We start from the raw sequence: 54960 nt of genomic DNA on the forward strand, positions 1-54960 counted from the left end.
GGAAACAACCCCCGTCCCCCCCCCCCCCCGCCTGAATCCCCCCCCCCCCCTTCTTCTCCCCCCCCCCCCCCCCCCCCCCCCCACCCCCCCCTCCCCCCCCCCCCCTCCCCCCCCCCCCCCGGCACGCTGTCGTGAGGAGGCCGGCTCTTCAGTCGGTCACCGGGGATCAGGGGCCGTGGCCAGGGCCACTCGTGTCCGCTCGGGTGGCCGCGTTCTCGGCAGGGAGGCCACGGCCACCGCTCCGAACACGGCCGGCACGGTGAACGCGTAGAACCCGGCCTTGGGAGAGGCGACCCAGGTGGTGACGGCTGCGAGATAGCTCGGGCCCACGATGGCGCCCAACCGTCCTACCGCGAGACCGAAGCCCATGCCGGTGCCGATCAGCTGGGGCGGATAGCTCGCCGCCATGCAGCCCACCACCAGGCTCTGGGTGCCCAGGGAACCGACTCCCGCCAGTGCCGAGAGCAGCAGCAGGACAGGACGTGGCTGGGGGGTGCTGAGCGCGAGGAGCGCACACGCGGCCAGGAGGAATCCCCCCAGTGTCACCACACGCAGGTGGCCGCGGTCGGCGAGCAGCGACAGGGCCGTGGTCCCCACGCTCGCGCCCACTGTGAAGGCGGTGGAGAACTCCAGTGCCGAGTTCAGGTCGTACCCCGCCTCAGCATGACGGAGGGCAGCCAGTTGCTGGTGGAGTAGATCAGGGCGATGGACATGAAGGACGCCGCCCACAGCAGCAGCGTGACGCGGCGGCGGTCCTTGTCCAGCAGAGCCCGGGAACGGTAAGCCGGGTCCGCGCTCCGCGGCGCGTTCGCCGCCAGGGGCGGCTGCTGCGGCAGGAACCGCAGCAGGAACGGGACGAGAAGCAAGGGCAGGACGCCGGGAGCGAACATCCACCGGAAGTCCGTCTCGGGCAGCAGCGCGCGGCCGAGATAGGCGGAGACGGCCCCGCCGAGGCCGAGGGCCGCCATGGCGACGGCGATGTACAGCGTCCGGCGGCGGCGCGGAGCGTGGGCGGTGACGAGAGCCCCCACGAGGGGGGCCAGGGCGCCGACTCCCAGGCCGGTGAGGACGCGGGCGGCGATGAACACCGGCAGTCCCGGGGCGAGGGCCGACATCAGCATCGACACCGAGATCACCGCCAGGGCGGTGACCAGCGGCAGCCGGAGGCCGAACCGGTCGCCGGCACGGCCGGCCGCCGCTGATCCCAGGATCATGCCGATGCCGGTGACGCTGCCGAGCATGCCGAGTGTGCCCGCGCTGATCTCACCACCCCAGGCACCGTGCCGCAGGAGTGCGGGTCCGACCGTGCCCAGCGTGAAGAGGTCGTAGCCGTCGATGAAGAGGATGAGGAAGGCCAGCGCCAGCACGCCGAGCGGCTTGGCCGGGACGGTGGAGCCACCTGGGGAGGAGTGGCCGGGATGGTCGGAGAGCGAGGACACGTGCGGCTCCTAATGGAGAGGGGCGCCAGCGAGAAGGCGTGCACCGGGCCGGGAGTACTCCGGCACAGCGTGATAACGGCGCCCAGTTGACCTGATTTTCAGGTCACATGTCCTGTTAGACAATGCTCGCGCAACGTCCAATGCGCTTGCGGGGCTCAACGCTGCCGGCTCCGCGCGCTGGGGCGGGCCGCAGGCTCACGTCTCGCGGACGCACACGTTGCGGGTCTCGCCCAGGCCCTCGATGACGGTCCTGAGGATCTGGCCTTCCTGGAGGTAGACCTTGGGGTCACGCCCGTCGCCGACACCTCCCGGTGTGCCGGACAGGATCACGTCGCCCGGCAGCAGCGTGATGATGTCGCTGATGTACGCGACGATGTCGGCGATCCCGAACAGCAGGTCCGACGTGCGGGAGACCTGCATCACCTCGCCGTCCACCTCGCAGCGGATCTCCAGGTCGGGCTCCTTGCCGCCGAACTCGTCCGCGGTGACCATCTCGGGCCCCAGGGGCGTGGTCGCCTCGAAGGTCTTGCCCGCCAGGAACTCCCGGGTGCGACGCTGGTACTCGCGCACGGTCACGTCGTTGGCGACCGTGTAGCCGGCCACGTAATCGAGGGCCTCGACCTTGGGGACATGGCGGGCGGCCCGGCCGATGACGAAGGCCAGTTCCGCCTCCCAGTCCACGGTGTCGCTCACCGTGGGCAGGGTGACCTGGTCGCCGGCGCCGATGAGAGAGCCGTCGTACTTCGCGAACAGCGTGGGGTGGCGCGGGGTGTCGCGTCCCATCTCCTTGATGTGCGTGGCGTAGTTCAGGCCGAGGCAGATGATCTTGTTCGGGTGCGGCACCACCGGGGCGAAGGCGGCCTCGGCGGCGTCCACGCGCTCGCTTCCGGCTGTGGCGCCCGTCAGGGCCCAGTCATCACCCGAGTTCAGCAGCTCCCCCACGTTCGCGTGGGGGAGCAGGACGTAGGAGTCCCCGGCGCGCCGAGCGGCCCGGGTTCCGTCGCTCGTCCGCAAAGTCGCCAGTCGCATGCCTGGTGCACCTCTTCCTTCATTGACTGATTCCGGGGTCGATCGTACTCTAGTTTCGAAATGCAGGATATGTGTCCTGCAAAATGAGACACAAGGAGGGGCGTCATGGCTATCACCGGACTCGGTCACACGGGGCTGTGGGTCTACGACCTGCCGAAGATGCGGGACTTCTACGAGCGCGTCATGGGATTGAGCGTGACGGACGAGGACGAGGGCCTGCAGATCGTCTTCTTCAGTGCGCGGCCCGACGAGGAGCACCACGAGTTCGTGCTCCAGTCCGGACGAACCTCTCCCATCGGTGACAAGCAGCAGCACCAGATCTCCTGGCGCGTGGAGTCGATCGAGGACATCCGGACCTTCCACCGGCGCTTCGAGGAGGAAGAGGTCAAGGTTCAGCAGGAAGTGACGCACGGCAACGCCTTCGGGATCTACTTCTTCGACCCCGAGGGGAACCGCAACGAGGTCTATCTGCGCATCGAACGAGACGTGCGGCAGCCCTTCCGCAAGACCATCGACTTCAGTCTCCCTCCAGAGGAGATCTACGCGGAAGCTGAGAGGCTGCTCAGTGAGGGCGGCGCTGCCTACCAGCCGGTCCAGTAGCCCGGAGCCCGCGCCCCCACGTCCCTGCTACGTCGACTGCGTGCCAGGATCTGTTTCTCGTAATGCGGGAATTGGGCAGGGGCGTCGAGGGCGGAATGCGACCGCCGACCGGGCGCTGGACATCCTCCTCATGCTTGACGACGGCCGGCTCGTCCTCTCCGCCGCCGACGTGGCGACCCGTCTCGGAGTGGCCCGCTCGACCGCCTACCGGTACCTGCAGAGCCTGACCGGCAACGGCTTCCTGGAGGAGGAGGACGGCTCGGGATTCCGGCTCGGGCCCCGGGTCGTCGATCTCGCGCGTCTGGCGCGCAGTGGCGTGGGGCTGTCGGACCTGGCGCGGCCCGTCATGCGCAGACTGGTGAAGCGCACCGGTATGCCCGTCCTGGTCACCCGTAGAACCGGTGGCACGGTCGTATGCCTGGAACGCGAGGACGCGGGCACCTCGCTGCGCCTTTCCTACGAGCGCGGGGAGGTCCTGGGCATCAACGCGGGAGCTTCCGCGCTGGCCCTGCTGGCCTGGGCGCCCGCGGAGGAACTCGACGAACTCCTGGCCGGCCCACTGCCCCGCTACACCGAAGCCACCCTGGCCGATCCCGGGGCGCTGCGTGCCTACCTCGCCGAGGTCCGGAAGCGGGGATACGCGGTGGGCCATGGCGAACTCGACCCCGACGGGCTCGGGATCGGGGCTCCGGGCAGAGGGGGAGAGGCAACATCGTCGGGGCGCTCAGTGTTGCGGCCTTCTCCCACCGGGTGCCGAAAGGAGAGGTGCCGCACCACATCGAGAGCGTGTGCCAGGCGGCCGAAGATCTCTCGGGTCAAGCGGCGCGCATGGGGATCGGCTGAACGCGGAAAGTCGTACGCGGTACCCGTACGATGTCCTGCATGACAGGACGTAAGTCAGAAAAGTCCACTCCGGTGGGTCAGTACCGGGAACGCAACTCGACCGCGGACCGTGCGCTCGACATCCTTGGACTGTTCTCGCAGGACAAGCTGTCCCTCTCCGGCCAGGAAGTGGCGACCGCTCTGGGGACGGCACGCTCGACCGCATACCGCTACCTCCAGAGCCTGGTCGGCAGCGGGTTCCTGGAAGAGGACCCTCAGGGCGGGTTCCGGCTCGGTCTGCGTGTTCTGGAACTGGCTCGGCTGGCCCGTCGGGGGTACGGGCTGTCGGAGATCGCCTTGCCGCTGATGCGGGAGCTGTGTGCCGAGGTCGGCGAGACGGTACTGCTCACGCGCCGTGCGGGAGGCGCCGCCATCTGCGTGGAGCGATGCGAGGCGGAGCATCCTGTGCGCATCTCCTACGAACGCGGCAGTGTGCTCCCTGCCAACGCCGGCGCCTCCGCCCTGGCGCTGCTCGCCTGGCTGCCCGAGCCGGAGTGCCGTGAACTGCTGGAGGCTCAGAGACTGCAGCGGTTCACCGCGCGCACGATGACCGACGTCGACGACCTCATGGAACGGCTCGCTCAGATCCGGCAGGACGGGTTCACCGTCAGCCGGGGTGAACTCGACGCCGACATCCTCGGCATCGCCGCCCCAGTACGCGGATCGTCCGAGGGCGTCGTAGCCGCACTGAGTATCGCGGCCCTGGAGCACCGGGTCCCGGACCGCCGGCTCGACGAGGTGGTCGCAGCAGTCCGCCGTGCCGCTGACCTCATCAGCGGCCAGCTGGCGGTCATCGGAGATTGACGAATACATACTCGGGGCACCTGGCCCTTCAGGCAGTGGCGGCGCTGGGGTCTGGCCGATGCCTGTGCCGCGTGCGCACGTGCCCTACCGAACGCTTCCGTGGCTCCGAACGCGGACCTCTCGGCGGTCGGGCCCGAGCATCGTGCTGATACGGGCGCGGGATCGCAGCCGGTGATGTCCCGCGCAACGGCGTCGTCGGCTGCCTGTGTGCACGAGATACTCGTCCACCTGGCTGCTGCTGCCCGTCAGCGCCAGCGCGACGGCCCGACTGGCCTCGGTGCAGTGTGCACTGCGAGCCGACATGAACGAGCACGTCGTGGTCTCGCGTGTGCCACTCTCTCGGCCGTGGCGCAAGCTGGAGCGCTCAGCCTGGTGTGATCGGCCCTCGGTGCTCTGCCCGAAGCGCTCGAATTCGACCTGCTGCGTCCGGCGCTCCTGGTGCAGGTTCCTGGCGCCCGGTCGGCGGCCGGGCCGCCGACTGGGCGCCGCGCAGCGCGGCCGGTCCCGCCGTCCCGCAAGAGCGTTGCCGTTACTCGCCCTACCCAGCTCGCCGCCCACTCCGCCGACCGCAGCCGATGGCGCCGTGAGCTGAGCCATCTGACTTGTGCCGCCGGGCTGTCGTCCGCCGCGCTGGCCAACCTGCTGGATCAGCTCGCAGCCGGCGGAGTGCTGCCCCGCTGAAGACACGACACCGCGACCGACGAGGTCCCACTGGGCGTTGATCGGGGCCTGGCGGAGCACCGGCACCGCGGGTGTCAATGTCCGGGCCACAGCTGACCGGGCGACGGGTCCGGCCCGTCGAACTCGTTGCTCACCCGCCGCAGCGCGGCCCGGAATTCCTCCGCCTGCTGAGCTCCGCCCAGTGCACCACGCACCCGGCCCATGACGGCCTCGGTGCGCGTCCGGCCCTCGGTGGCCCCCGAGCGCCCGCGCGCCGTGAGGTCGAGGAGCACGACACGCTTGTGTACGGGATGCGGACGGCGCTCCAGCCAGCCGAGCCGGTCCAGGTGGGCGAGGGCCGTGTTCGCCGTCTGCGGGGTAACGCCCTGGCTGCGGGCCACATCGGCGGACGACAGGGGGCCGTGCTGGGACAGCGTCACCGCCATGGCCAGCTGGTTGATGGTCAGACCGAGTTCTGCCAGCTCTTCGTTGAGGGCGCGGTGAACGGCCTGGCTCGCCTTCCACATCCGGTGGTTGAGTGTCTGCTGCCAGTCCTCTTCGCGCGGCGGCATGGCTGGCTCCTTGGTTCGCGGGTGGCCGGAGCAGGAGCGTAACGAGTGGACGCCCAGACGGCCGCCATTGATATCAGTAAGGCTGATATTATATTAGTGTTACTGATTACTGAGAAGGGTGCTTCATGGCCATCAACGTCGCTCACAGCCCACCGATTCGCGGCGCACCTGCGCCAGCCCATGCCAAACCGGGTTCCGTCGGTAAGACTGTGGCCCTTGCCTGTCTCGGCGTCTTCGCCTCCTACCTCCCGATCGGCGGCGTCTCTGTCTCGCTGCCGAGGATCCAGCAAGGTCTCGGGGCGTCCACCGCCGACCTGCAGTGGATCACCGACGCTTTCATCCTGCCGATGGCGGGTTTCATCCTGACCTTCGGCCTTATCGGGGACCTGTTCGGCCGCAAGAAGGTGTTCCTTGCGGGCCTGGCCTTCTTCGCCGCAGGCTCCGCCGTCAGCCTCACCGCGATCGAGGTCGTCCAGGTATGGATCGGCCAGGCGCTCTCTGGTGTGGGTGCCGCGGCTCTTCTTACCTCCACGCTCGCCCTGATCAGCCATGTCTGTCCTGATTTCCGGGCTCGCGCCAAGGCCGTGTCCATGTGGGCCGCCGCGCTTGGCCTCGGCATGTCCCTCGGCCCTCTGATCAGTGGAGCCATCCTCGAAGGCGCCGCATGGCGCTGGATCTTCCTGCCGCCGCTCATCGCCTGTGTGATCGGCCTGGTCGTGGGCGCCGTCCTGCTGGTGGATTCCAAGGCCCCGCGCGGCCGTGCCCTCGACATCCCCGGCCAGATCGCCGCTGTTGTCGCCGTCGCCTCCTTGGTCTACGGCGTCATCGAAGGCGGGGTATCCGGTTGGGGCGCGGGCAAGGTCATCGCTGCCTTCGCGGTGGGCGCCGTCGCGTTCGTCGCGTTTGTCGTCGTTGAGCTGCGCTCACCGTCGCCGATGCTGTCGATGCAGCTCTTCAAGTCCCGGGCTTTCTCCGGCGCCGGCATCGTGATCGCCGTGGTCATGTTCGCGCAGGTCGGGCTCGTCTTCGCCCTGAGTCTCTTCTTCGGCACCGTGCAGCATCTGTCCGCCCTGGACATCGGGTGGCGATTCCTTGCGCTCAACGGCCTAGCGGTGCTGCTCGGGCCTGTCGTGGGCCGCCTGATGGGTCGTGTAGCCCCCGGACTTCTGCTGACTCTGGGCCTGGTGGTCACCGGCATCGGTACCCTCTGGCTCACCACGCTGGAGGCGGAGAGCGGTACTGGCACCATCCTCCTGGTGCTGGGTGTGATCGGAGCCGGGTTCGCCTTCGTCATGTCACCCATCACCGCCATCGCCGTCAGCAGCGTCCCGCACCACCTGGCCGGAATGGCCGGAGCGGGTAGCAACACCCTGCGGCAGGTCGGCGGAGCCCTTGGTCCCGCCGTGTTCGGTGTCATCCTCACCCGGCACACGGTGGACGCACTGCCCGCCCAGCTTGCGGCTGCGGGTCTGTCCCCGGCAGACCAGGATTCTGTCCTGGAGGCGGTCGCCGCCAACGGCCTCGCCGCGGCCGGACACCTAGACCTCGGGGCATCCGCCACCGGCAAGGCGCTGGGCGCCTTCGGCGACAGCTTCAGCGGTGCCCTGCACATGTGCGCCACTATCGGCGGCATTGGCATGCTGGTCGCTGCGGCGGTCACCGTCGCGTGCATCGGCGTACGGAAGTCGACTCCCGTGTCCAGTACGGAAGAGCCGTCATCGTGACGTCGCGGACCGGATAGGTCATGTGGCGGATCATCAAGCAACCGACGAACTTGAAGTCCCCGCTGGTGATCCGCCCCGCGCCGACCGGGCATCTCAGCCGCACCAAAGCTCCCGCGCGGTTGTTGAGCACAGCGGTACAGCTGCTGCGCTTCCCACCCGCGCACGGGGGTGTACGCAGCCAGTACCCGGCCCCGGACCTTGACCGCACCACGCGTAGCGGTTCCTCGAGTTTGTCGCGGTCGACATGATCACAGGTTTCGGCTTGGGCCCGGCCGGTACTGCGGGTGATCGACGATGCCGCATCCGGCGCGGCTGCGGGGTCGGAGAGGCGCGGTCCCCGTGGAGTCGGAGGGCTACCCGCTCCAGGTCCGCAGGGCCTGGTTTCTTCAGTCCGAGTGTGCCGCTGACCTGTCCCCACGTACCGGCCAGTTGCACTAACGTGCTGGCGGTCGGATCGTTTCGACGGTTGGGCGTGATCGGGAAGTGGTGTGGCTGTGCGGCACCGACACCACACAGCCGTCGCCCTATCTCCGGGTCACGCCACGCAAATGCCTTCCACCGCCTCCTTCGCGAGGAGTTGGCGTGTGCACAGCGTTCCCGGAGGATAGTCCGTCGCGATGGCCGCGAACTCGGGCGCGGTCACGGCTGCGAGGAGCGCGGCGGGAGACTCCCAGATGGCGAGGTTGACGATCGTGTTCCCGTCGCCTGTCGACTTGTGCAGCTGGGCCCGGATGAAGCCGGGCCGGGTCATCATGTAGTCGGAGTGCCGTCGCCACTGCTCGATGACCGCGTGCTGCGCTCCCGGCGCGGAGATGACTATGTCGAGGAGCGTGCAGGGACCGGTATCGAGGCGCAATTGGGTCTTGAAGGACTGTCCCGGGTCGAGCTCGGTGAAGACGATGTTCTCCGAGCCGTCGGTGTTGTCTGTCATGCGACACACACTCCTGGGACTGCTACCGCGCGTACGACGACCGGGTGGGCGACGGAGCCGTCCGGGTACAGGGTGAGCGTCTTTTGGAACTCCTCGCACATGAAAGCATTCCTGAGCGAGGTCAGGTTCTCCCATACGGCGACGTTCGTGAGGATGCGACTGTCGCCGATACCGCGGTACAGCTGCGCGGAGATGTGGCCGGGCCACCGCTGCATGAGGGCGGCGTCCTGTCGCCAGACGTCGATGACTTCCTCAACCTTTCCCTCCGGTGAGAGGAAGGTGTTGATGAGCGTGACGGGACGTCCGTCGTCGGGGCCCTGGAGCTGTGCCGGGAGCGTGCTGGAGGCATCGAGAGACTTGAGCTCGATCACGTGAAATCCTTTGATAGGTGGGGCTGGTGCCGTTAGTCGTGCTATCAATGCCGATCGCGATGGGGATGTGTTAGGTGGTGACGACCGAGAAGCTCGACGCCGCGTCCACTTATCCGGTTATGCCTCGATTGCGTCTTCGTATGGAGCCGGGCTAGGTCTCCAGGGAGCTGGCCCATGTTTCGGTGATGGCGTCGTATCCGCGACCGGTGTGGGCGCCGGTGCCGCCGTCGTGGGCGTAGACCGCCTCGTCCTGGCCTACGAGCACGATCAGAGGGATGTCGGGGCGACTGGGATAGAGGAGGGCGGTCGCCGCGCCGGCGATGTGCCGGGCCGGCCGATGGGCGATGTACCGCTTGAAGACGCCCTGGAAGGCGGAGTGGCTTATGACAGCCGGCGCGTGCCGATGAATCACGTAATCCGGGCACTCGACATGTCGGTCGTGGTCCCTGGGGTTGAGGACGAGAAACTTTTTGAACACGGCGTGCTTCTCCTTCGTTGCGGCCGACGTGGCGGCGGTACCGCAAGCACGGCGTCTTCCTCAGTGCGCGCACGGTGGCTCAGTCAGCTGCTGTGCGAACCGGTCATCAGGGCGGCCAGGTCGTCGGGCTTGATGAACGAGGGAGGTGGAGGCGGCCCCCAGTTGTACAGGCCCTTGGCGCCCTCGAAGACCTCCGGCTTCCACAGTTGGTCGTCGACGATGCAGTCCAGGTCCGAGTAGTACTCGGAGAAATTGCCTGCGGGGTCCTTGAAGTACCAGAAGAAGTTGGAGCCGGCGTGGTGGCGGCCCAGGCCCCACACGTGGCGTTCGGGGTGGCCCTCCAGCATGGCCGTGGCGCCGCGGCCCACCTCGTCCACGTCGTCGACCTGCCAGGAGGTGTGGTGCAGGAACGCCACCGGAGCGGCGAGCACGAGGACATTGTGGTGGTCGGTGGAACAGCGCAGGAAGGCGCCGACGTCGCCCATCAGGTCGGACACCTTGAAGCCCAGGCCATCGCGGAAGAAGCCAGTGGTGGCCTCGAAGTCGGTGGTGCCCAGGACCGCGTGGCCCAGCTTGCGGGGCCGGACCCGGTCACCGCGCAGCAGAGCGGGAGCCCGAGTGCCGGTGCGCTCGATGCGCCCTGGGCCGTTGTACGGAGTGGGAGGGGTCTTCGGTTGTACGACGCGGGGTTCCACCCTGAGGACGGCGCGCACGCCGGTGATCTTCTCGTGGGCGGTGAGGGCGCCGTTCTCCTGCCGGACGGAAACACCCAGCAGGTCCAGCCGGGCGGCGGCGGCGGAGAGGTCGTCGAGGGAGTCGACGCCCACGGTGATCTCGACGAGCCGGCGCGTGGGCGCGTGGACGACCTGGAGCTGGCGTCCTCCGTCACGTGTCCCGAACCAGCCGTCCGTTTCGGGTGCGAGCCCGAAATCGGTGTAGTAGGCGGCGGTCTGGGCGGTGTTGGGGACACCCATGACGATCGAGGACAGACGGTGCAGGGCCATGGTGACCTCCTGAACGCGGGAATCGCGTGGTCGTGGGTGAGCCGGCTCAGGCGCGGAAGGTCTGGCGGAGTTCGCCAATGGCTTGGACGTGGCTCACGAGGACGTCACCGTCGGCGAGCCAGCGCTGTGGAGCACGGCCCATGCCGACACCCGCGGGGGTGCCGGTGAAGATGACGTCACCGGGCAGCAGGGGAAGAACGGCCGACAGCCGGGCCACCAGCGTGGGCACGGAGAAGACGAGGTCCCTGGTCCGGCCCTTTTGCACCTCCTCGCCGTTGACTGAGCAGCCCAGTTCGAGGTCATCGCGGTCGGCCAGCGCGTCCGGCGTGACCAGGTACGGCCCCATGGGGGTGAATCCGGGGAAGGACTTGCCCAGGCCGAACTGAGGTGCCGGACCGGTGAGCTGGGTGATGCGCTCGGAGATGTCCTGACCCACGGTGAGTCCCGCGATGTACGACCAGGCGTCATCCACACCGACCTGATGGGCCGGCTTGCCGATGACGGCGATGAGCTCGACCTCCCAGTCCGTGTGACCCCCTTGCGGGAGCCTGACTTCGGTGACGGGGCCCGTGATGCTGGAGACGTACTTGGTGAACACCGGCGGCAGAGTGTCGGGAACTGCGAAGCCCGACTCGTCGGCGTGCGCACGGTAGTTGAGTCCCACGGCGAGCACCTGACGCGGAGCGGGGGCGGGCGAGCCGAGGTTCGTGGCCGCGAAGGGCTGCCCCGCGGGCAGCTCGGCGCCCGCAGCCCACTCGCGGAACGCGGTCCAGTGTTTGTAGACCTCTTGGGGATGGGGACCGAACCGGCCGTCACTGGCCTGCTCGACGTCGACGGCCGTGTCGTCGTCGGTGATGATGACGAGGCGTCCGGACAGGTTGGCGGTACGCACGTGCTGCTCCTCTGAGGGCTGGGGGTCGTGCGGCTGGTCACACGAGAGGGGTGATCTTCTCGTCGATGCCGAGCAGGGCCTTGCCGTACACCTCGAACGCCACCGTCGGTGCGGCGACCGCATGCCGGCCCGCCGTGTTGGCGTCGCGCCAGATCCGCTGCAGGGGATTGACGTCGGCGAAGGAGCTGGCACCGTGCACGCTGACGAGAGTGTTGATCGCTTCCAGCACGTTCTGGATGGCCCAGCCGGTGTCCGCCCGCACTCGGGCGCGCTGGGTGAAGTCGAGGTACACCCCGTTCTGCGCGGCCTGGTCGATCTCGGCCGCAGCGCGTTGCGCATGGAGCGTGGCGGTGTCGATCCGCAGAGCTGCCTCGGCGATCTGCAACTGCACGGCGACCGACTCGGCCTGCGTCTCGTAGAAGGTGTACGAGATCGGCTTGCGGGCGGTCTTCTCCATGACGTACTCAAGTGCCGCGCGCCCCAAGCCCAGTTGGGGGCCTGCCAGGACCAGGGCCAGGACAGGCACGAAGGTGGAACGGGACAGGACCTCGTCCGTGTGCTCTGTCGGATACCGGCCCTCGATGGCGGCGGGCACGGACATGACCCGGTGCTCGGGCACGAAGATGTCCTCGGCGATCAGACAGTTGCTCGCGGTGCCCTTCATCCCTGCGACGAACCAGGTGTCCTCAAGGGCGAGGTCACCGCGGGGCACGAGGGCGAGTCCCTGGTCGACCACCGCGCCGTCCTCGTCCGTGAGAGGAACACCGAGTACGGCCCAGTCGGAGTGCGGGGAACCCGAGTTGTAGTACCAGCGCCCCGAGACCTGCCATCCGCCGGCGACCTTGGTCGTCGTGGAAGTGGGGCTGAGCACCCCGGTGACCCGGGCGTCGGGGTTGGCACCGAAGACGTCGTCCTGGGCCTTGGAGGGGAAGAGGCTGGTGAGCCAGTTGCAGACATTAACGAGGGTGACCACCCAGGAGGTGGAGCCGTCCCCCTCGGCCAGGACGGCCGACACGTCGAGCATGGTGCGCATGGACGTCTGGTGACCGCCGTACCGACGGGGAGTGGCGAGCTTGAACAGGCCGGCCTCGGCGATTGCGTCGATCACCGGGTCCGGCACCCGGCGGTCAGCCTCCGTGGCGGCCGCGTGCTCACGCAGCAGTGGCCGCAGGGCTGCGGCGCGGGCGACGAGGTCCTCATGAGTCGTCATCGTTGTGCGCTCTTTCTGTCATCGGCGGGACACCGGTTCCTGGTTCGGGCGGGAGGAGTGATCAGCGTGCGCAGGCTGCGACGTGTTCGCGGATCGTGTGGCGTGGGCGGTCGGCGAAGGCGGAGTGGGTGCCGAACGTGCGGTGCCCGTAGATGAGCGGCGCCGCCGGCGTCGTTTCCGCGTGGGTGACCACGCCCAGGACCAGAAGGTGGTCACCGCCGTCCACGGCTTGGGCCACCTCGCACACCAGCCATCCCGGGGCCGAGCCGAGCCGGGGAAGGCCGTGATCGAAGTCCCAGTCCACGCCGGTGAAGCGGTCGGCCCCGCGTCGGGCGAAACCCAGGGCGAGATCGTCCTGGGTCCGGGCCAGGACGTTCACACCGAAGCGTCCGGTGACGGTGATGTGGGACAGAAGTCTGGACCCGCGGTCGAGAGCCACGGTCACCATGGGCGGGCGCAGCGACAGGGAAGCGAAGGCGCTGACGGTCGTGCCATGGGGGAGACCCTCCGCCGCAGCGGTGACGATGGTGACTGGGGCGCAGACACCGGCCATGAGATCGCGGAATGCCTGCTCACCGAAGGAGGGGACCATGGAGATCTCCATTCGTCATAATGATTATGGCGATGCTGCATCCGGGTTACGTCAGGGGTCAAGAGGTGGGACTGTATTCGTCGTAATGATTTGGAAGTGACCGAAGGGTGGAGAGGCGTGGCAGCACGCAGGCAGAATCTCCGACGCGGAAGTGCGGACGTGGGCAAAGAGGTCGATCCGCCGGCCTTGCGACGCGCCGAGTGGGGGCAGGCAGGGAGAGCGTCTCGTGCCGAGGCTGCGGCGGACGTTGTGGCGGAACTGGCTGCGCGTGTTGCTCCTGGTACACGTCTGGGCACGAAGGACGAGCTTCGGTCCCGTTGCGGAGTGTCCGTCGGGACGTTCAACGAGACGCTGCGCCTGCTCCAGACCCGGGGAGTGGTGACCGTGCAGCGCGGTCCGGGCGGCGGCCTGTTCGCTGCCGAGCAGACCCCGATGACACGGCTCGCCCACTCCGTACTGGCCCTGGATGCTTCCGAGGGTGATGTCGCGCAGGCGCTGCGCATCCGCAACGCTCTTGAGCCGCTGCTGTGGCAGGACGCGTTGTGGCATGCCTCGCCCGCCGACGTCAAAGACCTCCGATTGCATTTGGAGGGCATGGCTGCGGCCGAGGCCACAGGTGACGCGGACGGGTTCGTGCTGGCCAACTGGCGGCTGCATGCCAGGGTCGCCGACATCACTCCGAACTCCCTCCTGTGTTCGCTGTACGTGGCCCTTCTGGAGCTGGTCGAACGTCACGCCCTGGCGGTACGGCCGCAGGACGGCGTTTCTCTCGCGCAGCACATCCGCGAGCGTCGGAGGCTGCATGCCGCGATGGTTGACGCCCTCGACAAGCGAGACGAGGGCACCCTCCTGCGGCTTGTCGCTGAGCACGACACGACCACGGTCGCCGACGAGGGGTGACGCAGGGGCGGAGCTGGTGTCCTGCTCGACTGGCACGCGTCTTGCATGAGAGGACCGTTGTCCTGTCTTATGGGTCATGTTGCCAGAGTCGGGCGCACCTTTTCATCCCCCTGGAGGTCTCATGCCGCGCACCGAGCCGAGCCTGGAGCAGGTCGAGGGAGCGGTAACTGAGCTCCTCCGCACCGAGGAGATCGCGACGTTGGCTGTGTTGGACAGTCGCGGGGCTCCAACCGCGTCCACGATGCACATCGCTGCTGACGGGCTACGTGTCTACATGCACACCTTCGCCCGGACCCGCAAACGCCTGGAGATGGTCGCGGACGAACGAGTCAGCTACGTCGTGAATCACCTTCCGTCGGGAGGCTACGACGAGCGCTTCGAGACCCGTTCCCTCCAGGTCAAGGGCAGGGCGGCCTTGGTAGTCGCGCCGGACGAAATCGCCCTGGCAGCCCGGCTCAGCCGTGAACAGTTCCCGTGGGCCGCCGGATCGGGAATGTTCGACCAGGTCAAGCCGCCGGAAGCGGGACAGCAGGCGTTCTTCCGCATCGATCCTGTTCAGGCCGTGTGGGCGGATCACCGCGTGGGGCTGATGTGGCGTACGCTCCTCGATTTTGCCGCCGACGGCAGTGGATTGTCCGCCATGCGGCCGTACGCGGACCTCTTCACTTCCCAAAGCTGACATCAGGCCCGTGTGCTGTCGCCGACCGTAAAGGCGCCGCCTGCGCGGGGCTGAGCAGGCCGTCGGCTGGCGCAGCGCGTCCTGGTTGTTAGCTGGTGTCGAACCGGGCCTTGGCCCGGAAATGCCCAGGAACAGCTGGTCAGAGGTGGGATAGCAGTGGGACATATCGGGAGTTACTCTGCACCTCACCCCGTGGCTTAGATGCACGCCGGGAAGGGCGCCTGTCAGGTGAAATGCCTGGTCAGACGCCCTTTTTTGGTGTCTAGAAGAAGCCCAGTTTCTTCGGCGAGTACGACACGAGGAGGTTCTTCGTCTGCTGGTAGTGCTCCAGCATCATCTTGTGGTTCTCCCTCCCGATCCCCGACTGCTTGTACCCGCCGAAGGCCGCATGCGCCGGGTAGGCGTGGTAGCAGTTCGTCCACACCCGGCCCGCCTTGATGGCCCGGCCCGCGCGGTAGGCCGTGTTGACGTCGCGGGTCCAGACGCCGGCGCCGAGGCCGTAGAGCGTGTCGTTGGCCGTGCTGATGGCGTCGTCGAAGTCCGAGAACGAGGTCACCGCCACCACCGGGCCGAAGATCTCCTCCTGGAAGACCCGCATCCGGTTGTCGCCCTCGAAGATCGTCGGCTGGACGTAGTAGCCGCCCTCCAGTTCGCCGCCGTGCTCGATCCGCTGACCGCCTGTCAGGATCTTCGCGCCCTCCTGCTGGCCGATGTCCAGGTACGAAAGGATCTTCTGCAACTGGTCGTTGGACGCCTGCGCCCCGATCATCGTGCCGGTGTCCAGCGGGTGGCCCGGCACGATCTGCTCGGTACGGGCGACGGCCGCCTCCAGGAACTCGCCGTAGTGGCCCCGCTGGATCAGCGCCCGCGAGGGGCAGGTGCACACCTCACCCTGGTTCAGGGCGAACATCGTGAAGCCTTCGAGGGCCTTGTCCCGGAAGTCGTCGTCCGAGGACCAGACGTCGTCGAAGAAGATGTTCGGGGACTTGCCGCCCAGTTCGAGTGTCACCGGCTTGATGTTCTCGGAGGCGTACTGCATGATCAGCCGGCCCGTCGTCGTCTCGCCCGTGAAGGCGATCTTCGCGACGCGAGGGCTCGACGCGAGTGGCTTCCCCGCCTCCACGCCGAAGCCGTTCACGATGTTGACCACGCCCGGCGGCAGCAGATCCGCCACCAGCTTCAGCCACAGGTGGATGGAGGCCGGGGTCTGTTCGGCGGGCTTGAGGACCACCGCGTTGCCCGCGGCGAGAGCAGGCGCGAGCTTCCACGTGGCCATCAGGATCGGGAAGTTCCAGGGGATGATCTGAGCGACCACACCCAGCGGCTCATGGAAGTGGTACGCGATGGTGTCGTCGTCGAGCTCGCTGAGCGACCCCTCCTGAGCGCGCAGCGCTCCCGCGAAGTACCGGAAGTGGTCGATGGCCAGCGGGATGTCGGCGGCGAGCGTCTCGCGTACCGGCTTGCCGTTCTCCCAGCTCTCGGCGACCGCCAGCTCCTCCAGATGCGCTTCCATCCGGTCGGCGATCCTGTTGAGCACCTGGGCGCGGTCGCCCGCCGCGGTCGCGCCCCAGGCCGGGGCCGCCGCGTGCGCGGCGTCCAGGGCGCGTTCCACGTCCTCGGCCGTGCCGCGGGCAATCTCGGTGAAGGGGCGGCCGTTGACGGGGCTCGGGTTCTCGAAGTACTGGCCGCGCGCCGGAGGGACGTACGCGCCGCCGATCCAGTGGTCGTAGCGCGACTCGTACGAGACGATGGCGCCCTCGGTACCCGGCGCAGCGTAACGGGTCATCTCTTTGGCCTCCCGGATTCCGGTGCCGCCCGCCGTTGGACGGCCCTCGGCGCGAGGCTAGGGAACGTGACGTTGCAACCCCGTTGCGTCACTCTTCCGCTATCCGCGCTGCTCAGCGTCGAGCCCCCGGACCCTCTCAAGAAGGGCCGCCCGACGATCCGGCGGCACCGCCCCGGCCAGCGCCCGCCACACCGGGAGATCATCCTCGCCCCACGGGCTGTAGACCCAGTCGGCGAGCAGACCCGGGTCGCCCCGGGCGATCAGTGCCGCGCGCAACTGGTCGGCGATCCGCTGCCGCAGCCGTACGACAGCGGGCGCCTGCGAGCCGGGCAGCAGCGGCCCCGGGTACGCTCCGAGCGCGCCTGCCACCGCCCCCGAGGCCAGCCTGCGTGCCACCGTCTCGAAGTCCGCGTCCACCGGAGCCGCCAGCCGGTACGGCCGTGAGCGCAGCAGCCCGGGGCCCAACAGCCGCCGGAGCCGGGAGAGTTCGGCGCGCAGCGTCACCGGGGTCACCGACTCGTCCTCGTACAGCTCGACGAGCAGTTCCTCGCCGCCGATTCCCTCCGGGCGGCGGGCCAGTGCCACGAGGATCTCGCTGTGCCGCCTGCTCAGGCGGATTTTGCGGCCCCCGGCGATCAGGAGCGCCTCGTCGCGGCCGAGCGCGCTCAGCTGCACGCAGTCCCCGGCCGGTGGCGGTGCGAGCAGGGCGAGTTGGGTCTCGGCGGCGCGCGCCACGGCCTGGACGAAGGCGAGGCTGTGCGGATGCGCGAGCCGGTCGCCGCCCGTGATGTCGACCGCACCCAGCACCCGGCCGGTGTGCGGGTCGTGCAACGGGGCCGCCGCGCACGTCCATTGCTGGACCGGCCGCAGGAAGTGCTCCGCGGCGAACACCTGCACCGGGCGGTCCACGGCGATGGCGGTGCCCGGCGCGTTGGTGCCCGCCACGGACTCCGCCCAGCGGGCGCCCTCCACGAAGTTCATCAGCCCCGCGCGCCGCCGGGCCGCCGCATGCCCCTCGACCCACAGCAGCCTGCCGTACACGTCGCACACGGCGAGCAGATGCTCCCCGTCCGTCGCGTACGCGCTCATCAGTTCGCGTATCACCGGCATCGCACGCGCCAGGGGATGACCGGAACGGTACGGTTCCAGGTCGTCGGCGCTCAGCTCGACCACAGCCGCACCGTCCGGGCTGACCCGCGCCCGCGCCGAGCGCCGCCACGATTCGCCGACCACGGTGCGTACCGGGTGCTCCAGCCTTCCCGCAGAGGTGAACACCTCGTGCGCGTGCCGCAGTTCGTGGAGCCGTTCACCGGGATCGGCATCGGCTGCCAGGGCCACCCAGGGGTCCGTCAACTCACCCTCCCGTCCAGGGGCGTCGTGCCTCCCCATGGTCGCCGCAGTAGGCCTCCGCGACAACCTCGGTGCGGAGAGTAATCGGCGGGGGCGGACGGGGGCTCAGGCGAGGTTGACGAGGCGCAGGTAACGTGCCCAGTCCCAGTGGCTCCCCGGGTCGGTATGGTCGCTGCCGGGGATCTGGTGGTGGCCGATGATGTGGGCGCGGTCCTTCGGGATGCCGTGGCGGTCGCACACGTTCGCTGTGAGCCGCGCCGAACGCTCGTACATGGTGTCGGTGAAATAGGCGGGCTGATCCACCCAGCCCTCGTGCTCGATGCCGATACTGCGGGTGTTGGAGTCCCAGTTCCCCGCGTGCCAGCCGATGTCCTTCTCCCGCAGGCACTGGGCGATGTACCCGTCCGCCGAGCGCACCACGTAGTGCGCGGAGACCTGCTTCGCCGGATTCCGGAAGATCCCGACCGTGTCGCTGAACGTGTCCTGGGCGACATGGATGACGACGAAGTCGACCGGCTGGGACGAAGGCCGGTCCGCCGCCGTGTAGTTGGCGGACGACGCCGGTGCCCACGCCGCGAGCGGATAGTCCGTCTCGCCCGTGGAGACGGCCACCGCGCGCGCCGACGCGGGCAGGAGAGCCGCAGCGGCGGTGACCGCGGCGCCCTGAAGGACTCTTCTTCGGTGCATCGGCACTCCTTCGGGGCAGGTCAGCCGCGCGGGAAGAGAGCGGCCGTCTCCCGCAGACGACGATGAAGCCCCCGGTTCGGTTCCCCGGGCGCCGCGCCGGCGGCGGAAGACGGCAGGAGTACGTAGTCGACCGGAGTCACGGGCGGGGGAGTGGTCGCAGAAAGGCCCACGCGACCGCGGTGGGCCGGGCTGATCAGCCGCGGAGCGGGCGAGGCAGTTTCAGCAGCGTCACCGAGGTCTCGATACCGCTGTCGACCAGCCGCCCGTTCGCGTCGAAGGCTTCCGCGCCGTCCGTCATCCCGAAGTCGTTGTCGTTGATCAACGCGAGGGTGTCACGGCCGGTGACCGCCACGCCCTCGATCTTGCCGGGGATTCCTCCGACCGTTCCCAGGTCGACGACGAGCCGCTTGCGCAGGACCGGAACGCCCGCCGCCGAGGGGTCGGTGAGCTCCTCGTACGAAGGCGAGGCGTCCGGGTCGTCCCAGTCCGATCCCAGGATTCCGGAGCCGTGAGGCAGTGCCACCCGGTGCAGCCTCGCGGACTTGTCGGTGCGCTCCTCCACCAGGAGCGTGTGAGGGCCGAGCGCGACGACCGAGGAGATCTTCAGTTCCGAGGTGTCGTCCTCCCCGGGGTCGACGACCTCGACCGGGTCGAAGCGGTAGGCGTATTCGGCGGTGACCGCCTGCTTCTTCGTGGAGAAGCGCAGAAGCCGGACATTGCGCGAGCCCTCGCCCGCGTCCTCGTCGGGGAGCGAGAGCGGGCTCTGCACGGCCAGCACCAGATCGCCGCCCGGGAGCAGGGCGAGACCCTCGAACCCCCGGTTGATCTTGCGATGCAGCAGGATGCCAGGCAGTGCCTCCACCACCGGATAACCGGCACCTTCCAGCCGGAGCCCCTCCGGGACGTAGCGGGCCAGTACCCGGCCGCGCGAGGAGACGTGGACGAGCGAGGGCCCGTACTCGTCGACCAGCCAGAAGGAACCGTCCGCCGTGCGGACGATGCCCTCCGTGTCGAGGCCGTTCGGGTCGTACGCGAGGGGCGTCCGGGCGTCGTGGCCGTACGGGGCCTCGTCGCGGCTCCGCTGGTTCGGCAGGCCGCTGACCGGCGCGCCGGACGCCGTCGTCAGCGGGAGGGCCTGGAGTACGTCGATCCGCTTGCCGGTGACGCGTATCTTCACGATCGCCGGGTCGAAGCCGGGCACGGGGAACGTACGCCGCTTCTTCCCGTCGATCTTGATCTGACCGTTGGGGCCCCGGTCCGTGACCGTCCAGAACTCGCCCTCGCGCCCCGCGGGGTAGATGTCACTGCCGATTCCACCGAGCATCACACCACGGTCGTCGGAGACCGAGCCGGGCAGCAGGCCGTTGCTGAAACCGGCCAGTGGCACATTGCCGAGTACGGCACTGCCGGTGACCCGGGCGGTCGGCCCTGCTCCCTCGTGCGGTCCGTGACGGTCCTGCGCACCAGCCGTCGCGGCCACACACAACGTCGACAGCAGAGCGAGCGGCAGCCCCGCGGCGAGAGAGCGACGGGTGATACGGGCGGACATGGTGCCTCCTGGTGCGCAAACGCTCGGACGAGCGTCAGGCTCGGCCCTCGGCGTCAACGCGCAGTGACATCGAGTTGAACGTGAGGACAGCACATGACGAACGCGTGCGTGCCGGGCGACCCGCCGGTGGGTTCCGGTGCCCACTGCCCGGCGAACCCCGGCACCGGCCGACCCGGGCCGACCACCCACGATCCGACGCACACTTCCTGGATAGGGTGGCTGCGACAGCACACCGTGAACCGGAACAAGGAGCAGACGTGAGCGAGACGGCGTCCATCGCCCTGCAGCAGGAGATCGCCAAGGAACTCCAGGTCGCCGAGTCCTTCGAGGCCGAGCGGGAGATCGAACGCCGGGTGGCCTTCCTCGCCGAGCGGCTGACCACCACCGGTCTGCGCTCCCTGGTGCTCGGCATCAGCGGCGGCGTCGACTCCACCACCGCCGGCCGTCTGTGCCAGCTCGCCGTCGAGCGGGCCAGGGCCGCCGGCCACGAGGCGCGGTTCCACGCGATGCGGCTGCCGTACGGGGTGCAGGCCGACGAGCACGACGCCCAGCTGGCACTCTCCTTCATCCGGGCCGACGACGTGCTGACCGTGGACATCAAGCCCGCGAGCGACGCCGCCCTGGAGGCCGCGCTGACCGCCGGTGTCAGCTTCCGCGACCACGGCCACCAGGACTTCGTGCTCGGCAACATCAAGGCACGGCAGCGCATGATCGCGCAGTACGTGGTGGCGGGCGCGCACAGCGGTCTCGTCGTCGGTACCGACCACGCCGCCGAGGCGGTCTCCGGCTTCTTCACGAAGTTCGGCGACGGCGCCGCGGACCTGGTCCCGCTGACCGGCCTGACCAAGCGCCGGGTGCGGGCGATCGCGGACGTGCTGGGCGCCCCCGCCGAGCTGGTGTGGAAGGCCCCGACGGCCGACCTGGAGAGCCTCGACCCGGGCAAGACCGACGAGGAGGCCCTCGGCGTCACCTACGACGACATCGACGACTTCCTGGAGGGCAAGCCGGTGGGCGAGCAGGTCTTCGAGACGATCGTCAGCCGCTACCGCCTCACCGAGCACAAGCGTCAGCTGCCGGTCGCTCCGTAGCGGCTGCCCGGCGGTACGTCGCGCAGCCGCCGGCTCCGCGACGTGCCGCGCGCAGGCACCGGGGTGGCCGGCCCCGGTGCCTGCGCCGGTGTCCGTCGAACCCTTCGCCGGAGTCCGTCGAACAGTCCGGAAGGGAAACCCCTGCCCGGCCTACGCGTCGGGCAGGGCACCCGCCAGTGCACCCGACGGGTCGTTGTCCGCCGGGCCCACCGGCATCCAGCGCCCCCGCTCCTTGCGGTACGGCCACCAGCGGCCGTCCGGCCCGTACCGGAGCTGGACATCGGCGCCCGCGACCGTCCAGCGGCTGCGTCCAGCCCTCAGCCGTGGCCGCTCACCCTCCTCCCACGCCTCGGCGAGCTGCGCACGGGCCCGCGCCAGGGACTCCGGGTCCGGCTCCCACTCCTCGTCGAGGACGGTCAGCGCGGCGGGGCCGCCGTACTGCCAGGCGCGCACGGCCGCGTCGAGATCGGCCCGCTGCCGCCCCGCCCCCTCGGCGATCCGGGCCATGATCCGCGGGTCGGGCCCGGCATCGGCCGCCAGCCGCACCGCGTCCTGCGAGACGGTCAACTCGTCTGCGATGGGCTGCAGTTCGTGTCCTTCGGCCAGCGCCTCCGCGAGCAGCCGGTAGGCCCGTACGGCCGTGTCGGCCACCAGGAACTCCAGCGCCGCAGGGTCGATGCCCGGTGCGGGGCCGGACTCCGTGTCCAGCGACGGCGCCTGTCCCGGCTCCGCAGGCAGCGGGGGAGCGGCGGGCAGCGGCGGCAGAATGTCCCGCGCCGCGAACGCCTCCCGCGCCTCGACCCCGGCCCGTGCGCCCGCCCCGGGCCGTTCCCGCGCCCCCGACGACGCGGGTGCCCCCTTGAGGGCCCGGGCAGCGCTGCGGACCTGGAGCTCGTCGAGCAGCCGGCGCTCGTCGCGGCCACGCATCAGGAGCAGGACGAACGGGTCCTGGTCCAGCAGCCGCGCCACCTGGTAGCAGAGCGCCCCCGTGTGCGGGCAGTGGTCCCACGCCTCGCAGGTGCACTCCGGCTCCAGGTCCCCGATCCCGGGCAGCAGATCCACTCCGGCGGCCGACGCGTCCTCCACCAGATGTGGCGGCATCTCCCGGTCGAGCAGCGCGGCGATGTGGCCGGCCCGGTCGACCGCCATGTCCAGGAAGCGGTCCCACTCCTCCTCGCTCAGCTGCTGAAGCAGCACATCACTGCGGTACACCGTCGAGTCCCGTTCCTGGACGACCGCGGTGATCCGGCCGGGCCGTACCGAGACCGCGCCGACCCTGCCCTCGCGGGCCAGCCGGCGCCCCTTCTTGAGCTGCTGACCGTCCAGTGCCGTGTCCTCAAGCGCCTTCAGCCACGCCTGGCCCCACCAGGACGTCGCGAAGCCGCGGCCCTGGGCGGGTGGCAGGGTGGCGAAGGTGCGCTCCGGTTCCTGTCCCGCCGGGATGCCGTGCTCCTCGTAGTCGTCGTCCGTCTCGTATCGGTCGTTCATCGGGCGCCCCCTCGCAGTTCCACCAGATCGGCCAGTTCCGCATCGGTCAGTTCGGTGAGTGCCGTCTCGCCGGAGCCGAGCACCGAGTCGGCGAGGCCCTGTTTGCGGGCCAGCATCTCGGCGATCCGGTCCTCGATGGTCCCCTCGGCGATGAGCCGGTGCACCTGCACCGGCTGGGTCTGCCCGATCCGGTACGCACGGTCCGTGGCCTGGGCCTCGACGGCGGGATTCCACCAGCGGTCGAAGTGCACCACGTGGCCGGCCCGGGTCAGGTTCAGCCCCGTACCGGCCGCCTTCAGGGACAGCAGGAAGACGGGCGCCTCGCCCGCCTGGAACCGGTTGACCATGGCCTCGCGCTCGGCGACCGGCGTACCGCCGTGCAGGAACTGCGTACGGACGCCGCGCACCGCCAGATGCTGTTCCAGCAGCCGGGCCATCTGCACGTACTGGGTGAATACCAGCACACTCGCGTCCTCGGCCAGGATCGTGTCGAGGAGCTCGTCGAGCAGTTCGACCTTCCCCGACCGGTCCGCGATGCGCGGCCGTTCCTCCTTGAGGTACTGGGCCGGGTGGTTGCAGATCTGCTTGAGCGCGGTCAGCAGCTTCATGACGAGCCCGCGGCGCGCGAAGCCGTCGGAGCCGGAGATCTCGGCCATGGTCTCCCGTACCACCGCCTCGTAGAGACCGGCCTGTTCGGCGGTCAGCGACACGGCGCGGTCGGTCTCGGTCTTGGGCGGCAGTTCCGGGGCGATGCCGGGGTCCGACTTGCGGCGCCGCAGCAGGAACGGGCGCACCAGGGTGGCGAGCCGCTCGGCGGCTGCCGGGTCGTTGCCGCCTTCGACGGCGCTCGCGTACCGGTTACGGAAGGTGCTCAGCCGGCCCAGCAGGCCGGGAGTCGTCCAGTCGAGGATCGCCCACAGCTCGGAGAGGTTGTTCTCCACCGGTGTTCCGGTGAGCGCGACCCGGGCGCGTGCTCCGATGGTCCGCAACTGCTTGGCGGTCGCCGAGTACGGGTTCTTGACGTGCTGGGCCTCGTCGGCGACGACCATGCCCCACGGCGCCTCGGCGAGCCGTGGCGCGTCGAGGCGCATCGTGCCGTACGTGGTGAGGACGAACTCCCCGTCGGCCAGGTCTTCGAGGGAGCGTGACGCGCCGTGGAAGCGGCGTACCGGCGTGCCGGGCGCGAACCTCTCGATCTCCCGCTGCCAGTTGCCCATCAGGGACGTCGGACACACCACGAGCGTCGGTCCCGCGGCCGATTCGACGCTCTGCCGGTGCAGATGCAGCGAGATCAGCGTGATCGTCTTGCCGAGCCCCATGTCGTCGGCCAGGCAGCCGCCGAGACCGAGGGACGTCATCGTGTTGAGCCAGTTCAGCCCGCGCAGCTGGTAGTCGCGCAAGGTGGCGGTGAGCGCGCCGGGCTGCCCGATCGTCTGGTTGCCGCCCGACTCAGGATCGGCGAGCCGGTCCCGCACCTGCTGGAGCCAGCCCGTCGCCGCCACCTCGACGCGGCGGCCGTCGACCTCGGTCGAGCCGGTCAGTGCGGCGCCGAGCGCGTCGATCGGAGTGACCTTGCGGTCCTGTGTCTCGCGGGCGCGCCTGGCCTCCTCCGGGTCGATGAGCACCCACTGGTCGCGGAGGCGGACCACCGGCCTGCCCGCTTCCGCGAGGCGGTCGAGTTCTTCCCGGGTGAGTTTCTGGTCGCCGAGTGCGAACCACCAGTTGAAGGCGAGCAGCGCGTCGGCTGAGAGGAAGGACGGTGTGTCCGACTCCGTGCGGCCTGGGCCCCGCGGCTCGCCCTCACCGGCCTCGTGCGCGTCGACGGGACCGATCACGGCACGTGCCGTGAGCGTGCGGGCCAGCTCCTTGGGCCAGTGGACCTGGACGCCGGTCGCGGCGAGCGCCCGCGCGGCGGGGCCCAGCAGTTCGGCGATCTCCTCGTCCGCCGGGTCGACGGCGTCGGGCACCGCGGCCGACAGCAGCGGTGTCAGCGGAGGCCAGGCGCGCGCGGCGCGGCGCAGCGCGAGCAGGGCGTCCATCCGGGCCCGCGGACCGAAGGCCGCGGCCGTCGGAGCGGTGCCCGCCCAGATGTCGGCGGCATCGGCGACGAGCGTGGGATCGCTGACGCTGTGGATCTGCAGAACGGCTCGGAACGAGGGCCCGGCGGTTGCCTCGCTCGGCATTCCGCTTGTGCCCTCCGGGGCCTCCCCGATGCCCGAGACCTCGATGCGCAGGGAGAGTCGTACGCCTGCGTCGTGACCGGCCGCCACATCGGCTGCCCACCCACGCTGATCAGCGCACTTCTGCGGTTCCTTGGCTGCGAAGACGGCACTTCCGGTGGCCGGGACGGCGGCGGGTGTACGCGGAAGGCTATCGGCCACGGCGTCCAGGAACGCGCGCAGAAGTGCTTCCGGTTCGGCCAGCAGGACAGGCTCGGCTGCCTCGTCGAGCGGCACCGCGTGCGCCGTGGGCGGCATGGCTGCCGCGAGCGTCCGAATCCGCTCGAAGTCCTCCGCCGTCAGCGGACCGGCCCGCCAGGCGTCGTGATCGGTGGCGCTCAGCCCTGGCAGGAGCAGCCCGCGCGCGGCGAGTTGCAGTGCCAGCAGGCTCGCTGCGCCCCAGAATGCCGTAGCGGCGGAGGCGTGCCCGCTCGCCCGCGCCCGCGTGAGCACGGGAAGAGCATCCCCTGCGGAGAGGGTCAACGCCGTGACCACGTACGGTTGGCCGTCCTCCCCGACGACGGTCAGTTCCCGCGGAATCCCGGGGGCCTCGGGAGGGGTGCTACCGTCCGGGTTCCAGAACGCGATCAGGCCGGTACGGGCCGGATCTGCGGGGAGGAAGACTGCGGAGCAGCGGGACAGTTCAGAGATCTCGGAAAGCGTTGCCGCAGGAAGCCTGTGCACAGCGATGTCAGATTCCTCAAATTTGACTAGTGGGGCCGGGGTCGCCGAGGGTACTCCACCCAAGGCCCCTTCCGGGAGAAATGCGCTGTGATCCAGGTCACTCATTTCTGCGTTCAGGGACTCGTGGTGCAGCCAGCACCACCACCGGCGCGGGGGGCACGCCCCCGAAGGTTCCGGGTGGTGGCGTCATGGCTGCCGCGGGCCTTCCATCCGTACGTTTCATGAGGTCAGCGCAGATGCCCAGAGACCGGAGACGTCATGCCCCAGGCGGTAGCCACCGTTGCCGAACACGCTCCCGACGGATCGGAGGTGCCCGGCTGCTCCGAGAGTCCCGTCGGCTCCACCGCGTCCGCGACCACCGGGAGCGATTTCGCACCGCTCCTGCGGGCCGTCAAGGGCCAAGGGCTCCTGGAGCGTCGCACCGGCTGGTACGCGGCGGGCATCGCCGTGAACTTCCTCGCTCTCGGCGCCGTGATCGCCGGCCTGGTGCTCCTCGGTAACACCTGGTGGTCCCTGCTCCTGGCCCTGCCGCTTGCCCTGGTGTGGTCCCGGATCGCCTTCGTGGGACACGACGCGGGCCACTCCCAGATATCGGGCAACCGCGGAACGAGCCGGAACATCGGGCTGGTCCATTCCAACCTGCTCCTCGGAATGAACGAGGCGTGGTGGAACGACAAGCACAATCGCCACCACGCCAACCCCAACCACATAGACAAGGATCCCGACGTCGGCGTCGGGGCGCTGGTGTGGACGCAGAAGCAGGCGGCGCAGCGGGAAGGTTTTGCGCGCTGGCTCACCCGCAACCAGGCCCGGCTCTTCTTCCCGATGCTGCTCCTCGAAGGCATCGCTCTCAAGGTCTCCGGATTCCAGTTCCTGCGCAGTCAGCCGCTGCGGGAGCGGATGGTCTCGGGCGCGCTGATGGTCAGCCACCTCGCTCTGTACGCGACGCTGCTCCTGACCACCATGTCCCTCGGCAAGGCCGTCGTCTTCGCCCTCGTGCACCACGCGCTGTTCGGCCTGCACCTGGGTATGGCCTTCGCGCCGAACCACAAGGGCATGGAGATGCCCGACCCGGACGGCGAGCGCTGGGGTCACCTCCAGCGTCAGGTGCTCACCTCGCGCAACGTGCGGGGCTCCGCGCTCAACGACTGGTTCCTGGGCGGACTGAACTACCAGATCGAGCACCACCTCTTCCCGAGCATGCCCCGCCCCCACCTCCGGCTCGCCCAGCCGCTGGTCAAGGCCCACTGCGAGGCGATCGGCATGCCGTACGCGGAGACCGGACTCTTCGAGTCCTACCGGCAGGCGCTGACCCACATGCACGAGGTCGGCGAACCGCTGCGATAAGCGGCGCTTCCCTGGAACCGATGGACGCGTACGAGCGTTCTCACAGCAGGAGCGGCTCCGGCCGCGAAGGAGGCGTGGACCATGTCCAACGGTGCGAAGATCGCCCTCGGCGGAGTTGTCGCGGCAGCAGTCCTGTGGCCGCTCATCGGTTTCTGGTGGGCCCTGCTCGTGCTGATCGGGGTGCCCGCGGTGGGGTATCTGATGCTGGACCCGTCCCAGCGACGCAGGCTCCGCAGGGTCAGCCGCAAGCAGATAGGCCGCTGACCCGGCGCCCGTAGCCGCTCAGGCGGGCCGGACGGCCATGTCGTCCAGTGCCTTCAGCAGGCCGGGCAGTTCGGGCCCGCGTCCGACCGGCAGCACCTCACCCGGTTCGTCGTCCAACAGGACGAACGCGATGTCGTTGGTCCTCGCGACCAGCGACCAGCCGGGGCCGTCGACGCGCAGGGTGCGCGCGCCGCCCGGTGCGAACGCCGACCGGATGCGGCCGGGCGGCGGCGGAGCGTCGGTATACGCACGGGCTTCGTCGAGAACCCTCCGTACGCCGGGATGCCGGCCGGAGGGCGAGGTGGAGCCGACGCCCTCCCCGTCGGGCGTGCCGGTACTTTCCTGTGCCTCCGCCGCGTCGCCTTCGCGTCCGCCTGCCGCGTCCTGGGCGGGCGCGCCGTGCCCGGCCCCGGTCTTCTCATCCGCCTGCCGGCCGAAGGCCGTCTCGTCGTCGACCTGCTCGCGCCACGCCGCCCACTGCGCGGCGACCTCGTCCGCGCCCAGGCGCCGCTGAGCGGGTCCCCAGGTCTCCGTGTCCGGCGGGGCCAGCGGGAGCGGCTCCTCGCCCCCGGCCTCCGGGTCGGGCGGCGGGTCGTGCGGGGCGGGGACTCCCGGCGCGGCGACCGCCACCGCGAGCGGCCAGCCCGGCAGCGCGCAGACCACGGAACGGTCGTCGGGCGAGAGGTCGTACTCCATCCCGCAGTCCCAGGAGGCGATGGCGACCGCGACCAGCGAGACGTCGTCGACGACCACGGTCCACCGGGCCCCGCCGCCGTCCTGGCCCAGCACCAGGCCGTACCCCTCGGCATACGGCTCAAGAGCCAGCGCGCCGCACGCGGCCACGTAGTCGTCGCCCAGCACACTCGGGAACTGCGCGGGCGTCAGCAGCACCGCGGTCAGCACATACAGTGCGTCGTCGTCGGCGACCGTGTCATGCGTCCCGGCCACAGCGCCCTCCTCGTTCTCGTCATGGCGTGATCCGTCGGCCCGCACCTTAACCAGTCGGTAACCCCGTCGTCGAGGCCCTGACAACCGGGCCTCGGCCGGAGGTGTACCGCCGGCCGTGGACCGGAATGCGTCGCTCCAGGCTGGGCAGATCCCCCGGAGCGCTCCGCGCGCGGGCAGCCGCTCCGTCCTTCTCCTCGTAAGCTTGGACGTCCGGCCGAACAAGGGGGACAGCATGGCGAAGCGGTACGACCGGCTGAAGGAGATTCAGCAACTGGACCCGGAGCGGGACTTCCTGGAGATCTACCGGCTGACCGTGGCGTACGAGTTCCCCTGGGACGTCACCCGCGCCCTGGAACTCGCCCTCTACCGCACCTACGCCGTCCCCAGCATCGGACGACTCCTCGCGGAGACGGCCGAACTGACGGACCGTTCGCAGAAGAGGTACGACGACACCGCGCTGCTCCTGGACACCGTCGCCGAGCACGGATTCGCCAGTGAGGCCGGACGCACCGCCGTCCGGCGGATCAACCAGATGCACCGCAGCTACGACATCAGCAACGACGACATGCGCTATGTGCTGTGCACCTTCGTCGTCACACCGAAACGCTGGCTGGACACCTACGGATGGCGCCGGCTCTCCAGCCATGAGCTGACCGCCTTCGCCGTCTACTACCGGACGCTCGGCGCGCACATGGGCATCAAGGACGTGCCGCAGACGTACGAGGACTTCGAGCGCACGCTCGACACCTACGAGGAAGCGCACTTCGGCTGGGACGAGGGAGCGCGCGAGGTCTCCGACGCCACCCTCGCCCTGATGGCCTCCTGGTATCCGGGGCCCCTCGCCCCCGTCGTGCGCGGCGCCAGCCTCGCTCTCCTGGACGACTCACTCCTGCGGGCCTTCCGTTACGAGCGGCCGGGCCCCGTGGCCCGCGGGCTGACCCGTGGGGCGCTGCGCCTGCGGGCCCGGGCGGTACGCCTCCTGCCGCCCCGCTCCACGGCTCACTACGCACGCCTCAATCCGGAGATCAAGGGATATCCGGACGGCTACGAGGTCGCCGCGCTCGGTACGTTCCCCACCCCGGGTGTGCGCGGCTGCCCGGTCGCGCACGTGCGGGGGTCAGACGCTCCGGTCGAGTGACTCCAAGGTGGCCCGCAGCCACCGCAGTTCCGCTTCGGTTGTCGCCCGGGCGATCGTGAGAACGCCCCGGCGGAACGGGTCGTCCACTTCCTCCGCGCGCAGCGGCCGGTCCCCCTCGTAGAAGAAGCTCGCCGGCTCTTCCAGGAACGCCAGCCGCTGCCGCAGCACGTCCGCCTGAGCCACGGGGTCCGGCAGATGCCGGAGGAATGCCAGGAGGCCGAACCAGCGGTTCTCGTCGGTGATGTCCCCGCGGGCGGGCTGCGAGAGCCGCCGGAGCAGCTCCGCCCTGCCCTCGTCGGTCAGGGTGAGCACATGGCGCGGGGCCGCTGTCGCGCCCGGCTGCGTCTCCCTGGCCAGCAGCCCCGCCTTCTCCAGCCGCTTGATCGCCGGATACAGCGTGCTCTCCGCGACCGGCCGCACATGCCCGGTGAGGGCGGTGATGCGTTTACGCAGCTCGTAGCCGTGCAACGGGTCGGCGTACAGAAATCCAAGGATGGCGAGCTCCAGCATGCCCGCATTCTGCCCCATGGCGGGTACAGCGGCAGCGTCATACCGCTATGGCGCTATACATCGGGTCGGATGTATCGTGCGGGCTCGGCCGCGTGCGACGCGGGCCGCGGACCGGTGGAGCTCGGGCAGAGGAGAGGTTCGATGAATGAGGCGAAGTTCGACGAGCGGGGCAGCAGGATCCGGTGGACGGAGTCGGCGGCGAGGCCGGACGCCGGGGGAACGGCGACGGTCTATGTGCACGGCCTCGGGGCGATGTCCGCCCCGTACCACGCCCATATCGCCGCCCACCCGGCCCTCGCGGGGCGGCGGTCTCTCTTCGTCGACCTGCCGGGGCACGGCACCAGTGACCGTCCCACGGACTTCGGGTACACCCTGGAGGACCACGCCGGCGCCCTGGCCGCCGTGCTGGACGAAGCGGGGGTGAGCGGCGCGGAACTCGTCGGCCACAGCATGGGCGGTGCGGTGGTCATCGTGCTCGCCCACCGGCGGCCCGACCTGGTCGCGCGCCTGGTGCTGACCGAGGCCAATCTCGACCCCTACCCGCCGGGGACGATCGGGGAGAGCGGCATTGGCGCGTGGACGGAGGAAGCCTTCGTGCACGGTGGTGGCTTCGCCCGCGTACTGGAGGGTGTCAGCCCGATGTGGGCGGCGACGATGCGGCTCGCGGACCCGCTGGCACTGCACCGCACCGCGACCGGGCTGATGCGTGGAACCGACCCCACCATGCGCCGCATGCTCATGGAGTCGACGGCGGACCGCACCTATCTGCAAGGCGCCCTGAGCGGTGAACTGCCGGGCGCGGAGGAGCTGATGGACGCGGGTGTGCGCGTGCTCACCGTTCCCGGCGCGGCGCACTGCATCATGTTCGACCGGCCCGACGCGCTGGTGGGAGCCATCGCCGAACGTTCCGGGTGACCTTGCGGTTCGGAAGGTCAGCCGACGCGTACGGCGCGGACGAGGAAGCGGTCGTCCTCGTCGACGTACGTGTCCATGCGCCACCCCGAACCGGCCAGCAGGGGACCGAGCATGGGCTCGGACCGCAGATCGTCGTCGGTGATCGCCCGGCCGTGCCGCGCCGCGAGCGCGGCCCGGCCGACCGGGTGGAACAGGGCCAGCTGCCCGCCGGGCCGCACCACGCGCGCGAGCTCCCGCAGATTCGCCCCGGGCTGCGCGAGATGGGAGATCAGGCCTGCCCCGAAGACCGCGTCGAGCACCCCGTCCCGCAGGGGCAGCCGTGCGACGTCGGCGAGAACCAGTGCGCCGCTGCGGTCGCGTCCGGCGCGCACCGCCGTTTCGAGCATGGCGGGTGTGAGATCCACACCCAGCACGATGCCCTCGGACCCGACCGCCTCGCGAAGGGCGCCCAGCGCGCGCCCCGTACCGCAGCCCGCGTCGAGCACCGCGTCGCCCCGCGTCAGCCCGAGCGCGGTGACGGCGGCGGTGTACGCCGGACCGTCATCGGGAAAGCGGCTGTCCCAGTCGGCGGCCCGGACGGTGAAGAAGTCCTGGACGTGTGTGCGGTCGTCAGTCATACGCACATGATCGCGCAGCGCCCATGCGAACGAAACGGGAAGACGCGGTGCACACGTTCGAGCACTGTGCGATCGTTCGGGAACATCTCTCTGTCATATTCCATCAGCTTTCGAACTGCGCCCCTGGTGTGCGCCCCCGATGGGGCTAGCGTCCCCGGTTCATGGGACACCTGGACCACGCCACCTTCGGCTGGCTGACACCCGCACTGTCGTACGCGATGGCCTGCATCGGAGCCGCGCTCGGACTGCGCTGCACCGTGCGCGCGCTCGGCACGGAGGGCCGCTCGCGTCGCAACTGGCTGCTCACCGCAGCCTCCGCCATCGGCACGGGCATCTGGACGATGCACTTCGTCGCGATGCTCGGATTCGGTGTCACCGGCACCGACATCCGGTACCACGTGCCGCTCACCCTGCTCAGCCTGCTCGTCGCCATGGTGGTGGTCGGGGCCGGGGTCTTCGCCGTCGGATACGGCCGCGGCCGGCCCCGGGCGCTGCTGATCGGGGGCCTCACCACCGGACTCGGCGTCGCCAGCATGCACTACATCGGCATGGCCGCCCTTCGGCTGCACGGCACGATCCGGTACGACCCGCTCCTGGTGACGCTCTCCGTGGTCATCGCCGTCGTCGCCGCCACCGCCGCGCTCTGGGCCGCGCTCAACATCAGGACAGCGGGCGCCGTCGCCCTCGCCTCCCTCGTCATGGGAGCGGCGGTCAGCAGCATGCACTACACCGGAATGTTCGCCGTCGACGTGGGGGTCGTGCCCTCCGGAAGCCGGCTGCCCGGCGCCACGGTCATGCAGTTCATCTTCCCGCTGGCCGTCGGCCTCGGCTCCTACCTCTTCCTCACCTCGGCCTTCGTCGCCCTCTCGCCTACGGCGAGCGAGCGGGCTGCCTACGCCTCGGCCGAACGGTCCGGCTCGGCGCCCCCCGACCCCGTACGCGATCCCACGGACGCACACGCGGCCCCTGCCCCCTGATACCGGCGACGCCCCGCACTCCGCATCCCTCACCCCGCCAGGAGGCGGACGCACCCCCCGCACCACGTGTCACACAGAGCTCACACCGGAACGAGGAGGCCATGCGCCCACCCCGCACTACCCCGGAGACCGGCGCACCCGTCGCCCGGCCCGCGCCCCCGACGCGCGGACGGCGCGCGCACGCAGGGCCGCCGGCCGACGAACGGCACGAGCGGGAGGCGTGGGCGCACACGCCGGAGGAAGAGCCCGAGTCCCGCCGCCTGTCCCTGCGTCCCAGGACCGTACGGGCCAAGATCATCTCGCTGCTCATGGTGCCCGTCGTATCGCTGCTCGCCCTGTGGGGCTTCGCCACGGTCACCACGGCCCAGGACGTCGCCCGCCTGCGCCAGTTGCAACGGGTGGACTCCACCGTGCGGGGGCCGGTCTTCGACGCCGTCGACGCCCTGCAGGTCGAACGCAAGGCGGCCCTGCGTCAACTCGTCGCCCCCGACCGGGGACACGCGGCCGAACTGCGGCAGCACACCCGGCGCACCGACAGCGCGCTCGCCGCACTCCGGCTCGGCGAGAACCACACGGTCGCCGACGCGGGCGGCCTTCCGGCCGGGGTCGCGGACCGGCTCAACGCCTTCCTGGACCGCACGGGGCAACTCGGCGCGCTGCGCACCCGTCTGCTGGAACCGCCGAGCGCCGGGACCAGGGGCCGGGACACGGAGGCCGACCAGGACGCCGCGTACACGCAGTACACCGAGGCCGTCACAGCGGCGTTCGGCGTGTCCGGCGCGCTCACCGGCATCCAGGACGCCGAACCCGGCTCCGACGCCCGGGTCCTGCTAGAACTGAGCCGGTCCGGCGAGATGCTGTCCCGGGAGGACGCGCTGCTCGCCACGGCATCCCTCACCGGAACGCTCGACGGCCCGGAACTCCGCCGGTTCACGGGCGCCGTCGAGAGCCGCCGCAGCCTCGCAGGCTCGGCAGGGGCCGACCTCCCCGCCGCCGCGGGCAGGGGATGGCGGTCCCTCACCGACGAAGCCGCGTACCGCGGGATTCAGGCGGCCGAGGAGAAGGTGCTGGCCGCCGAGCCCGGCCGCAAGGCCGCGGGCGCTGTCCCCGCAGCCGAGTGGGGACGGGACGCCGCGACCGTACGAACCGGGCTGCGCGCGATCGAGACGACTGCCGCGCGCGCCGCGGCCGACCGCGCCGATCCGCTGGCGGGCGGCCTGCTGAGTGCCGCCGGGGTCGCGGTCCTCTTCGGATTCCTCGCCGTCGCCGCCTCGCTCGTCATCTCCGTACGCATCGGGCGCGCGCTCGTCGTCGAACTCGTCAGCCTCCGCAACAGCGCCCTCCAGATCGCCCGGCACAAACTGCCCCACGCCATGCAGCGCCTACGGGAGGGCGAAGAGCTCGACATCGAGGCCGAGGCACCGCCCGGCCGGTCCACACCCGACGAGATCGGCCAGGTGGGCGAGGCACTCGACACCGTCCACCGGGCCGCCCTCAGTGCCGCCGTCGAACGCGCGGAACTCGCCAGCGGGATCTCCGGAGTCTTCGTCAACCTCGCCCGCCGCAGTCAGGTCCTCGTCCACCGCCAGCTCAACCTCCTGGACGGCATGGAGCGCCGCGCCGAGGACCCCAACGAACTGGGCGACCTCTTCCGGCTCGACCACCTGACCACCCGCATGCGGCGCCACGCCGAGAGCCTGATCATCCTCTCCGGCTCGGCCCCCGGGCGCGCCTGGCGGATGCCCGTACCGCTGACCAACGTGGTCCGCGCCGCCGTCTCGGAGATCGAGGACTACGCACGGGTCGAGGTGCGCCAGCTGCCCGATGCGGCGGTGAAGGGCGACGCGGTCGCCGACCTGACCCACCTGCTCGCCGAACTCATCGAGAACGCCGCACAGTTCTCGCCGCCGCACACCAAGGTGCGGATCAGCGGCGAACCCGTGGGCAACGGCTACGCCCTGGAGATCGAGGACCGGGGGCTGGGCATGGGCGGCGAACTCCTCGCCCAGGCCAACCGGCGGATCGAACAGTCCGAGACCCTCGACCTCTTCGACAGCGACCGCCTCGGGCTCTTCGTCGTCAGCCGGCTCTCGGCCCGCCACCACATCAAGGTCAAGCTGCGCACCTCGCCCTACGGCGGTACGACCGCGGTCGTCCTCGTACCGACCGCGTTGCTGCCGAGCGGCCTCCCCGCGGGCGAGACATCCGCCGCGGCGGGTACGGGTTCCGCGAGAGCGACGATGGACCGGGACGGCACCGACCGGGCGGACGCGGGACCGCGCCCGATGCGCCCGCGCGCCACCGCGTTCCCCGCCCCGGTCGCCGTGCCCGCCATCGAGTCGGCACCCGCCCCCGGCACGGCGCCCGTCACCAGCCTGCGGCAGCGCCAGCGTCCGCGAACGACGGACGACGGCACATCAGGCCGCGCGCGCCTCACCGAACGGACGGACCGCACGGATCGGACGCACGGGCCGGACCCCGCGGACGGGGGCGACGGAGACGACCTGCCCCGCCGTGTACGGCAGGCAAGCCTCGTCCCCCAACTGCGGGAGAAACCACGCCCCGAAGCGCCCGGGAACAGCGTCGACGGCGCTTCGTCGCCGACCGAGCGCACCCCGGAACAGGCCCGCGACCGCATGACCGCGTACCGCGACGGATGGGTCCGCGGTGGCGGCCCCGCCCCCGGACATACGGCTCCGCGAGCCGCCCCCGCGCAACCCCGGCCGCACACCGGACCCCGTCACCCCATCGAAGGAGACCAGGCATGACCCTGAACGAATGGACGGCGGGGTCCCGTCGCTCCGGCGAACTCGACTGGCTGCTGGATGACATGGTGACGCGGGTCGGTGAGGTACGGCACGTCGTCGTGCTCTCCGGCGACGGCCTGGCCGTCGGCGCCTCCAGCGCGCTCAGCCGCGAGGACGCCGAGCACCTCGCGGCGGTGGCCTCCGGCTTCCACAGCCTCGCCAAGGGAGCGGGCCGGCACTTCAGGGCCGGGGGAGTGCGGCAGACGATGGTCGAGATGGACGACGGCTTCCTCTTCGTGGCCGCGGCCGGGGACGGTTCGTGCCTCGCGGTGCTGAGCACCGCCGCCGCCGACATCGGCCTGGTCGCGTACGAGATGGCGCGCCTCGTGAAACGAGTCGGCGAGCACCTGCGGACCCCACCGCGGCTCGTCGGGCCCCAGACGGCGGGCTGACGGGACGGAGACGTGCGCATGACCGAGGAACCCGAACACACGAAGGCGCCCCGCGTTCCGTCCGGTGCCCACGCCCGGTACCCGGCACGGGAGAAGGCGGACGAGGAGGCGCTGCCGGGCAGCCAGTGGTACGACGCCGAGGCCGGCCCCCTGGTCCGTCCGTACGCGATGACGGGCGGACGCACCAAGGCCGGCCCCAGCGGGGTGCGCTTCGACCTGATCGCGCTCGTCGACATCGCCGACACCATCCCCGACGACGCCGACGAGTCCCTTCTCGGCCCCGAACACCGGGCGCTGCTCACGCTGTGCCGCCGCGAGACGCAGTCGGTCGCGGAACTCGCGGCCGACGCCGACCTGCCGGTCGGGGTGGTGCGGGTACTGCTCGGGGATCTGCTCGAAGCGGGCCATGTGCGGGTCAGCCGCCCCGTACCGCCCGCTCAACTGCCCAACGAGCGCATTCTGCGCGAGGTGATCGACGGCCTCCGGGCCCTGTGACAGCCACGTCCCCCACGGGCGCCGTACCGACGCACGAAGATACTCGAACGAGCTCGACACGATGGCTCCGACCAGCATGTCTCCATCGTGAGGCTCATGCGTGAGAGAAGTGACCGATGCCCTCCGAGCACGTTGAGAACACTGACACCACGGCCGGGGAGGAAAGCGGCGAGTCCACCGCCCTCGCCCTGAAGATCCTGGTCGCAGGCGGCTTCGGGGTCGGGAAGACGACCCTGGTCGGAGCCGTGAGTGAAATCCGGCCCTTGCGTACCGAGGAACTGCTCAGTGAGGCGGGGCAGACGGTCGACGACACCGGCGGAGTCGATCGGAAGACCACCACGACCGTGGCCATGGACTTCGGCCGCATCACCATCAGATCCGGCCTGTCGCTGTATCTGTTCGGCACACCGGGGCAGGACCGCTTCTGGTTCCTCTGGGACGAGCTGTCCCAGGGCGCACTCGGAGCTGTGGTCCTCGCCGACACCAGACGGCTGGAGGACTGTTTCCCGGCCGTCGACTACTTCGAGCACCGGCGCATCCCCTTCGTCGTCGCCGTGAACTGCTTCCCCGGCTCCCGTACTTACGGGGCACAGGACGTGTCGCGGGCCCTGGACCTCGATCAGGGCACGCCGGTCGTGCTGTGCGACGCGCGCGACCGCGACTCCGGAAAAGAAGTCCTGATCCGTATGGTCGAGTACGCCGGGCGGATGCACACCGCCCGGCTCCTCGACTCCGTCGGTCAGGGCCTGTCCGCCGGATCGTGACCGGATGACGCCGCCCATGAGCCGCCGGCCCGGCCCTGGTCACGTCGTCAGTCGGCCACGGCGGCCATCGCCGTCACCTTGTCCACGCGTACGCGCACGACGAGTTCGCCGGGCACGCCGTTGCGCGCGCCGAACTCCTCGGCCGCCTCCTGGCCCATGTAGCGGGACCCGATCCGGGTCGCCCAGTGCCGCAGTTCGGCAGGGTCCTCGCTGAGTTCGGCATGTCCTTGGAGCACGACGAACGCGAAGGGCGGGCGGTCGTCGTCGACGCAGACCGCCACGCGGTTGTCGCGCGCGAGATTGCGGCCTTTCACGCTCTCCTTACCGGTGTTGAAGACAAGATCGTCACCGTCGAGCAGAAACCAGACGGGGGCGATGTGGGGGCTGCCGTCGGCGCGAACGGTCGACACCTTGCCTGTGCGCGTGCCCTCCGAAACGAAGGAATGCCATTCGTCCTGAGTCATGTGGTGTGCCATGGAGTCCATCTTCGGACGGGCAGGGGCGTGGCGCGAAGCGACGCCCCGGCGCACGAGAGGCGCTTGCCCGCACGGGAGCGGTACGCGAGGCTTACGCCCGATGTGGGGAACGTATGAGCGGGGAGGAAGAACGCATGGCGTTGGACCGGGGACTTGACTGGCTCCTTGACGATCTGACCGGCCGGGTGGAGCACGTACGGCACGCACTGGTGCTGTCCAACGACGGCCTCGTGACCGGGGCGAGCACGGGACTGGCACGCGAGGACGCGGAACATCTCGCTGCGGTGTCGTCGGGCCTGCACAGCCTGGCCCGGGGGTCGGGCCGGCACTTCAGAGCCGGGCGGGCACGGCAGACCATGGTGGAGTTCGACGAGGCGCTGTTGTTCGTGACGGCCGCGGGCGAAGGCAGCTGTCTGTGTGTACTGAGCGCGGCCGAGGCCGACGTCGGCCAGGTCGCCTACGAGATGACCCTGCTCGTGAACCGGGTCGGCGAACACCTGGGTGTCGGGATACGTAACGGCGGTGCAGACGGCCCCAGTCGCCTCTGACCTGCGTCATTCGTCCGGCCGAGAAGTTATCCACAGGCCGGACGGGACATGCCTCCTCCGGGCTACCGTGATCACACAGAGTATTCGAGCCTCACGGGGGAGGACAGTCATGGCTGTTACGGAAGCGACGCGCAGGCACGCCGTCGGCGGGGCCGATGGTACCGACGCGGGCACCTCGGTCACGGTGGCCGCGAGCCGAGCCGCGCAGCAACTGGAGCTGAGGCGCGGCGAGTTCGAACTGGCCGTGCACCTCGGGCTGATCGGCGTCACCGCGGGGCAGGGCGGTGGACGGCCCCGGGTTCGCAGCGAGGAGATCGGCCGACTGCGCGCGGAGGCCGGTTTCCCCGAAGCGTTGCGTGACCGGGTGCGGACGGTGGGGACGGCGGAGGGGGCCGGACTGCTCGGTATCAGTCCCGTCCGGTTCACACGGCTGGCCCGGGTGGGGTGCGTCTCGCCGGTCTCGTTCTATCTCAACCGCTACCGCGCTGTGGTGTGGCTGTATCTCGCCGAGGAGCTCGCCCGGTTCGCCACCCGGGAGCCGGGGCTGCTCGCGGGGAAGAGTCCTGTGGGGATGCGTACGATGCTGGAGGCAGGCACCGACTGGCGGGCGCGCAACTGGCGTTCGGGCAGGATCGACAGGCTGCTGAGCCGCACCGAGGATGCCTGGGCGCGCGCCTCCGTGCAGGCGTCCGCGCTCGATCCGGTCCAGCTCGCTGAGGTGGTCGACGATCCGTACGAGCGCGCCTACCTGGCCAGGGTCAGGCCGGAGCCGGTCTTCGGGCGGCCGGGGTCGGTGAGCGGCCGGGAGATCATGGCGCAGCTGATGCTCGCCGATGATCCGGACGAGATCCTGTGGCGGCGGGTCAGTCTGACCCTGGAGCTGGACCGGGCCCGTGAGGCCAGGCCGGCCCCGCGTCCGGGCGAGGAACGAGGCGGCCGGGTCGGATCCGAGGGGATGGGTGAGCGGCCGGAGGCAGCGGTCGTCACGGAGCCGCAGGAACCGGGGGAGGCGCCCGCGTCAAGGGAGACATCCGCGACAGCGCCCCAACGTGGATCGGGGACCGGCCTGTTGGCCCGGCTCGGGCTGCCCAGGCGGAGGCGGGTGCCATCGCCGTAGCCCCTCGGGTGCCGAGCCGCTCGCGCAAACGATTCGCGGCCCGCGAGAGGAGCAGGCATTCTGACCATCATGTTGATCAGGGAAGCCGCGAACGAGGACTGGCCCGCCATCTGGCCGTTCTTCCACGAAATCGTCGCCGCGGGCGAGACGTTCACCTACCCCGTCGGCCTCGGCAGGGACGAGGCGCGCGAGTGGTGGCTCCTGCCGTCGCCGAGCCTTGCCGTGGTCGCGGTCGACGAGTCCGGCACCGTCCTCGGTACGGCCAAGATGAACCGTAACCACATGGGCAACAGCTCGCACATCGCCAGCGCCAGTTACATGGTCGACCCCGCCCACTCCGGCAAGGGCGTGGGCCGTGCCCTGTGCGAGTACAGCGTGGAGTGGGCCCGCACGGCCGGTTTCCGGGCGATGCAGTTCAACGCCGTGGTGGAGACGAACGTCCACGCGGTTCGCCTGTACAGGTCGCTCGGCTTCGAGGTGCTGGGGACCCTGCCGGAGGGCTTCAACCATCCGGTCAAGGGCTACGTCGGGCTGCACATCATGCACAAGGCTCTCTGAGCGGGGTGCGAGGTGGTCACCCGCTGTCAGGGCCGGGTGACCTCCATCGCAGAATGACAGGGAAAGATCCTCCACGACCGGCGGAAGACACGCCCAGGCCCTGACCGGAGCGCATAGATGAACGACGACACCGTCCTGCTGCACACCGAAGGCCGTACCTTCCACATCACCCTCAACCGGCCACGGGCACTCAACGCGCTGACCCACGCCATGGTGCGGCGCGTAGACGAAGGGCTCACGACAGCCGAGCAGGACGACGCGATCGTCGCCGTCGTGATCAGCGGGGCGGGGGAGCGGGGCCTGTGCGCCGGCGGCGACATCCGCTCCATCCACGACGACGCGCGCGCCGGGGGCGAGGAGTCATTGGACTTCTGGCGCGACGAGTACCACCTCAACGCCCGCATCGCTCGTTTCCCCAAGCCGTACGTCGCGCTCATGGACGGCATCGTGATGGGAGGCGGCGTAGGTGTGTCCGCCCACGGCGACGTCCGTATCGTCACGGAGCGCTCGCGCGTCGCCATGCCCGAGACCGGCATCGGATTCGTCCCCGATGTCGGCGGCACCCACCTCCTGGCATCGGCCCCCGGCGAACTCGGCACCCACCTGGCGCTCACCGGGCAGGCGGTCGGCGCGGCGGACGCCGTGCTCTGCGGCCTCGCCGACCACTTCGTACCCTCGGAGCGGCTGCGGGAGCTCACCGAGGCACTCGCCGGGAGCACCAGCCCCGAGGCAGTGGTGCGAACGGTACGGGGGTACGCGTCCGATGCACCCGAAGGCGAGCTCGCGATGCACCGCGAATGGATCGACACCTGCTACGCGGCCGACACCGTCGAGGAGATCATCGACCGGCTCAACGCCAGCGGGGTGACCGCGGCGAAGGAGACCGCCGAGACACTCCTCGCCAAGTCACCCACGGCGCTCAAGGTCACGCTCGCAGCCGTGCGCCGCGCTCGGCACCTCGCCAGTCTGGAAGCGGCGCTCGACCAGGAGTACCGCGTCTCCTGCCGGGCTTTCACCGCGCACGACCTCGTGGAGGGGGTGCGGGCACAGATCATCGACAAGGACCGCGACCCCAAGTGGCACCCGGCCGAACTCACGGACGTCACCGAGGCCGACGTAGTGCACTACTTCGCGCCGCTGGGTGAGCGGGAACTTGGCCTCGGGTCCCCCGCGTAGTTCCGTTCCCTCCGACGGAACCACGGCACCGGCCTACCCGGAGCGCTCAGGTCACCGGCGCAGGTCACTCAGCGGTTCTCCAGCCGGGCCGCCGCGCGGTCCCAGTCCCGCCGATCCGCGCGCGGACTGTAGTGCCGCAGATCCTGCGTACGGGCGACGAGCCGGCGCATGTCCGCGAGGTCGCCCACCAGACCGTGGGCCCGTGCCTGGAGCAGGATGTTGCCGAGCGCCGTCGCCTCGGCCGGCCCCGCCGTCACCGGCAGGCCGGTCGCGTCGGCGGTCCACTGGCACAGCAGCTCGTTGCGCGAACCGCCGCCGACCAGGTGGACACGGGTCAGCTCCCGGCCCGCCAGTTCGGCGGCCTGCCGCAGGGTCCGCCGATGGGCCAGCGCCAGACTCTCCAGCACACACCGCACGTAGCCACCACGGCTGTCCGGCGGCGTCTGCCCGGTCCGTACGAGAAAGGCGTCGATCCGGGCCGGCATGTCACCGGGCGCCAGGAAATCCGCGTCGTCCGGGTCCAGGACCGCGGCGAACGGCCGCGCTCCCGCCGCCTCCGCGAGGAGTTCCGGCAGGCTCGGAGCCGTACCCGCCCGGTCCCAGGTGCGACGGCACTCCTCCAGCAGCCACATGCCCATGATGTTGCGGAGATAGCGGACCGTACCGTCGACCCCGCGCTCATTGGTGAAGTTCGCGGCCCGCGACCGGCCGGACAGCACCGGCGCGTCGAGTTCGAGCCCGGCGAGGGACCAGGTGCCGCACGAGACATAGGCGAAACCGGACTCCGAGGCCGGTACGGCCGCGACCGCCGAGGCCGTGTCGTGCGAGGCGACCGTCGTGACCGGAGTACGGGCGGGCAGCCCGGTGAACTCCGCGACATGCGGCAGCAGCGTGCCCGCCGGGTCACCGGGTTCGCGCAGAGGGGGAAACAGCGAACGCTCCAGCCCCAGCCGATGGATCAGCGCATCGGACCAGGTGCCGCCGCGCGCGTCGAGAAGGCCGGTCGTCGACGCGTTGGTGATCTCCGCGCCCAACTCGCCGGTCAGCCAGTGCACCAGCAGATCGGGCATCAGCAGCAGCTTCCGGGCCGCACGCCACTGTGCGGTCGAACGGTGCGCGGCCAGCTGGAACACCGTGTTGAACGCCAGGTGCTGCAATCCACTGACGGCGTACAGCTCCCGCGCACCGCAGCGCGCGAGCACCCGGGCGGAGGCGGCGGCGTTACGGCTGTCCCGGTAGTGGAACGGCATCCCGAGCAGCGCCCCGTCGGCATCGAGCAGACCGTAGTCGACGGCCCAGGTGTCGATCCCGATGGACGTCACCGGCCCCTGGCGCCCGGCAGCACGCAGCCCGTCCAGCACCCCCTGGTACAGGGCGAGCACGTCCCAGCGCAGCCCGTCCGGCAGCCGCACCGGGGTGTTCGGGAAACGGTGCGCCTCGGTCAGTACCAGTGTGCCGGGGCCGGCCCTGCCCGTGATGACCCGGCCGCTGGTGGCACCGAGATCCACGGCGGCGAACACCGCGTCGTGTCGTGAAGTGGCGGGCATTGAATCACTCATCCGATCCGGGCGGGGCCGCACCAGACCGTCGGCGGACCCCGGTACGCCGGACGGCGCACCGGGACGGCGACGGACTGGATGCGGCGGAACCGCCGGTGGTCAGCGCAGGAAGGCCGCCGCCACACCGGCGTCGACGGGAATGTGGAGACCGGTGGTGTGCGTGAGGTCCCCGCCGGTCAGGGCGAACACGGCATTGGCGACGTGCTCGGGAAGAACCTCGCGCTTGAGCAGGGTCCGCTGGGCGTAGAACTCACCGAGCTTCTCCTCCTCGATGCCGTACGTCGCCGCGCGTTGGGCGCCCCAGCCCGCAGCGAAGATGCCGGAACCGCGCACCACACCATCGGGGTTGACGCCGTTGACACGGATGCCGTGCTCGCCGAGCTCCGCCGCCAGCAGACGGACCTGGTGGGCCTGGTCGGCCTTGGTGGCCGAGTAGGCGATGTTGTCGGGCCCCGCGAACACCGCGTTCTTGGAGGCGATGTAGATGATGTCGCCGCCGAGATTCTGGGCCAGCATCACCCGGGCCGCCTCGCGCGAGACGAGGAACGAACCGCGCGCCATGATGTCGTGCTGGAGGTCCCAGTCCCGTGCCGTGGTCTCCAGCAGTGGCTTCGAGATCGAGATCCCGGCGTTGTTCACGACGAGGTCCACACCTCCGAAGGCCAGCACGGCCGAGGTGAACGCCTCGGCGATCTGCTCCTCGCCGGTGACGTCGACCGTCACCGCGACGGCCTTGTCGGGGCCGCCGAGCTCCTCGGCGACCGCCGCCGCCTTCTCCGCGTCGACATCCGCGACGACGGCACACGCGCCCTCGGCGACCAGCCGATGAGCGATGGCCCGGCCGATTCCGGACCCCGCCCCGGTGACGAGAGCGATCCGGGTGGCCAGCGCCTTCGCCTTCGGCATCCGGCGCAGTTTGGCCTCCTCCAGTTCCCAGTACTCGATGCGGAACTTCTCGGACTCCTCGATCGGCGCGTACGACGAGACGGTCTCCGCGCCCCGCATCACGTTGATGGCGTTCAGATAGAACTCCCCGGCCACCCGGGCGGTCTGCTTGTCCTTGCCGAACGAGAACATGCCGACCCCGGGCACCAGCACGATCGCGGGGTCCGCGCCGCGCATGGCGGGGGAGTCGCCGGTGGCGTGCCTCTCGTAGTAGGCGCGGTACGCCGTCCGGTACTCGGCGTGCAGCTCCCTCAGGCGCGTGACCGTCTCGTCCAGCGGTGCGTCGGCGGGCAGATCGAGGACGAGGGGACAGACCTTCGTCCGCAGGAAATGGTCCGGGCACGAGGTGCCGAGGGCCGCGAGGCGGGGGTGCTCGGCGCGGGAGAGGAAGTCCAGGACCGGTTCCGCGTCCGTGAAGTGCCCCACCTGGGCCCGGTCGGTGGAAGCGAGACCGCGGATCACGGGGGCGAGCGCGGCAGCCCGTTCGCGCCGCAGCGCGTCCGGCAGGGCCTCCCGGCCCGCGAGCACGGGACCGAACGGCTCGGCACGGCCCCGCTCCCGGAGGAACGCCTCGGCCGTACGGATCATCCACAGGGCGTTGCGCTCGCACTCCTCGGACGTGTCGCCCCAGGCCGTGATGCCGTGGCCACCCAGAATCACGCCGACGGCCCGCGGGTTGGCCTCCTTGACGGCAGCGATGTCCAGACCGAGCTGGAAGCCGGGCCTGCGCCAGCCCACCCAGGCCACCTTGTCCCCGAAGCACTCGGCGGTGAGCTTCTCGCCGTCGGCGGAGCACGCCAGCGCGATGCCCGAGTCCGGGTGCAGATGGTCGACGTGCGCGGCCTCGACCAGGGCGTGCATCGCGGTGTCTATCGACGGAGCGGCACCGCCCTTGCCGTGCAGGCAGTAGTCGAACGCGGACACCATCTCGTCCTCGCGCTCCACCCCCGGGTACACGTCCTTGAGCGCGCGGACCCGGTCGAGGCGGAGCACGGCGAGGCCGGACTCGGTGAGCGTGCCGAGATCACCGCCCGAGCCCTTGACCCAGAGCAGCTCGGTCTCGCCTCCGGTGACCGGATCGGCCGCGGAGACCTTGGCCGACGTGTTGCCGCCGGCGTAGTTGGTGTTGCGGGGGTCCGAACCGATCCGGTGGGCGCGCTCCAGGAGCGCGGCGACTTCGGTGGGTGTCGCGGACGTCATGAGAGTTCCTTCGTGGTGAGGCCGGGCGGGCGCGTGCGGGCGGGAACGGGCTGTGGGAGCTCAGGCACCCCAGCCGGCCTGCTCGCCGCCGACCCGTGCGGCGGCGATCCGCTCCTGGTTGCCGGATGCGAGGTATGCGGCGAAGGGGTCCCGGGCCAGCCCCAGTTCCTCGCGCACCTCGGCGAGCAGCGGCCGTACATCGGTGTTGTAGGCGTCCATCAGGACACCGTTCGCAGCGAGGACGTCACCGGAGCGCTGGGCCTCCGCCAGGGCGCCGGCGTCGACGAGGAGGGCCTTCGCGGTCGCCTCCTGCACGTTGGTGACCGAGCGGATGACAGCGGGGATCTTCGCCTCGATGTTGTGGCACTGGTCGAGCATGAAGTTGACGTTCGTCTCCGCGTCGAGACCGCCGTTCTTGACCACCTCGTGCATGATCCGGAACAGCTGGAAGGGGTCGGCCGCGCCCGCCATCAGATCGTCGTCCGCGTAGAAGCGGGAGTTGAAGTCGAAGGCCCCGAGCTTTCCCTCACGGAGCAGGAACGCCACGATGAACTCGATGTTGGTGCCCGGCGCGTGGTGGCCGGTGTCCACGACGACCTGTGCCTTCGGGCCGAGCGTGCGGCAGTGGGCGAACGAGGTGCCCCAGTCCGGCACGTCCATGGTGTAGAAGGCCGGCTCGAAGAGCTTGTACTCCAGCAGCATCCGCTGGCCGTCGCCCAGTCGCCCGTACACCTCGGCCAGCGCCTCGGCCAGCCTGTCCTGGCGTCCGGCGATGTCGTCCTGGCCGGGGTAGTTGGTGCCGTCGGAGAACCACAGCTTGAGATCGGGGGAGCCGGTGGCGTCCATGATGTCGACGCACTCCAGCAGATGGTCCGTGGCCTTGCGGCGGACCTTCGGGTCGGGGTGGGTCACCGAGCCCAGCTTGAAGTCGTCGTCCTGGAAGACGTTCGAGTTGATCGCGCCGATGCGCAGTGCGAGGCCCTCGGCGTGCCGGGTCAGTGCCGCGTAGTCCTCGACCTTGTCCCAGGGGATGTGCAGCGAGACCTTGGGAGCGACGCCGGTGAAGGTGTGGACCTGGGCGGCGTCCGCCAGCTTCTCGAAGGGGTCGCGCGGCACTCCGGGCTGGGCGAACACCTTGAAACGGGTCCCGGAGTTGCCGTAACCCCACGACGGTGTCTCGATCACCTGGGACTTCAGAGCTGCCTTGACGGCCGACACATCAGACATGAACACCTCGTAAGCAGAGTCACCCGGCGACCCGTGATGACCGAAGGATGTGAATCGTTTCATCCGGAACGTACGCTAGGTTTCGAACACTCCAGCAGTCAAGCAGTCCGGGCGAGCTTCTTTATGACTTGAAACAATTCATTCAGGTTGAAAGGTGTATCACCCAGGCGTTCGTTCGGGTGCCTGGTCGGGTCACCTGTCGGTTGACAGGTGACCAAAAGGTCACATATTTTTGAAGGCATGGACGCGGTGTTCAAGGCCCTGGCCGATCCGACCCGGCGCAGCCTGCTCGACGAGCTCTTTCGCGAGGACGGGCAGACACTGGGCGCGCTGGAGGCCCGCTTCGAGATCACCCGGTTCGCCGTGATGAAGCACCTCAAGCTGCTGGAGGCGGCCGGTCTGGTCGTCAGCAGGCGACGTGGCCGGGAGAAGCTGCACTTCCTGAACCCGGTGCCCATTCGGCTCGTCCACGACCGGTGGGTGAGCAAGTACGCGGAGCCCTGGGCCGCAGGGCTCAGCGGCCTGAAGAGCCGGCTGGAGATTCCCATGGAGAAGGTCTTCGAAATCTACATCCGCACCACCCCCGAGCGTCTGTGGGAGGCGATCACCGATCCCGGCATCAGGAGCAAGTACAACTTCGGTGCCGGTGTCACCTCCGACTGGACGCAGGGGTCGCACTTCGAGATGAGCGCGCCCGGAGCGCCGGGCCCGCTGGGAGAAGGCCGCAATCTGGAGGTCGAACCACCGCGCAAGCTCGTCCAGAGCATGGTGGCGCTCTGGAGCGACGAGGCGAAGAACGAGGGGACGACCCGGGTCACCTGGGAGATCGAGCCCGTCGGCGACTCCTGCCGGCTGACAGTCACCCACGACGAACTGCGCGAAGGTGCCTGCGAAGAGCTCTACGGCGGTTGGCCGATGATTCTGTCCGGCCTCAAGACCTGGCTGGAGACCGGCGAACTCCTCACCACTCCGGGCTCGCTCCTGTACGGCGCCTCGTAGCCCAGCCGCGGCGCCGATCCATGTCGGGGGCGCCGACAGGCGGCGCCCCCGACTGTCCGTCAGTGCTCGGAGCCGGTCAGGCTGGGCCTCAGGGACCGGACGAGGGAGAACAGCCGTTCCTCGTTCCCCGACAGCCCCGCGCTCCGGAGAGCCTCATCGGCCTCCGCGATCGGCGAGGCGAGCAACGGTATGTACAGCGGGGCGTCATCAGGGTCGGCGAGCGCGGCCCGGGTGGCCTCCAGTAGACGGACATACGCCTGTGCCGCGGCGATCTCGTCCTTGCGCATCTCAGCATCTCCCGGTCAGAGGTGTCGGACCGTCAAGCATTCACCATGGGTCTGACAGCGCGCTCCCGGGCACCGCGGCCATCACGCTCCTGGGCACCGTGGCCAACGCGCTCCCGGGCACCGTGGCGCACGGACGGGCGTACGGACGAGCCCGCTCAGGCTCGGCCCGTGCGCGGGGCACCTGCCGGTGGTTCCACTTCGAGGAAGCGCCTTCGGCGCGGTCCGCGGTACAGCAGAGCAGTCCAGCCCAGCCGTTGGAGCACCTCCGCGCACCGCGGCAGCGCCTCCTCCTCGTCCTGGGCGGCCCCGCTGCCGGGCGGGCCCAGCCACTCCACCCGCACGGAACCGGGAGACTCGCCCGGGCTCACCCGATAGCCGAGGGCGACCCGTCGGCCCGACGGGTCAATGGCGGAGGGGGGTATTCCTGCCGCCTCCAGGGCGAGCGCCACGGCCCGGACCGTCCGATGGAGCTCCCAGGGGGCGGGCACGGCTTCCGGTGTCGCGTGCTGCGCATGGGTCAGCCGCCGGATCTGCAGCATCCCCTCGAACGCGGTCCTGACCGACGCGGCACGCTTGTCCCCGGCTCCAGGAAGCGGCTTGTCCCCTGCTCCCGGAGGCAGGGGTCCATCCCCCGTCGCGGGCTCGAATCCCGTCTCGTCCGCAGTGCTCATCGGTGCCCCCGTTCGGCGGTGACCTGCGTAGCCCAAGTGTGCGCCACCCCACTGACAGTGCTCGGGGGCGGACCTCCGAAGCCGCCGTCACACGGGCGCGAAACCCCCCAGATAGTGGGCGAGCAGCACCGACCGGTGCCCCGGCTCGGAGAGTTGATCGGCTGCCCAGAGGAAGAAGTCGTCCGCGAGTGCGTCGGTCCAGTCGTACGACGGATCGAACGGGCCGGTGTCCGGCGCGGGCAGCAGAACCTCCCGGGGCGGGCCGACCGGGGGTGCGATCGTGAGGAGCCGGCCGCCGTCCGCCCGTCGGACGTACCGCACCGACACCACGTCGCAGTCCCAGTGCTCGGCGCCGAGTTGCAGCCAGAGCCGTGACACATCGGCATACAGGGCGGCGCCTTCGGCGGCCGCAGGAGGGGAGGGGGCGTCGTGCGGCAGGACATGGACGAAGCCGTGGCAGAGGTCCGCCGGGGCCGTGCCACCGGTGGCCCGGTGGGTGCCGGGGGAGAGGCGGCCGGAGGCCGGGTCGAGTACCCACACGTCGCCGTGGCGGTCGTAGTCCTGCAGCACGACGGGCGGCATCAGCGGCGCGGCTCCAGCCCGAGCTCCCGGTCGACCGCGGCGCTGCTTCGGGTCGCCGCGTCGATGACCTTGTCCCAGCTTCCGTACCTGGCGAACTGCTGGTCGGCCGTAGGGCCCAGCGGATTTCCGTACTTGACCATGTTGCGGGCCTCCAGCAGGGCGACCGCCTCCGGAGACATCCCGGCCCTGGTGATGTCCTTCGCCTCGTTGCGCATGCTCACCAGGACCCTCGCGATCTCCTCGTCCGACCGGCCCTCGGCACGCATCCGCTGCTCGACCCGCTCCATGTCGTCCAGCAGCTCGTGGTAGCGCATCCGGACCTCGCGCGCCTCCGCCCGCTCCTCCGGCGTCATCTCCCGGATCGCGCAGACGACCGGGTCGCCGCTCGTGCACGGCTCTTCGGCAGTCGGTGCGAGGCCACTGGAGAGCGACCACGGGACCACTGCGGGCGCCGCTACCGCGATGCCCGGTGCGAACAGCGCGCCGCCCGCCACGGTCAGCAGCGGGAGCAGCAGGGAGACGACCAGCCGGCGGGCAAGAGGGCGGTGACCGGGACCGCGGCCAGACGTGGAACGGGGGACAGCCATCGGACGTACATGCATGAAGGGAGGCTCTTTCGCCTGGGGGATGGGGCGAAAAAGGACGTTACGGAGGCCGGCCCGCCGGGAGATGATCATGGAGCGGCGCGTACGGGTGACATCTCGTTAAACTCGTCCCCCTGCCGTCTCAGCCGTCACTGCCGTCACACCAGAGGAAGCCACGCACCGTGCCCGACAACGATCCGACCGCCGTCCCCGCCGACGAGCGGCCGGCTCTGCGCGCGGACTGCGCGAACTGCTTCGGGCTGTGCTGCGTGGCACTGACCCTGACCGCTTCGGCGGACTTCGCGATCAACAAGGAGGCGGGGCAGCCCTGTCGTAATCTGCGGGACGACTACCGCTGCGGGATTCACACCCGTCTGCGCTCCGAGGGCTTCTCCGGCTGCACCGTCTACGACTGCTTCGGCGCCGGCCAGAAGGTCTCCCAGGAGACCTATGGAGGCCAGGACTGGCGCCGGGAGCCCGGCACGGCCGCGGAGATGTTCCAGGTGTTCCCCGTGATGCGCCAGCTCCACGAACTGCTCTGGTATCTCACCGAGTCGCTCGCGCTGCCCGCGGCGCAATCCCTTCACGCCGAGATCAGGCAGGCACTCGACGCCACCGAACGGCTCACGGACAGCCCGGCCGGCTTCCTGGCCGAGCTGGACGTCTCGGCGCACCGCGACGACGTGGCCGCCCTGCTCCTGCGTATCAGCGAACGCGTGCGCGCCACCGCGCCCCGGCGCAAGAAGCGCAACCACCGCGGCGCCGATCTCATAGGAGCCCGGCTCCGCGGCGCCGACCTGCAAGGCGCCGACCTCCGGGGTGCCTATCTCATCGCCGCCGACCTCACCGGAGCGGACCTGCGGCTCGCCGATCTCATCGGCGCGGATTTCCGTGACGCCGAACTGGCGGGCGCCGACCTCACCGGGAGCCTGTTCCTCACGCAGGCCCAGCTCAACGCGGCCAGGGGTGACGCCCGCACCAAGCTCCCGCCTTCCCTCAGCCGCCCTTCTCACTGGGCCGCGTGAGCCGGGCGGCCCCGGCTGCCGTACGAAGCTCGCAGTGCGAGGACGAAGGCGGGCGGGAAGCCCAGGTGACGGCTCGCCCCGCCTCAGCCCTGCTCCAGCGCCGTCTTCAGCCGCTCCAGCGTCGTTCGGATGTTGCGGGCCTGGAACTCGGCGAACGTGTGTCCCCGGGTGGCGATCCGGTCGAAGGCGTTGGCCACGAAATCGGGCCACGCGCGCCGGTTGTCGGTCCAGACCTCGGTGACGCGCGTGGCGCCGTCGACCGGTTCGAAGCGGTACTCCCAGGTGGCTATCGCCCCGGGCAGCAGCGGGCGCCGCGCGCCGATCGCGTGGACACGGAAGGCGAAGCGCTGCCCGGGGTCGGCGGCCGTCACCGTGCACTTCGTCGTCCAGCGCAGCGAACCGCGTTTGTTGCGCCCTTCGAAAACCATGCCGACGTGCGCCTCCCGGCGCTCCCCGATGACGGTCGCGCCCGTGTTCTCCGGGCTCCATCGCCCCATCGCCGTGGGGTCGCTGAGCTGCTCGTACACGGCCGACGGGGCGACGTCGATCACGATGCTGTCCGAGACGGACATGGTGCGGGACATGGGGCGGCTCCTTCTCCACGGCCGTCCTGGACCACTGCCGGGAGCCGCTGGGGCCGTGGAGCCGACGCCCCGGAGCCACACCTTACTCACCAGTAGCGCCGACTTGGCAGCCTCGGGCTCCGGCTGCCAGTTCGCGTACGACCCCGGCGAAGCCCTGCACCAGGGCGTTGTCCGACCCCGTGGTCCAGGCCAGGGCGACCCGGAGCGGTTCGACATCGGTCAGCGGGACCCAGGTCAAGTCGGGGCGTGCGTAGTACTGCGCCATGCTGGACGGAGCGAAGCAGATGGCGCTGCCCTCCGCGACCTGCTCCAGCATTTCCTCGACGTTGTCATTGGTAAGCCCCCAGCGGGGCACCGAACCGTCCGGTCTCGGATTGACCGCCCACCAGTCCACCCACTCGCGCGGCGCGCTGCGCGTCCACATCAGCGGATCGTCGTTCACTTCGAGTACGGAGATGGCGCTGCGGCCCGCCAGTGGATGGCCGGACGGGAGGCCCGCCACCCGCTCCTCGGTGTGGACGACTTCACTGTGGAGCCCCGTCATGTCGTTGGGCAGCCAGACGAAGGCCACGTCGGTCCGGCCCTCGCGCAGCGCCTCGGCCTCCTGCCCCCAGTCGTACCGCTTCGGTTCCACCCGCACGCCGGGGTGGCGCCGGGCGAACTCGGCCCGTGCCCGCGTGGTGAGCTCGCCCGCCCCACTGGCCTCGAATCCCACCCGCAGTACGCCGGCCTCCCCGAGCCGGTGACGTTCGGCCGCGGCCGTCACCTGCTCGGCCCGGTGCAGCGTACGCAGGGCCTCCGCGACGACATCACGGCCGGCGGGGGTCACCGCGACCCCGCCGGGGTGCCGGTCGAAGAGCCGCACCCCCAGCTCGGACTCCAGGTTCTTGAGGGCGTACGACAGGGCGGGCTGGCTCACGTACAGCCGCTGGGCGGCCCTCCCTAAGTTCTTCTCCTCGGCGATCACGGTCAGATAGTGCAGCTGGCGTAGCTCCATCCGGCGATCATAAGACGGCTTTATGAAGCCGACGGGCTTATGTCTTGGACCGGCCGTCGTGCGCGGTGACATAACTGGGTTCATCAACAACCCCTTGAACAGACGGAGTTGCTCATGAGCGTCGACAGCGCACCCACCCGCGAGGCAGCAGGCCGGGTCTGGCTCATCACCGGGGCCTCCTCGGGCTTCGGCCGGGCGATAGCGGGGGCCGCGCTGGCGGCCGGGGACACCGTGGTGGCGACGGCCCGGAAGCCGGAGGCGCTCGACGAGCTCGTGGCGGCGTACCCCGACCGGGCGGTCACCCTCCAGCTGGACGTCACCGACCAGGCACGCGTCGCGGCGGTCGTCGCCGAGACGGTGCTCTGGTTCGGCCGGATCGACGTACTCGTCAACAACGCCGGACTCGGCCTGGTCGGGGCGGTCGAGGAGACCACGGACCGCGAGCTGCGAGACCTGATGGACCTGCACTTCTTCGGGCCCGCCGCCCTCGTCCGCGCGGCCCTGCCCCATATGCGCAGGCAGGGTTCCGGGGCGATCGTGCAGATGAGCAGCATGGGGGGCAGGTTCACGTTCCCCGGCGTCGGCGCGTACTCGGCGACCAAGTTCGCCCTCGAAGGGCTTTCCGAGGCGCTGGCCGGGGAAGTGGCGCCCCACGGCATCAAGGTGCTGATCGTCGAACCCGGTTCCTTCCGTACCGGGTTCGCTGGCGGTGGCGCGCTGCGCCAGTCGGTACCCCTCAAGGCGTACGAGGAGACCGTCGGCCCGGTCCGCGCCAACCTTCCCGGCAGCGACGGCAAGCAGGCCGGTGACCCCGACAAGGCCGCGGCCGCCATCCTCGGGGCGCTGGCCGCCGAGCGGACCCCGCTGAGGCTGCCGCTGGGCAACGACGCGGCGGACGCGATCTTCGCCCACCTCGACGCGTCCTCCCGCGAGGCGCGGGAGTGGGAGGCGGTCAGCCGCGGCACCGACTACGACGCGTAAGGGCGCCCCCGGCGCGCGGAAGGCGGCCGGATGTGCTCCCGGCCGCCTTCCCATAGAGCCGCGCTCAGGCGAGCCACTCCGCCGTACGCTCCGGAGACGCTTCCGCGAGGGCCTTGACGATGGCGTCCACGTCACCCTGGTTGCCGTACACCGGTGTGCCGGGCTGCTGGCGCCAGGAGTCGTCCAGGCCTCCCGCGTCCACGGTGTCGAAGCCGAGCTCGTCGATGAGGTCCCGCACGGTCTGCTTGGCGGCCGGGTCGTCACCCGCGACGGGCAGCGCCTGACGGCCGGGCGTGCCCTGGGGGCGGCCACGGTCGAGGATGTCCTGCGCGTACGTCCCGTTGAACGCCTTGATGACCGGGTGGCCGATCTGCTGCTCGGTCCAGCGGCTCTCCGGCAGCCCGTCCTCGATGGCCTCGATGCGGCCGTCGCGCTGCTGCGGGTAGTAGTTGCCGGTGTCGATGACCACGGCCCCGGGAGCCGCTCCGTCGAGGATGTCCTTCGGCAGGGCGGGGACGGCCTTGAGCGGGACCGTCACGACGACGATCTCCGCGTCCCGCGCCGCCGCACTCGCGGCGACGGGGTGCGCGCCCGTCTCCTCGGCCAGGTCCGTGAGGGTCTCCGGACCACGGGAGTTCGCGACGGAGACCTCGTGGCCGAGGGCGGTGAGACGACGGGTCAGGTTGCCGCCGATGTTGCCCGCTCCGATGATGCCGATCTTCATGGCTTCGACCTTCCGATGCAGAGTGCGTGATGTGATCAAGTCTCGTTCGGTCACCAACTGTGCGCAGCCGGACGCTATTCCGGAGGGTGGCAAATCGGTTCTTCTTCCCGCCGACGGATGGGAGACCGGCGGCCCGGGCACGTAGGAGGAAGAACCGGAATCTCGTACCCCCACTTGGAGGTGGCGCCCATGCTGCACGGCGTCGACGTCAGTGCCTTCCAGACGTCCTTCGACACTGACGGTCTCGACTTCGTCCTCATCAAGGCCACCGAAGGCCGCTCCTACGTCAATCCGCGTCTCGCAGGCCAGACGGAGCGTGCGCGCGAGGCCGACTGCGTGGTCGGCTTCTACCACTTCCTCTGGCCGGGAGACGTCACCGACCAGGCGAGATACTTCGTGAGCAAGGTGCCCGAGCGGGCCGGCGACCTGCTTGCCGTCGACTGGGAACAGACCGGCGAGGGCACCCGTGCGGACAACGCCGACAAGGACCGCTTCATCCGGGCGGTGAAGCGCCTGCGCCCCGGCCATCGCGTCCTGCTGTACTGCAACCGTCACTTCTGGATCAACCACGACACGACCTCGTACGCGGGCGACGGACTGTGGATCGCCGACTACGTCAGCGCGGGCAAACCCCGTATCAAGGCGCCCTGGCGCATCCACCAGTACACCGACCACCCCCTGGACAGGGACGTCGCGGACTTCCCTTCGCGGGAAGCCATGCGCGAGTGGGCCCTCGGGTAGCCGTCACCGCACGCCCTCCCCGACTGCGATGACGCGCCGTCGGCCAAAGGAGTGTCCTTGGCGGCTGCCGCCGTTGCGCTGAGGAGGATGTCCCACAGCACGGATGGCCGGAGGTCCATTCTGGTCGCCGAGTCCGCGAACGGCCGTCGACCGGAGGAGTGTCGAATCGGCTCGGTCGACTCCGCCCGAGTGGGCCTCGTCCTGCCCGCTGCCGCGGCACCCGCTCAGGACGAGGACGGCCCGACGAGAAGGGGAAGCCGTGGAGCACGACAAGGACAGTGCCAGGGGCCTGGCCCAGCTGGAGGGCTACCTGCTGTGGAACGCCGAGGTCGAGGACGCCCGTCGGCGAGCCGGCCGTTTCACCGACCAGCTCCCCTGGCTCACCCGCGCACAACGTGAAGACGTCGAACGCGTCTACACGGCGGACCGAGTGGCCACCAGCCGGGAATCGCTCGTCCGCGTCTCCGAGCGTGCCGGCGAACTCCGCGATGAATACTCCGACCGCTACCGCCGGCTCAGAAGGCGCTGCCTCGCGACCGTCGTGCTGGCCGTCGGCGCGGCAAGCGGAACCTGCGCCGCGCTGACCCTCCTCACCCGGTGAGCCGCCGCCCGGGCGCCACGAAGGCACCCGGGCTCACGTGGGGGACCGCCTGCCTCACCCGGCGCCGGAACGGCCTGCGGACAACTGGATGCCGACGGCGACGGTGAGCGCGCAGACAAGACCGGCCAGCGGCACCGCCCAGTGCCCCGCGAATGTGGTGAGGAGCACGAGCAGGGCACCGGCGGGAAGAACGAGTTGCTGCAGCCTGTCCTCCTTGAAGTGGCGGGCGTGCAGCGCCCACACCGTGAACATGAAGAGCGCCGCGGGCACCGTCACCGCCGCGGCAGCGGCGAACGCGGAGATGTGCGCATGGTGCGTCACCTGCTCGACCGTCACCTCGATGCCCGCACCGATCGCCGCGGCCGAGGCGAAGATCAGAACGTGGCCGTATCCCCAGACGAACGCCTGCCGACTGCCGGACAGATGCTCATGGATGGGGACGGAGAAGTAGATCCAGTACGCGGCGAAGACGATGACCAGTCCGCCTGCCGCGATCGGGATGAGCTCGCCGAGAGCGGCGGAGTCGTCGAGCGCCGACTGCACCGCCACCGTCGCGGCAGCGATCGTCTCGCCGAGCATGATGATC

Annotated in this window: 57 protein-coding genes (1 of these 57 running past the window's edge); 25 read left to right on the plus strand and 32 right to left on the minus strand. The window is 70.2% G+C overall.

Going from position 1 to position 54960, the window contains the following annotated elements:
• Positions 1–156: 156 nt before the first annotated feature.
• From AC07FA_RS26765 to AC07FA_RS26775, 3 genes are all read right to left on the minus strand, one after another.
• Positions 157–729, minus strand: coding sequence for an MFS transporter (locus AC07FA_RS26765; protein ID WP_479078865.1), 573 nt, complete (start codon positions 727–729; stop codon positions 157–159).
• On the minus strand, positions 642–1439 hold the full coding sequence (locus tag AC07FA_RS26770; RefSeq protein WP_479078867.1) for an MFS transporter: 798 nt from the start codon (positions 1437–1439) through the stop codon (positions 642–644). Before AC07FA_RS26770 ends, AC07FA_RS26765 begins: the two co-directional genes overlap by 88 nt.
• A gap of 195 nt (positions 1440–1634) precedes the next feature.
• Complete coding sequence (locus AC07FA_RS26775) at positions 1635–2468, minus strand: fumarylacetoacetate hydrolase family protein (protein ID WP_479078869.1); 834 nt, start codon at positions 2466–2468, stop codon at positions 1635–1637.
• A 105-nt stretch (positions 2469–2573) separates the two neighbouring features.
• On the opposite strand from AC07FA_RS26775, the gene AC07FA_RS26780 reads away from it, so the two are divergent.
• From AC07FA_RS26780 to AC07FA_RS26790, 3 genes are all read left to right on the plus strand, one after another.
• Positions 2574–3068 carry a VOC family protein gene (locus AC07FA_RS26780; RefSeq protein ID WP_479078870.1) on the plus strand — a complete coding sequence of 165 codons (495 nt, stop codon included), beginning with the start codon at positions 2574–2576 and terminating at the stop codon, positions 3066–3068.
• A 130-nt stretch (positions 3069–3198) separates the two neighbouring features.
• Positions 3199–3954, plus strand: a complete 756-nt coding sequence (locus AC07FA_RS26785; protein WP_479078871.1) for an IclR family transcriptional regulator — start codon at positions 3199–3201, stop codon at positions 3952–3954.
• Entirely contained in the window at positions 3951–4754 is an 804-nt protein-coding gene (locus AC07FA_RS26790) for an IclR family transcriptional regulator (RefSeq protein WP_479078872.1), read from the plus strand. Before AC07FA_RS26785 ends, AC07FA_RS26790 begins: the two co-directional genes overlap by 4 nt.
• A 755-nt stretch (positions 4755–5509) precedes the next feature.
• Here the strand turns inward: AC07FA_RS26790 and AC07FA_RS26795 are convergent.
• Positions 5510–5986, minus strand: a complete 477-nt coding sequence (locus AC07FA_RS26795) for a MarR family winged helix-turn-helix transcriptional regulator (RefSeq protein ID WP_479078873.1) — start codon at positions 5984–5986, stop codon at positions 5510–5512.
• A gap of 125 nt (positions 5987–6111) precedes the next feature.
• On the opposite strand from AC07FA_RS26795, the gene AC07FA_RS26800 reads away from it, so the two are divergent.
• Positions 6112–7710, plus strand: coding sequence for an MFS transporter (locus tag AC07FA_RS26800; protein ID WP_479078874.1), 1599 nt, complete (start codon positions 6112–6114; stop codon positions 7708–7710).
• A 535-nt stretch (positions 7711–8245) separates the two neighbouring features.
• Here AC07FA_RS26800 and AC07FA_RS26805 read toward each other — a convergent pair.
• From AC07FA_RS26805 to AC07FA_RS26835, 7 genes are all read right to left on the minus strand, one after another.
• Positions 8246–8641, minus strand: coding sequence for an antibiotic biosynthesis monooxygenase family protein (locus AC07FA_RS26805; RefSeq protein ID WP_479078875.1), 396 nt, complete (start codon positions 8639–8641; stop codon positions 8246–8248).
• The gene (locus AC07FA_RS26810; RefSeq protein WP_479078876.1) at positions 8638–9012 is read right to left on the minus strand and encodes an antibiotic biosynthesis monooxygenase family protein; all 375 of its coding nucleotides are present in this window, start codon (positions 9010–9012) and stop codon (positions 8638–8640) included. Before AC07FA_RS26810 ends, AC07FA_RS26805 begins: the two co-directional genes overlap by 4 nt.
• A 151-nt stretch (positions 9013–9163) precedes the next feature.
• Positions 9164–9490, minus strand: coding sequence for a hypothetical protein (locus tag AC07FA_RS26815; protein WP_479078877.1), 327 nt, complete (start codon positions 9488–9490; stop codon positions 9164–9166).
• Between the two features lie 83 nt (positions 9491–9573).
• Positions 9574–10494 carry a VOC family protein gene (locus AC07FA_RS26820; RefSeq protein ID WP_479078878.1) on the minus strand — a complete coding sequence of 307 codons (921 nt, stop codon included), beginning with the start codon at positions 10492–10494 and terminating at the stop codon, positions 9574–9576.
• A 46-nt stretch (positions 10495–10540) separates the two neighbouring features.
• Entirely contained in the window at positions 10541–11386 is an 846-nt protein-coding gene (locus AC07FA_RS26825) for a fumarylacetoacetate hydrolase family protein (RefSeq protein ID WP_479078879.1), read from the minus strand.
• Positions 11387–11423: 37 nt separating this feature from the next.
• Positions 11424–12596 (minus strand): acyl-CoA dehydrogenase family protein, encoded by a 1173-nt coding sequence (locus tag AC07FA_RS26830; RefSeq protein WP_479078880.1) that lies wholly within the window; start codon positions 12594–12596, stop codon positions 11424–11426.
• Positions 12597–12657: 61 nt separating this feature from the next.
• A complete protein-coding gene (locus AC07FA_RS26835; protein ID WP_479078881.1) occupies positions 12658–13200 on the minus strand; it encodes a flavin reductase family protein in 543 nt (180 codons plus the stop codon).
• Between the two features lie 312 nt (positions 13201–13512).
• On the opposite strand from AC07FA_RS26835, the gene AC07FA_RS26840 reads away from it, so the two are divergent.
• A complete protein-coding gene (locus AC07FA_RS26840) occupies positions 13513–14088 on the plus strand; it encodes an FCD domain-containing protein (protein WP_479078882.1) in 576 nt (191 codons plus the stop codon).
• Between the two features lie 121 nt (positions 14089–14209).
• Positions 14210–14767 carry a pyridoxamine 5'-phosphate oxidase family protein gene (locus AC07FA_RS26845; protein ID WP_479078883.1) on the plus strand — a complete coding sequence of 186 codons (558 nt, stop codon included), beginning with the start codon at positions 14210–14212 and terminating at the stop codon, positions 14765–14767.
• A 262-nt stretch (positions 14768–15029) separates the two neighbouring features.
• Here the strand turns inward: AC07FA_RS26845 and exaC are convergent, their stop codons facing one another.
• The 4 genes from exaC to AC07FA_RS26865 all read right to left on the minus strand — a co-directional run bounded on the left by exaC (position 15030) and on the right by AC07FA_RS26865 (position 20139).
• Entirely contained in the window at positions 15030–16553 is a 1524-nt protein-coding gene (exaC, locus tag AC07FA_RS26850) for an acetaldehyde dehydrogenase ExaC (RefSeq protein WP_479078884.1), read from the minus strand.
• Positions 16554–16652: 99 nt separating this feature from the next.
• Positions 16653–17906 (minus strand): GAF domain-containing protein, encoded by a 1254-nt coding sequence (locus AC07FA_RS26855; protein WP_479078885.1) that lies wholly within the window; start codon positions 17904–17906, stop codon positions 16653–16655.
• 102 nt (positions 17907–18008) lie between these two features.
• The gene (locus AC07FA_RS26860; protein WP_479078886.1) at positions 18009–18590 is read right to left on the minus strand and encodes an N-acetylmuramoyl-L-alanine amidase; all 582 of its coding nucleotides are present in this window, start codon (positions 18588–18590) and stop codon (positions 18009–18011) included.
• Positions 18591–18783: 193 nt separating this feature from the next.
• Entirely contained in the window at positions 18784–20139 is a 1356-nt protein-coding gene (locus AC07FA_RS26865; protein ID WP_479078887.1) for an esterase-like activity of phytase family protein, read from the minus strand.
• A 257-nt stretch (positions 20140–20396) separates the two neighbouring features.
• Between AC07FA_RS26865 and nadE the strand changes: the two genes are divergently transcribed.
• Positions 20397–21227, plus strand: a complete 831-nt coding sequence (gene nadE, locus AC07FA_RS26870) for an ammonia-dependent NAD(+) synthetase (RefSeq protein WP_479078888.1) — start codon at positions 20397–20399, stop codon at positions 21225–21227.
• Positions 21228–21377: 150 nt separating this feature from the next.
• On the opposite strand, the gene AC07FA_RS26875 is transcribed toward nadE, so the two are convergent.
• Both AC07FA_RS26875 and AC07FA_RS26880 read right to left on the minus strand, forming a co-directional pair.
• Positions 21378–22715, minus strand: coding sequence for an SWIM zinc finger family protein (locus AC07FA_RS26875; protein WP_479078889.1), 1338 nt, complete (start codon positions 22713–22715; stop codon positions 21378–21380).
• On the minus strand, positions 22712–25618 hold the full coding sequence (locus AC07FA_RS26880) for a DEAD/DEAH box helicase (RefSeq protein WP_479078890.1): 2907 nt from the start codon (positions 25616–25618) through the stop codon (positions 22712–22714). Before AC07FA_RS26880 ends, AC07FA_RS26875 begins: the two co-directional genes overlap by 4 nt.
• A gap of 258 nt (positions 25619–25876) precedes the next feature.
• On the opposite strand from AC07FA_RS26880, the gene AC07FA_RS26885 reads away from it, so the two are divergent.
• Positions 25877–26965 carry a fatty acid desaturase family protein gene (locus AC07FA_RS26885; protein ID WP_479078891.1) on the plus strand — a complete coding sequence of 363 codons (1089 nt, stop codon included), beginning with the start codon at positions 25877–25879 and terminating at the stop codon, positions 26963–26965.
• A gap of 81 nt (positions 26966–27046) precedes the next feature.
• Entirely contained in the window at positions 27047–27229 is a 183-nt protein-coding gene (locus AC07FA_RS26890; RefSeq protein ID WP_479078892.1) for a hypothetical protein, read from the plus strand.
• An 18-nt stretch (positions 27230–27247) separates the two neighbouring features.
• Here AC07FA_RS26890 and AC07FA_RS26895 read toward each other — a convergent pair whose 3' ends face one another.
• A complete protein-coding gene (locus tag AC07FA_RS26895) occupies positions 27248–28177 on the minus strand; it encodes a hypothetical protein (RefSeq protein WP_479078893.1) in 930 nt (309 codons plus the stop codon).
• 232 nt (positions 28178–28409) lie between these two features.
• On the opposite strand from AC07FA_RS26895, the gene AC07FA_RS26900 reads away from it, so the two are divergent.
• The gene (locus AC07FA_RS26900) at positions 28410–29315 is read left to right on the plus strand and encodes an oxygenase MpaB family protein (protein ID WP_479078894.1); all 906 of its coding nucleotides are present in this window, start codon (positions 28410–28412) and stop codon (positions 29313–29315) included.
• On the opposite strand, the gene AC07FA_RS26905 is transcribed toward AC07FA_RS26900, so the two are convergent.
• The gene (locus tag AC07FA_RS26905) at positions 29295–29825 is read right to left on the minus strand and encodes a PadR family transcriptional regulator (RefSeq protein WP_479078895.1); all 531 of its coding nucleotides are present in this window, start codon (positions 29823–29825) and stop codon (positions 29295–29297) included. The two genes, AC07FA_RS26900 and AC07FA_RS26905, sit on opposite strands and share 21 nt — an antisense overlap.
• A 141-nt stretch (positions 29826–29966) precedes the next feature.
• Between AC07FA_RS26905 and AC07FA_RS26910 the strand changes: the two genes are divergently transcribed.
• Positions 29967–30740 carry an alpha/beta fold hydrolase gene (locus AC07FA_RS26910; RefSeq protein ID WP_479078896.1) on the plus strand — a complete coding sequence of 258 codons (774 nt, stop codon included), beginning with the start codon at positions 29967–29969 and terminating at the stop codon, positions 30738–30740.
• A 17-nt stretch (positions 30741–30757) separates the two neighbouring features.
• Here AC07FA_RS26910 and AC07FA_RS26915 read toward each other — a convergent pair whose 3' ends face one another.
• Positions 30758–31357 (minus strand): class I SAM-dependent methyltransferase, encoded by a 600-nt coding sequence (locus AC07FA_RS26915; protein WP_479078897.1) that lies wholly within the window; start codon positions 31355–31357, stop codon positions 30758–30760.
• 161 nt (positions 31358–31518) lie between these two features.
• Between AC07FA_RS26915 and AC07FA_RS26920 the strand changes: the two genes are divergently transcribed.
• From AC07FA_RS26920 to AC07FA_RS26940, 5 genes are all read left to right on the plus strand, one after another.
• Positions 31519–32334 (plus strand): MHYT domain-containing protein, encoded by an 816-nt coding sequence (locus AC07FA_RS26920; protein WP_479078898.1) that lies wholly within the window; start codon positions 31519–31521, stop codon positions 32332–32334.
• A 101-nt stretch (positions 32335–32435) separates the two neighbouring features.
• Positions 32436–35102 carry a sensor histidine kinase gene (locus tag AC07FA_RS26925; RefSeq protein WP_479078899.1) on the plus strand — a complete coding sequence of 889 codons (2667 nt, stop codon included), beginning with the start codon at positions 32436–32438 and terminating at the stop codon, positions 35100–35102.
• A complete protein-coding gene (locus AC07FA_RS26930; protein WP_479078900.1) occupies positions 35099–35533 on the plus strand; it encodes a roadblock/LC7 domain-containing protein in 435 nt (144 codons plus the stop codon). The genes AC07FA_RS26925 and AC07FA_RS26930 overlap by 4 nt, the downstream gene beginning before the upstream one ends.
• 12 nt (positions 35534–35545) lie before the next feature.
• Positions 35546–36028, plus strand: coding sequence for a DUF742 domain-containing protein (locus AC07FA_RS26935; protein WP_479078901.1), 483 nt, complete (start codon positions 35546–35548; stop codon positions 36026–36028).
• Positions 36029–36144: 116 nt separating this feature from the next.
• Positions 36145–36792 (plus strand): GTP-binding protein, encoded by a 648-nt coding sequence (locus tag AC07FA_RS26940; protein ID WP_479078902.1) that lies wholly within the window; start codon positions 36145–36147, stop codon positions 36790–36792.
• 47 nt (positions 36793–36839) lie between these two features.
• On the opposite strand, the gene AC07FA_RS26945 is transcribed toward AC07FA_RS26940, so the two are convergent.
• On the minus strand, positions 36840–37268 hold the full coding sequence (locus tag AC07FA_RS26945; RefSeq protein ID WP_479079141.1) for a PPOX class F420-dependent oxidoreductase: 429 nt from the start codon (positions 37266–37268) through the stop codon (positions 36840–36842).
• Between the two features lie 134 nt (positions 37269–37402).
• Between AC07FA_RS26945 and AC07FA_RS26950 the strand changes: the two genes are divergently transcribed.
• The 4 genes from AC07FA_RS26950 to AC07FA_RS26965 all read left to right on the plus strand — a co-directional run bounded on the left by AC07FA_RS26950 (position 37403) and on the right by AC07FA_RS26965 (position 40667).
• The gene (locus AC07FA_RS26950) at positions 37403–37816 is read left to right on the plus strand and encodes a roadblock/LC7 domain-containing protein (RefSeq protein WP_479078903.1); all 414 of its coding nucleotides are present in this window, start codon (positions 37403–37405) and stop codon (positions 37814–37816) included.
• Between the two features lie 109 nt (positions 37817–37925).
• On the plus strand, positions 37926–38933 hold the full coding sequence (locus tag AC07FA_RS26955; protein ID WP_479078904.1) for a DUF6397 family protein: 1008 nt from the start codon (positions 37926–37928) through the stop codon (positions 38931–38933).
• Positions 38934–39002: 69 nt separating this feature from the next.
• Positions 39003–39491, plus strand: a complete 489-nt coding sequence (locus AC07FA_RS26960) for an N-acetyltransferase family protein (RefSeq protein WP_479078905.1) — start codon at positions 39003–39005, stop codon at positions 39489–39491.
• A gap of 117 nt (positions 39492–39608) precedes the next feature.
• The gene (locus AC07FA_RS26965) at positions 39609–40667 is read left to right on the plus strand and encodes an enoyl-CoA hydratase/isomerase family protein (protein ID WP_479078906.1); all 1059 of its coding nucleotides are present in this window, start codon (positions 39609–39611) and stop codon (positions 40665–40667) included.
• Positions 40668–40735: 68 nt separating this feature from the next.
• Here AC07FA_RS26965 and AC07FA_RS26970 read toward each other — a convergent pair whose 3' ends face one another.
• The 3 genes from AC07FA_RS26970 to rhaI all read right to left on the minus strand — a co-directional run bounded on the left by AC07FA_RS26970 (position 40736) and on the right by rhaI (position 45598).
• Positions 40736–42214 (minus strand): rhamnulokinase, encoded by a 1479-nt coding sequence (locus AC07FA_RS26970; RefSeq protein WP_479078907.1) that lies wholly within the window; start codon positions 42212–42214, stop codon positions 40736–40738.
• Positions 42215–42325: 111 nt separating this feature from the next.
• Positions 42326–44371: a bifunctional aldolase/short-chain dehydrogenase gene (locus AC07FA_RS26975; RefSeq protein WP_479078908.1), complete on the minus strand. Its 2046-nt coding sequence runs from the start codon at positions 44369–44371 to the stop codon at positions 42326–42328.
• A gap of 60 nt (positions 44372–44431) precedes the next feature.
• A complete protein-coding gene (rhaI, locus tag AC07FA_RS26980; RefSeq protein WP_479078909.1) occupies positions 44432–45598 on the minus strand; it encodes an L-rhamnose isomerase in 1167 nt (388 codons plus the stop codon).
• Positions 45599–45838: 240 nt separating this feature from the next.
• On the opposite strand from rhaI, the gene AC07FA_RS26985 reads away from it, so the two are divergent.
• Positions 45839–46597, plus strand: coding sequence for an ArsR/SmtB family transcription factor (locus tag AC07FA_RS26985; RefSeq protein WP_479078910.1), 759 nt, complete (start codon positions 45839–45841; stop codon positions 46595–46597).
• Between the two features lie 59 nt (positions 46598–46656).
• On the opposite strand, the gene AC07FA_RS26990 is transcribed toward AC07FA_RS26985, so the two are convergent.
• The 4 genes from AC07FA_RS26990 to AC07FA_RS27005 form a co-directional block, all read right to left on the minus strand.
• The gene (locus AC07FA_RS26990; RefSeq protein ID WP_479078911.1) at positions 46657–46884 is read right to left on the minus strand and encodes a hypothetical protein; all 228 of its coding nucleotides are present in this window, start codon (positions 46882–46884) and stop codon (positions 46657–46659) included.
• Positions 46885–47039: 155 nt separating this feature from the next.
• Positions 47040–47555 carry a hypothetical protein gene (locus AC07FA_RS26995; RefSeq protein ID WP_479078912.1) on the minus strand — a complete coding sequence of 172 codons (516 nt, stop codon included), beginning with the start codon at positions 47553–47555 and terminating at the stop codon, positions 47040–47042.
• An 87-nt stretch (positions 47556–47642) separates the two neighbouring features.
• On the minus strand, positions 47643–48137 hold the full coding sequence (locus AC07FA_RS27000) for a hypothetical protein (RefSeq protein ID WP_479078913.1): 495 nt from the start codon (positions 48135–48137) through the stop codon (positions 47643–47645).
• Positions 48137–48739 carry a hypothetical protein gene (locus AC07FA_RS27005; RefSeq protein WP_479078914.1) on the minus strand — a complete coding sequence of 201 codons (603 nt, stop codon included), beginning with the start codon at positions 48737–48739 and terminating at the stop codon, positions 48137–48139. Before AC07FA_RS27005 ends, AC07FA_RS27000 begins: the two co-directional genes overlap by 1 nt.
• A gap of 164 nt (positions 48740–48903) precedes the next feature.
• Here AC07FA_RS27005 and AC07FA_RS27010 point away from each other — a divergent pair, with 164 nt between their 5' ends.
• A complete protein-coding gene (locus AC07FA_RS27010) occupies positions 48904–49746 on the plus strand; it encodes a pentapeptide repeat-containing protein (RefSeq protein WP_479078915.1) in 843 nt (280 codons plus the stop codon).
• Between the two features lie 83 nt (positions 49747–49829).
• Here the strand turns inward: AC07FA_RS27010 and AC07FA_RS27015 are convergent, their stop codons facing one another.
• Entirely contained in the window at positions 49830–50330 is a 501-nt protein-coding gene (locus AC07FA_RS27015; RefSeq protein ID WP_479078916.1) for an SRPBCC family protein, read from the minus strand.
• Between the two features lie 82 nt (positions 50331–50412).
• Positions 50413–51327: a LysR family transcriptional regulator gene (locus AC07FA_RS27020; RefSeq protein ID WP_479078917.1), complete on the minus strand. Its 915-nt coding sequence runs from the start codon at positions 51325–51327 to the stop codon at positions 50413–50415.
• A 114-nt stretch (positions 51328–51441) separates the two neighbouring features.
• On the opposite strand from AC07FA_RS27020, the gene AC07FA_RS27025 reads away from it, so the two are divergent.
• A complete protein-coding gene (locus tag AC07FA_RS27025) occupies positions 51442–52308 on the plus strand; it encodes an oxidoreductase (protein WP_479078918.1) in 867 nt (288 codons plus the stop codon).
• A gap of 64 nt (positions 52309–52372) precedes the next feature.
• Here the strand turns inward: AC07FA_RS27025 and AC07FA_RS27030 are convergent, their stop codons facing one another.
• Entirely contained in the window at positions 52373–53230 is an 858-nt protein-coding gene (locus tag AC07FA_RS27030; protein ID WP_479078919.1) for an NADPH-dependent F420 reductase, read from the minus strand.
• On the opposite strand from AC07FA_RS27030, the gene AC07FA_RS27035 reads away from it, so the two are divergent.
• Complete coding sequence (locus AC07FA_RS27035) at positions 53222–53773, plus strand: glycoside hydrolase family 25 protein (RefSeq protein WP_479078920.1); 552 nt, start codon at positions 53222–53224, stop codon at positions 53771–53773. The genes AC07FA_RS27030 and AC07FA_RS27035 overlap by 9 nt on opposite strands.
• A gap of 259 nt (positions 53774–54032) precedes the next feature.
• Positions 54033–54374 carry a hypothetical protein gene (locus tag AC07FA_RS27040; protein WP_479078921.1) on the plus strand — a complete coding sequence of 114 codons (342 nt, stop codon included), beginning with the start codon at positions 54033–54035 and terminating at the stop codon, positions 54372–54374.
• A 54-nt stretch (positions 54375–54428) separates the two neighbouring features.
• Here AC07FA_RS27040 and AC07FA_RS27045 read toward each other — a convergent pair whose 3' ends face one another.
• Positions 54429–54960: the 3' portion of a low temperature requirement protein A gene (locus AC07FA_RS27045; RefSeq protein WP_479078922.1), read on the minus strand. Its footprint extends 668 nt past the window's final position; only the last 532 of its 1200 coding nucleotides appear in the window; its start codon lies beyond the right edge, outside the window; the stop codon is at positions 54429–54431.

It is taken from the genome of Streptomyces sp. NPDC045968, from assembly GCF_056430475.1.

Bases quoted from the DNA above. Each gene is read 5' to 3' on its own strand.
- AC07FA_RS26960 (WP_479078905.1), top strand. From the start codon at position 39,003: ATGTTGATCAGGGAAGCCGCGAACGAGGACTGGCCCGCCATCTGGCCG.
- AC07FA_RS26780 (WP_479078870.1), top strand. From the start codon at position 2,574: ATGGCTATCACCGGACTCGGTCACACGGGGCTGTGGGTCTACGACCTG.
- AC07FA_RS26905 (WP_479078895.1), bottom strand. From the start codon at position 29,825: ATGCTGGAGCTCGCCATCCTTGGATTTCTGTACGCCGACCCGTTGCAC.
- AC07FA_RS27020 (WP_479078917.1), bottom strand. From the start codon at position 51,327: ATGGAGCTACGCCAGCTGCACTATCTGACCGTGATCGCCGAGGAGAAG.
- AC07FA_RS26995 (WP_479078912.1), bottom strand. From the start codon at position 47,555: ATGAGCACTGCGGACGAGACGGGATTCGAGCCCGCGACGGGGGATGGA.
- AC07FA_RS26925 (WP_479078899.1), top strand. From the start codon at position 32,436: ATGCGCCCACCCCGCACTACCCCGGAGACCGGCGCACCCGTCGCCCGG.
- AC07FA_RS26790 (WP_479078872.1), top strand. From the start codon at position 3,951: ATGACAGGACGTAAGTCAGAAAAGTCCACTCCGGTGGGTCAGTACCGG.
- AC07FA_RS26835 (WP_479078881.1), bottom strand. From the start codon at position 13,200: ATGGAGATCTCCATGGTCCCCTCCTTCGGTGAGCAGGCATTCCGCGAT.
- AC07FA_RS26945 (WP_479079141.1), bottom strand. From the start codon at position 37,268: ATGGCACACCACATGACTCAGGACGAATGGCATTCCTTCGTTTCGGAG.
- AC07FA_RS26975 (WP_479078908.1), bottom strand. From the start codon at position 44,371: ATGACGTCCGCGACACCCACCGAAGTCGCCGCGCTCCTGGAGCGCGCC.
- AC07FA_RS26775 (WP_479078869.1), bottom strand. From the start codon at position 2,468: ATGCGACTGGCGACTTTGCGGACGAGCGACGGAACCCGGGCCGCTCGG.
- AC07FA_RS26885 (WP_479078891.1), top strand. From the start codon at position 25,877: ATGCCCCAGGCGGTAGCCACCGTTGCCGAACACGCTCCCGACGGATCG.
- AC07FA_RS26955 (WP_479078904.1), top strand. From the start codon at position 37,926: ATGGCTGTTACGGAAGCGACGCGCAGGCACGCCGTCGGCGGGGCCGAT.
- AC07FA_RS26860 (WP_479078886.1), bottom strand. From the start codon at position 18,590: ATGCACCGAAGAAGAGTCCTTCAGGGCGCCGCGGTCACCGCCGCTGCG.
- exaC (WP_479078884.1), bottom strand. From the start codon at position 16,553: ATGACCCGTTACGCTGCGCCGGGTACCGAGGGCGCCATCGTCTCGTAC.
- AC07FA_RS26920 (WP_479078898.1), top strand. From the start codon at position 31,519: ATGGGACACCTGGACCACGCCACCTTCGGCTGGCTGACACCCGCACTG.
- rhaI (WP_479078909.1), bottom strand. From the start codon at position 45,598: ATGTCTGATGTGTCGGCCGTCAAGGCAGCTCTGAAGTCCCAGGTGATC.
- AC07FA_RS27005 (WP_479078914.1), bottom strand. From the start codon at position 48,739: ATGCATGTACGTCCGATGGCTGTCCCCCGTTCCACGTCTGGCCGCGGT.
- AC07FA_RS27035 (WP_479078920.1), top strand. From the start codon at position 53,222: ATGCTGCACGGCGTCGACGTCAGTGCCTTCCAGACGTCCTTCGACACT.
- AC07FA_RS26830 (WP_479078880.1), bottom strand. From the start codon at position 12,596: ATGACGACTCATGAGGACCTCGTCGCCCGCGCCGCAGCCCTGCGGCCA.
- AC07FA_RS26845 (WP_479078883.1), top strand. From the start codon at position 14,210: ATGCCGCGCACCGAGCCGAGCCTGGAGCAGGTCGAGGGAGCGGTAACT.
- AC07FA_RS26910 (WP_479078896.1), top strand. From the start codon at position 29,967: ATGAATGAGGCGAAGTTCGACGAGCGGGGCAGCAGGATCCGGTGGACG.
- AC07FA_RS26990 (WP_479078911.1), bottom strand. From the start codon at position 46,884: ATGCGCAAGGACGAGATCGCCGCGGCACAGGCGTATGTCCGTCTACTG.
- AC07FA_RS26930 (WP_479078900.1), top strand. From the start codon at position 35,099: ATGACCCTGAACGAATGGACGGCGGGGTCCCGTCGCTCCGGCGAACTC.
- AC07FA_RS26805 (WP_479078875.1), bottom strand. From the start codon at position 8,641: ATGACAGACAACACCGACGGCTCGGAGAACATCGTCTTCACCGAGCTC.
- AC07FA_RS26970 (WP_479078907.1), bottom strand. From the start codon at position 42,214: ATGCCCGCCACTTCACGACACGACGCGGTGTTCGCCGCCGTGGATCTC.
- AC07FA_RS27015 (WP_479078916.1), bottom strand. From the start codon at position 50,330: ATGTCCCGCACCATGTCCGTCTCGGACAGCATCGTGATCGACGTCGCC.
- AC07FA_RS26940 (WP_479078902.1), top strand. From the start codon at position 36,145: ATGCCCTCCGAGCACGTTGAGAACACTGACACCACGGCCGGGGAGGAA.
- AC07FA_RS26795 (WP_479078873.1), bottom strand. From the start codon at position 5,986: ATGCCGCCGCGCGAAGAGGACTGGCAGCAGACACTCAACCACCGGATG.
- AC07FA_RS26875 (WP_479078889.1), bottom strand. From the start codon at position 22,715: ATGAACGACCGATACGAGACGGACGACGACTACGAGGAGCACGGCATC.
- AC07FA_RS26865 (WP_479078887.1), bottom strand. From the start codon at position 20,139: ATGTCCGCCCGTATCACCCGTCGCTCTCTCGCCGCGGGGCTGCCGCTC.
- AC07FA_RS26900 (WP_479078894.1), top strand. From the start codon at position 28,410: ATGGCGAAGCGGTACGACCGGCTGAAGGAGATTCAGCAACTGGACCCG.
- AC07FA_RS26915 (WP_479078897.1), bottom strand. From the start codon at position 31,357: ATGACTGACGACCGCACACACGTCCAGGACTTCTTCACCGTCCGGGCC.
- AC07FA_RS27025 (WP_479078918.1), top strand. From the start codon at position 51,442: ATGAGCGTCGACAGCGCACCCACCCGCGAGGCAGCAGGCCGGGTCTGG.
- AC07FA_RS26890 (WP_479078892.1), top strand. From the start codon at position 27,047: ATGTCCAACGGTGCGAAGATCGCCCTCGGCGGAGTTGTCGCGGCAGCA.
- AC07FA_RS26785 (WP_479078871.1), top strand. From the start codon at position 3,199: ATGCTTGACGACGGCCGGCTCGTCCTCTCCGCCGCCGACGTGGCGACC.
- AC07FA_RS26950 (WP_479078903.1), top strand. From the start codon at position 37,403: ATGGCGTTGGACCGGGGACTTGACTGGCTCCTTGACGATCTGACCGGC.
- AC07FA_RS26965 (WP_479078906.1), top strand. From the start codon at position 39,609: ATGAACGACGACACCGTCCTGCTGCACACCGAAGGCCGTACCTTCCAC.
- AC07FA_RS26800 (WP_479078874.1), top strand. From the start codon at position 6,112: ATGGCCATCAACGTCGCTCACAGCCCACCGATTCGCGGCGCACCTGCG.
- AC07FA_RS27000 (WP_479078913.1), bottom strand. From the start codon at position 48,137: ATGCCGCCCGTCGTGCTGCAGGACTACGACCGCCACGGCGACGTGTGG.
- AC07FA_RS26820 (WP_479078878.1), bottom strand. From the start codon at position 10,494: ATGGCCCTGCACCGTCTGTCCTCGATCGTCATGGGTGTCCCCAACACC.
- AC07FA_RS26985 (WP_479078910.1), top strand. From the start codon at position 45,839: ATGGACGCGGTGTTCAAGGCCCTGGCCGATCCGACCCGGCGCAGCCTG.